Below are 55,452 nucleotides of genomic sequence, written 5' to 3'. Positions count from 1 at the left end.
TATCAACGCCTTCAACTTCCCCTGCTGGGGCATGCTGGAGAAGCTGGCGCCGACGCTCCTGGCAGGCGTTCCGGCCATCGTCAAGCCGGCGAGCCAGACGGCCTATCTCACCGAGCTCATGGTCCGCCGCATCGTCGAGGCCGGCATCCTGCCGGAAGGTGCGCTGCAGCTCGTCTGCGGCTCGGTCGGCGACCTGCTCGACCATGTCGAGGGCCAGGACGCCGTGACCTTCACCGGGTCGGCGGCGACCGGCCGGCGCCTCAAGACCCACAGGGCGATCGTCGAGAACGCCGTGCGCTTCACCATGGAGGCCGACAGCCTCAATGCCGCCGTGCTCGGCCTCGACGCCGCGCCTGGCACGGAGGAGTTCGACCTCTTCGTCCGGGAAGTCGCCCGCGAGATGACCGTGAAGGCCGGCCAGAAGTGCACCGCGATCCGGCGGGTCATCGCGCCGCGCGCCTATGGGGAGGCCCTCGTCCAGAGCCTCGGCGACCGTCTCGGCAAGACGGCGATCGGCAACCCCGCCGACGAGGCCGTCCGCATGGGCCCGCTCGCCAGCCTCGACCAGCGCGAGGAGGTTCGCGCGCGCATCCGCGACCTTTCCGCCGATGCGCGGATCGTCGCCGGCGATCCGGACAATCCGAGCGTCACATCCGGGGATGCCGTGGCCGGCGCCTTCCTCAACCCGGTGCTGCTCTATTGCGACAAGCCGGCCTCGGCCCGCGCGGTCCACGACGTCGAGGCTTTCGGCCCGGTCAGCACCGTCATGCCCTACGACACGGCGGAGGAGGCGGTGGAGCTTGCCCGCCGCGGCAAGGGCAGCCTTGTCGCCTCGGTCTTCACCAACGATCCGGGTTTTGCCGAAGAGGTCGTGTTCGGCCTTGCGCCGTTCCACGGCCGCGTGATGATCGGCAACCGCGCCAGCGCAAAGTCCTCCACCGGCCACGGCTCGCCGCTGCCGGGTCTCGTGCACGGCGGCCCCGGCCGTGCGGGCGGCGGCGAGGAACTGGGCGGCATGCGTGGCGTGAAGCACTACATGCAGCGCACCGCCGTGCAGGGCGCGCCGACCATGCTTTCCGCCGTCACCGGCCGCTGGATCCCCGGCGCCGAGGTGCGTGCGGGCGGCGAGCATCCCTTCCGCAAGTCGCTGGAGGAGCTGAAGATCGGCGACCAGCTCGTCACCGCGACGCGCACGGTGACGCTCGATGACATCGAGCATTTCGCCAACTTCACCGGCGACACCTTCTACGCCCACATGGACGAGGACGCGGCGAGGGCCAACCCGTTCTTCGACGGGCGCGTGGCGCACGGCTACCTCATCGTCTCGTTTGCCGCCGGCCTCTTCGTCGATCCCGCGCCGGGTCCCGTGCTCGCCAACTACGGCGTCGACAACCTGCGCTTCCTGACACCGGTCAATCCGGGTGATACGCTCAAGGTGCAGCTCACCTGCAAGGAGATCAACCCGCGCGCCAATGCCGAGCACGGCGAGGTGCGCTGGGATTGCAGGGTGACCAACCAGCTTGGGGCCACCGTGGCGCAGTACGACGTCCTGACGATGGTGGCCAAAACGAGAGAGTGACCGCATGACGCCGATGGAGCAGGATCCACGCCGCCTGGAAATGACCGTGCTGATGACGCCCGACATGGCGAATTTTTCCGGAAAGGTCCACGGCGGGGCGCTGCTCAACCTGCTCGACCGCGTGGCCTTCTCCTGCGCGTCGCGCTACTCGCAGCAATATGCGGTGACGCTTTCGGTCGACCAGGTGGTGTTCAAGGAGCCGATCCATGTCGGCGAACTCGTCACCTTCCGCGCCTCGATCAACCATACGGGGCGCACCTCCATGGAGGTCGGCATCCGCGTGGAGGCGGAGAACATCCGCTCCGGCCACCGCCGCCACACCAATTCCTGCTACTTCACCATGGTCGCGGTCGACGATGCCGGAAAACCGGTGCGCGTGCCGGCCCTGCGGCCGGCGGACGCCGTGGACGTGCGCCGCTACAAGGCGGCCGAGCTGCGCCGCACGCTCCGGCGCGAGTTTGCCGAACGGCTGGAGTCTGTCGCCGCGACGGGCAAGGATGTGGATCCTCGGCCTTGAGCCGGGGATCCACCGCCGCGCCCGGAGCATGGATGCCCGGGTCAGGCCCGCGCACGACGGAGGAGAGGTGGTGCGTGCTTTCAGCGCCGAAGCGAAATGCGTAACCCTCAGGTTACCGCCTTCACGCCCTCGAGGATCAGGGTCGTCGCGATATCCGCATATTCGTCCCGCGTGATCGGCCCGTTGGGGCGAAACCACATGTAGACCCAGTTCATCATGCCGAACAGCGACATGGTGACGGGCATCAGCAGCGGACGGTCCCTGTTGAGGTCCGGATTGATGTCGCGGATGACGCCGGAGAAGCGCTTGACGATCTGCCGCTCGATCGCCTGCAGTTCGGAAAGCTGCTCCTGCGAGAGCGCGCTGGTGCCGTTGAGCTGCACCTTGTGCTCGTTGTCGGCGCCCTCGTAGTTCTTCAGCACGGCTTTCACCAGCAGGCGCAGCCGCTCCTGCGGGGGCAGGTCCGGACGGTCGGCCGCCTCGATCGCGCCTTCCAGCTCCGTCAGGTGCGTGCGCACGATGTCGAAGATCAGGGCGTCCTTGCTCGGATAGTAATGGTAGAGAAGCGCCTTGGAGACATTGCTGTGCGAGGCGATCATCGACATGGAAGCCTTCTCCATGCCCATCTCGGCGAAGACCGCCGCCGCACTTGTCAAAATGCCACGCTGTTTTTCCTCGAAATCGACTGCGCGCGTGCGTGCCATGGTTCCTGCTCTGCTCGTTCCGGGCGTCTGGCCGCGTCGGGAGAACGGCCGTTCTCCCTATACACAGTCAACCCGGTGCCGGGATAGGGCATCTTCGTTGTCCTTCGAATGACGAGGATACCCTATCTCATTGTTTCCATACAATTCCGGGCACAAACCTCCGCATTGCTGCTGAACTTGCCTTGCCCGGCGTTTCATTCTTTGGGGCGGTTGTCGACCACCCGTTTGGCCTTGCCTTCGGAGCGCGCGACGCCGCCCGGCTCGTGCACGTGGATCTTCGTGGAAACGCCGACCACGCTCTTGATGTGGTGGGCGAGCTCCTTCGCCGATCCAGCGCGCGCCCCCTCGTCGGCCGCCTCCGGCGTACATTCGACATGGACCGTCATGTTGTCCATACGGCCGGCGCGTGTCAGCTCGATCTGGAAATGCGGCGCAAGGCCGCGACATTTGAGGATCTGCTCCTCGATCTGCGTCGGGAAGACGTTGACGCCGCGCAGGATCATCATGTCGTCCGAACGGCCGGTGACCTTCTCCATGCGGCGCATGGAGCGCGCCGTGCCGGGCAGAAGCCGCGTCAGGTCGCGCGTGCGGTAGCGGATGATCGGAAGGCCTTCTTTGGTGAGCGTGGTGAAGACCAGCTCGCCGATCTCGCCGTCAGGCAGCACCGCTCCGGTCTCCGGGTCGATGATCTCCGGATAGAAATGGTCTTCCCAGATGTGCAGTCCGTCCTTCGTCTCGACGCATTCGTTGGCGACGCCGGGTCCCATCACCTCCGAGAGGCCGTAGATGTCGACGGCGTGCATGTCGAAGGACTGCTCGATCTCCTCGCGCATGGCGTTCGTCCAGGGCTCGGCGCCGAAGATGCCGACGGCGAGCGAGCTTTCGCGCGGATCGACGCCCTGGCGGCGGAACTCGTCGAGGATGGAGAGCATGTAGGAGGGGGTCACCATGATGATGCGCGGCTTGAAATCCTGCATCAGCGTGACCTGGCGCTCCGTCATGCCGCCGGAGATCGGCACGACGGTGCAGCCGAGCCTTTCGGCGCCGTAATGCGCGCCGAGACCGCCGGTGAAGAGGCCGTAGCCATAGGCGACGTGCACGATGTCCCCGGCCCTACCGCCCGAGGCGCGGATCGAGCGGGCGACGACGGTCGCCCAGGTGTCGATGTCCTTCTGGGTATAGCCGACGACGGTCGGCTTGCCGGTGGTGCCGGAAGAGGCGTGGATGCGCGCGAGCTTCTCACGCGGCACGGCGAACATGCCGAAGGGATAGGTGTCGCGCAGGTCCTTCTTGGTGGTGAAGGGGAATTTCGCGAGGTCGGCAAGAGTCCTGAGGTCGGAGGGATGGACGCCCGCCTCGTCGAAGCGCTGGCGGTAGAAGGGGGAGTTCCCGTAGGCATGGGCCAGCGACCACTTCATGCGCTCGAGCTGCAGCGCGGAAATCTCGTCGCGCGAGGCCGTCTCGATCGCTTCCAGGTCGCCGGGGCGGGGGGAAAGGTCTTCCATGATGTCTCCTCCGAGAATGCGGGTGCCGGCCTCTGCCTCACTCCGGCAGATGGGTGCCCTTGACTGTTCGCGAGTGCCCGCGGAATTCCGCGATGTGCTCGCCCTCCTGATTGGTGATGCGGATGTCGTAGATGCCGCCCCTCCCGCGGCGCGACACCTCCCGTGCCGTTGCCGTCAGCCTGTCGCCCCTGAAGGCCGGAGCGATGAACGTCACCGAACAGTGCTGGGCGACGGTGCGCTGGTTGTAGGTGTTGCAGGCAAAAGCGAAGGCCGAATCCGCCAGCGTGAAGATGTAGCCGCCATGGCAGGTGCCGTGGCCGTTGGTCATGATCTCGGTGACGGTCATGGCGATGACCGCCTCGCCGGGAGCGACGGAGACAAGCTCCATGCCGAGATGGCGGGTGGCGTTGTCGTCGTCCCACATGGCCTCGGCGCAGGCTTCCGCCAGCTTCCGAGGGGAAAGGCCGGCGGCGCTCATTTACCCGAAAACTCCGGCTTGCGCTTTTCGAGGAAGGCGGAGACGCCTTCGGCGTAGTCGGCGCTGCGGCCGGCCTCGCGCTGCAGGTCGCGTTCGAGGTCGAGCTGCTGGTCCAGCGAATTGGTGGCGGCGGCCTGTATGGCGTGCTTCGTCATGCCGAGACCCCTGGTCGGGCCGGCGGCGAGGCGGGTGGCTAGCGCCTTCGCCTCCTCCATCAGCCTGTCGTCGTCGACGGCACGCCAGATGAGGCCCCAGTCGGCGGCGGTTTCGGCGCCGAGCGGTTCGGCGGTCAGCGCAAGCGCCTTGGCGCGCGCCTCGCCGATGAGGCGCGGCAGGCTCCAGGTGCCGCCGGAGTCCGGCACGAGGCCGATCTTGGCGAAGGCCTGGATGAAGCGGGCGGAGCGGGCGGCGAGCGTGATGTCGCAGGCGAAGGCGATATTGGCGCCGGCTCCGGCGGCAACGCCGTTGACGGCGCAGATTACGGGCTTTTCGAGGCTGCGGATGAGGCGCAGCAGCGGGTTGTAGAAGGTCTCGATCGTGTGGCCGAGGTCCGGCGCGCCCTTCTTCGGGTCGCGGTCGCCGAGATCCTGGCCGGCGCAGAAGCCGCGGCCGGCGCCGGTCAGAAGCACCGCGCGGACGTTTTCATCCGCATGCGCGCGCTCGAAGCCGGCGCGAAGGGCAAGGTGCATTTCCTCGTTGAAGGCGTTGAGCTTGTCGGGGCGGTTCAGTGTGAGGCTGAGAACGCCGTCGGCAAGCGCCGACAGAATGGTGCCGGAGTCGGACATGGTTCCTCCCTGTCGCCCTTCCCAATGGCGACCGTAAAAAAACTCTTGCATAAACCGACCGGTCAGTCAATTATAAAAGCACTGACTGGGAGGAGCAGCCATGACCGGACTTTTCGAGCGCCATCGCGCGACGCTGGAAGCAGCTCTTGAAGCGGCCACCAGGCGCGGCTTCTGGTCCGCCTATCCCGAAGTGCCGAGCGGCAAGATCTATGGCGAGACCGCCAGGGACGATGGCCTTGCCGCCTACACGGCGCGTCTCGGCAAGGCGTTCGACCTTGCCGATCATCCGTCGGAGGGCTCCGTCGGTGCGGAGGTGTCGCCTTACGGACCGTCGCTCGGCATCACCTATCCCGCCGCTTCCGTCGACATGCTCGTCTCCGCTTCGCGCGCCGCCGCCCCGCAATGGGCCGCCGCGGAGCCGCAGGTGCGCGTCGGCATCTGTCTGGAGATCCTTTCCCGCCTCAATGCCCGCAGCTTCGAGATGGCGAATGCCGTCATGCACACGACCGGCCAGGCCTTTGCCATGGCCTTCCAGGCCGGCGGCCCGCATGCGCAGGACCGCGGCCTCGAGGCCGTTGCCTATGCCTATGCCGAGATGACTCGCACGCCCGCCGCGGCGACCTGGACGAAGCCGCAGGGCAAGGGCGAGCCCATCGTCCTGGAAAAGCACTGGCGCATCGTTCCGCGCGGCGTCTCGCTCGTCATCGGCTGCAACACCTTCCCGACCTGGAACAGCTATCCCGGCCTCTTCGCCAGCCTTGCCACCGGCAATGCCGTCATCGTCAAGCCGCATCCTGCCGCGATCCTGCCGCTCGCCATCACCGTCGAAATCGCCCGGCAGGTGCTGGTGGAGGAAGGCTTTGCGGCCGATATCGTGCTGCTTGCGGCGGACGCGCCCGGTTCCGAGATCACCAAGGACCTCGTGCAGCATCCGGCCATCGCCATCGTCGACTATACCGGCTCCGGCAGCTTCGGTCGCTGGGTGCGCGAAAACGCCGGCGATGCGCAAGTCTATACGGAAGAGGCCGGCGTCAATTCCATCGTCATCGGCGCGACCGGCGATTTCGCCGGCATGTGCAGCAACATCGCCTTCTCGCTGTCGCTCTATTCCGGCCAGATGTGCACGGCCCCGCAGGACATTTTCGTGCCGCGCGGCGGCATCGAGACCGATGAAGGCCGCAAGAGCTTCGATGAGGTCGCGGCCGCCATCGCCGCCGCCGTCGATGGCTTGCTCGCCGATCCCGCCCGCGCGGCGGGGATCTGCGGCGCCATCGCCAATCCCGCGACGCTCGCGCGCATCGCGACGGTCCGGCCGCTCGGACGCGTGGTGCGCGATTCCGCGCCGGTGGAGGGTCTCGACGATGCGCGGACCGCAACGCCGCTGATCCTCGCCGTCGATGCGGCGGACGGCGAAGCCTATGCGGAGGAGCGCTTCGGCCCCATCGCGTTCGTCGTCGCCGTCGATGACGCCGCCGACGGCGTGGAGCGCGCCGCCGGGCTTGCCGAGCGCAAGGGCGCGATCACCGCGGCGCTCTACGCCACCGACGAGGCGCAGATCCTTGCCGCCGCCGACCGTTTCGCCGCGGCGGGCGTCAACCTTTCGGTCAACCTGACCGGCGGCATCTACGTGAACCAGAGCGCCGCGTTCAGCGATTTCCACGTCACCGGCGCCAACCCGGCCGGCAATGCCAGCCTGACGGATGCGGCCTTCGTCGCGAACCGGTTCCGCGTGGCGATGTGGCGCCGCCCCGTGGCGGCGTGAGAGGAGCTTCGACTTTATCTTTGACTTTGTTGGGAGGAGAAACCGACATGAAACTTTCGCTCACCACCACGGTGCTTGCCGGCACCCTGGCGCTCGCCCTCGGCCTTGCCGCGCCCGCGCTTGCCGACATCAGGATCGGCGCCACCATCTCCGAGACCGGTCCCGCCTCCTTCCTCGGCGATCCGGAGGCGAAAACGCTGAAGATGTTGGTCGAGGAGATCAATGCGGCCGGCGGCGTCAACGGCGAGAAGCTGGACCTCGTCATCTACGACGACGGGGGCGATCCGAACAAGGCGCGCACCTTCGCCACCCGCCTCGTCGAGGACGACGAAGTCGTCGCCGTGATCGGCGGAACGACGACCGGAACCTCCATGGCCATCATCCCGGTCTTCGAGGATGCCGAGGTGCCCTTCATCTCGCTTGCAGGCGCCATCGAGATCATCGATCCGGTGCAGCCCTATACCTTCAAGACGCCGCACACGGACCGCATGGCCTGCGCGAAGATTTTTGAAGACATGAAGAAGAACGGCATCGCCAGGATCGGCATGATCTCGGGCTCCGACGGCTTCGGCGCCTCCATGCGCAAACAGTGCCTGGAGATCATCGGCGACTACGGCATCGAGGTGCTGGCCGACGAGACCTACGGCCCGACCGACGCCGATATGACGCCGCAGCTCACCAACATCAAGGGCAAGGACGGCATCCAGGCCGTGCTGAACCCCGGCTTCGGCCAGGGACCGGCGATCGTCACGCGCAACTACGCCCAGCTCGCCGTCGGCCTTCCGCTCTACCAGTCGCACGGCGTCGCCTCGGACGGCTTCATCGAGCTTGCCGGTGCGCAGGCCGCCGAAGGCGTTCGCCTGCCGGGCACGGCGCTGCTCGTCGCCGGCCTCCTGCCGGAGGACGACCCGCAGCGCGCCGTCGTCACCGCCTACAAGGAAGCCTACGAGAAGGCGACCGGCAAGCCGGTCTCGACCTTCGGCGGCTACGCCCATGATGCGCTGCGCATCCTCGTCGATGCGATCACGCGGGCGGGCAATGCCGAGCCTTCGGATATCCGCGATGCGATCGAGGCGACGAAGGGCCTCGTCGGGACCACCGGCACCGTAACCATGACGGCCGAAGACCATCTCGGCCTCGACCTCTCGGCCTTCCGCATGCTTGAGATCGAGAACGGCGGCTGGAAGATCGTCGAGTAATCGAGCCCGCCGGCCGGCGCCCTCGAGTGCGCAGGCCGGCGGAAACCGTCGCGCGGAAAGCGGAGGCGTCCATGCCCGAACTGCTGCAATTCCTTCTGTCCGGGATAACGGTCGGCGCGGTCTATGCGCTGGTCGCCCTCGGCTTCACGATCATCTACAACGCCTCCGACGTCGTGAACTTCGCCCAGGGCGAGTTCGTCATGCTCGGCGGCATGATCACCGTCTTCGCCTATGCCGCCGGCCTGCCGCTGCCGCTCGCCGCGCTCATCGCCATCATCGCGACATCGGCGGTGGGCGTCGCGCTCAACAAGCTGGCGATCGAACCCGCCCGCGGCGCGCCGGTCGTCTCGCTGATCATCATCACCATCGGCGCCTCCATCTTCATCCGCGGCGCGACGCAGCTCGTCTTCGACAAGCAGATCCACCGCTTCCCGGCCTTTTCCGGCGACCAGCCCATCCGGATCGGCGGCGCGACCATCCTGCCGCAGAGTCTCTGGGTCATCGCGGGCGCGCTTGCCGTTTTCCTCTGTCTCTGGCTGTTCTTCACGCGCACGCTGATCGGCCGTGCGGTGCTGGCGACGGCGAACAACCGCATCGCCGCCCAGCTCGTCGGCATCAACACCAACTACGTGATGACGCTCTCCTTCGCCATGTCCGCCGCCATCGGCGCGCTCGCCGGCGTGCTGGTGACGCCGATCACGCTGACGAGCTACGACGTCGGCCTCGCGCTCGCCCTCAAGGGCTTCGCCGCCGCCATGCTCGGCGGCATGGGCAACCCCAAGGGCGCGCTCGTCGGCGGCCTGCTGCTCGGCCTCCTGGAGGCGATGACCGCCGGCTACATCAGCTCGCAATACAAGGACGCGGCCGCGTTCGTCGTCATCCTCGCGGTGCTTTTCGCCATGCCGCAAGGCCTCTTCGGCCGCAAGTCGGCGGATCGGGTGTGACCATGCGGCTCTCCGGCAAGGCTACCACGCTCCTCGTCCTCGCCGCGGTCATCGCGGTCGCACCGGTCTTCTTCCCGTCGTCGTACTATTTCCGCGTCGGCTCGCTGATCTTCGTCAACGGCCTCGCGGTGACGGGCCTCGTCATCCTCATCGGCTATGCCGGCCAGATCAGCCTCGGCCATGCGGGGTTCGCCGGCATCGGCGCCTATGCCTGCGCGCTGGCGCCCGTCCATCTCGGCCTGCACCCGGCGCTCGCCGCGCTGCTCGGGGCGCTCCTGTCCGCCGCCATCGCCTTCCTGGTCGGCCGGCCGATCCTGCGGCTCAAGGGCTATTATCTTGCGGTCGCCAGCCTCGGCTTTGGCATCCTCGTCTCCATGGTGCTGTCCAACGAGGCGCAACTGACGGGCGGGCCGGACGGCATGGCCGTGCCGGAGCTCGGCCTGCGCGCCCTGCTGAAGGCGGTCGGCATCGACCTTTCCAACACCGAGTTCTGGTACGCCTTCTCCGGCCTCGTGCTGGTGATCGGCGCCTGGCTCGCGCTCAACCTCCATCACAGCCCGACCGGCCGGGCGCTGCGTGCCCTGCACGGCTCGGAGGTCGCCGCCCGCACGGTCGGCGTCGACGTCGCGCATTACAAGCTCGTCGCCTTCGTCATCTCGGCGGTCTACGCCTCCGTCTCGGGCTCGCTCCTGGCCCTGCAGAACAAGTTCATCACGCCGGATGTCGCGGGCTTCATGCATTCCATCGAGATGGTCACCATGACGGTGCTCGGCGGGGCCGGTTCCGTGCTCGGCGCCATCCTCGGCGCGGCGATCCTGACGACGCTGCCGCAGGTGCTGACGATTTTCCAGGAATACGAGCAGCTCATGCTCGGCCTCGTCATGATGCTCGTCATGATCTTCATGCGCGAGGGCCTGTTGCCGTCCATCGCGCGCCGCATCCGGGGGAGGGGAGAATGAGCCTGCTTCAGATCGAAGGCCTCGGCATCGATTTCGGCGGACTGCGCGCCGTCAACGACGTCGGCTTCTCCTTGAAACCCGGCGAGATCATCTCCGTCATCGGCCCGAACGGCGCCGGCAAGACGACGCTCTTCAACATGATCTCCGGCGTCTATGCCCCGGCGCGGGGCCGCGTGGTGCTCGACGGCGAGGATGTCACGCGCATGCCGCCTCACCTGCTCGCCCGCCGCGGCCTGTCGCGCACCTTCCAGAACCTGCAGATCTTCCAGTCGATGAGCGTATTGGAGAACGCCGTCGCCGGCCATCACCTGCATGAGCGCGGCTCGGTCTTCGCCGATCTCTTCTCGCTGCCCGCTTCGCGCCGCCGCAGCAAGGCGTCGGAAGAGGGCGCCCGGGCGCTGCTCGACCGCGTCGGCCTCGGCCGCGCCGCCGAGCAGGAGGCGGGCTCGCTCTCCTACGGCGCGCTGAAGCGGCTGGAGATCGCCCGGGCGCTGGCGCTGAAGCCGCGTGTCCTGCTGCTCGACGAGCCGGCCGCCGGCTGCAATGCCGTCGAGACGGAGGAGATCGACCATCTCATCGCGAAGGTCGCGGCCGAGGGCGTGTCGATCCTCCTGGTGGAGCACGACATGAAGATGGTCATGCGCATTTCCAACCATATCGTGGTGCTGGATCACGGCGAGAAGATCGCCGAAGGCGAACCGGCGGTGATCGCGCGCGATCCGCGCGTCATCGAAGCCTATCTCGGCGCCCAGGCGACGGAGGCCAAGAATGCTGACGGTTGAGGGACTGCGCTCACGCTACGGCCGCATCGAGGTGCTGCACGGCATCGATCTCGACGTCGCCTCCGGCGAGATCGTCACGGTGGTCGGCGCGAACGGCGCCGGCAAGACGACGCTGCTCAAATGCCTTTCCGGCATCCAGCCGGTCTCGGCGGGCTCCATCCTCTTTCGCGGCGAGACGCTGACGTCGGTGCCGGCGCATCGGCGTGTGCAGCGCGGCCTTGCCCAGTCGCCCGAGGGCCGGCAGATCTTCACCAACCTGACGGTGGAGGAGAACCTGCGTCTCGGAGCCTATCTCTTCGCCGACGACAAGGTGGACCGCGACAGAGAGGACGCCTTCGCCATGTTCCCGATCCTCAAGGAGAAGCGGAACCTTGCGGCGGGCGGGCTTTCCGGCGGCCAGCAGCAGATGCTGGCCATCGCCCGCGCGCTGATGGGCCGCCCGTCCTGCCTGCTTCTCGACGAGCCCAGCATGGGGCTTGCCCCCATCCTCGTCGCGCAGATCTTCGACGTGGTCAAAAGCATGAAGGCGCTCGGCGTCACCGTGCTTCTCGTCGAGCAGAACGCCTTCGGCGCTCTCTCCGTGGCGGACCGGGGCTATGTCATGGAGACGGGACGCATCACCATGTCCGGCCCCGCCGCCGAACTGATCGCGGACGAACGCATCCGCGCCGCTTACCTGGGAATATGAGACCATGACCGTCACCATCGCCCGCGAAGGCTCCGTCGCCGTCGTCACCGTCGACAACCCGCCCGTCAACGCGCTGTCGCAGGCGCTTCGCCAGGCGCTCGTGGAGGCGGCGGCGGAACTCGACGCGGATGCGGCTGTGAAGGCCGTGGTGCTGATCTGCGCCGGCCGCACCTTCATCGCCGGGGCGGATGTCGGCGAATTCGGCAGGCCGCCGCAGCCGCCGCACCTGCCGGACGTGGTGGCGCGCATCGAGGGCGCGAAGAAGCTGTGGGTGGCGGCCATCCACGGCAGCGCACTCGGCGGCGGGCTCGAAGTGGCGCTCGGCTGCGCGTATCGCGTCGCCGTCCCCTCCGCCAGCCTCGGCCTGCCGGAAGTCAGGCTCGGCATTATCCCCGGCGCCGGCGGCACGGTGCGCCTGCCGCGCCTGATCGGCCCGTCCGCCGCCGTCGATCTGGTGACGGGCGGCAGCCCGGTCGGCGCGAGGAAGGCGGAAGGGCTGGGGCTGATCGATGCCGTGATCGACGGCGACCTGCGCGCGGGTGCGATCGCCTTCGCGGGCGAGGCCGCTGGAAAGCCCCGGCCGCAGCCGGTCTGCGCCCGTGCCGTGCCGGCGGTCGAGGCAGGATTCTGGGGAGACGCCGAAAAGGCGGTGGCCGCGAAGGCGAAGCGCGAGGTCGCGCCGCTGCGGGCGCTCGCTTCCATCCGCAATGCCTGCAAGACGGATTTCGCCGCCGCCATGGCCTTCGAGCGCGAGACGTTCCTGGAATTGCGCGGCTCGGCGCAGGCGGCGGCGCTGCGCCATGTCTTCTTCGCCGAGCGCGCCGCGCCACGCCCGCCGGAGCTTGCCGGCGTCACGCCGCGCGACATCCGTTCGGCCGCCGTCGTCGGCGGCGGCACGATGGGGGCGGGCATTGCCGCGGCGCTGCGCGATGCCGGCCTGCCGGTCGTGCTGATCGAGCGGGACACGGCGGCGGTCGAGCGCGGGCTTGCCAATATCCGCGCCATCTTCGAGGGCTCCGTGAAGCGCGGCCGCATCACGCAGGACGTCGCGGACGCGCGCATGGCGGGCGTCACCGGCGGTGACGACTACGGCCTGCTTGCCGACACGGGCCTCGTCGTCGAAGCCGTCTTCGAGGACCTTGGCGTCAAGCGCGCCGTCTTCGAAAAGCTGTCCGAGGCCTGCCGGCCGGATGCGGTGCTCGCCACCAACACCTCCTATCTCGACCCCAATGCGATCAGCATGGGCATCGCCCGTCCGGACCGCTTCCTCGGACTGCACTTCTTCAGCCCCGCCCATGTGATGAAGCTGCTGGAGATCGTGCCGGCCGGGGCGACCGCACCGCAGGTCCTGGCGACGGGCTTTTCGCTCGCCCGCCGGCTCGGGAAAATCCCCGTCTGGGCCGGCATCTGCGACGGCTTCATCGGCAACCGCATCCTCAAGGTGACGCGTGCGCAGGCCGAACGGCTGCTGCTTTCCGGCGCGACGCCGTCCGCGGTCGATGCCGCCATGCGCGCCTTCGGCCTGCCGATGGGGCCTTTCGAGGCGCAGGATCTCGGCGGCCTCGACATCGCCGCCTTCCAGCGCAAGGCCGCACGCGAACGGGGCGAGACGCCCTTCGCGCCCGTCGCCGACAGGCTTTGCGCCATCGAGCGCTTCGGCCAGAAGTCGGGCGGCGGCTGGTACGATTACCAGCCGGGCGATCGGACGCCGAAGCCGTCGAAAACCGTGGCGGCGATCATCGCCGAGGAGGCCGCCGGCCGGCCGCAGCGGGCCTGGGACGAGGCGTCGATCGCCGACGCCGTGGTGCTGCCGATGGTCAACGAGGCGACGCGCATTCTGGAGGAAGGGGTGGCGTTGCGCGCGGCCGATGTCGATCTGGTGAAAATCCACGGCTACGGCTTCCCGCGCTGGCGTGGCGGGCCGATGCATTATGCGCAGGCGCGCGGCCTTGCCGAGGTCGTGGCGGTGCTCGACCGGCTTTCGGCCGAAGGCCTTGCCGAGCCGCCATGCGATGGCCTGCGCCGGGCGGCGCAAGCCGGCGGTTTTTCGGCTCCTGCCGATTAAGGGCGATAGGCAAGGACGGCAGACTGTGGTGAGATGAAGCCTGGGAGAGCAAGGCAGGAGATTCAAAGGCTGTAGAGCCGGGGAGGGCACGATGCAGTCGCTGATGACGCCGGGACACAAGCCTGTGCCGGTAGAAATTCTCGAAGCGGAGATCAGGAGGGTCTGCGGTTCGTTCGATCTGGAGCCGATGCGGCGCACGGGCGTCGTCAACGGCGATGTCACCACGCGCCGCGTCGGTCCGTTCGATACGGCGATCGTGGCGCTCGATGCCTCCGAGGTCGCGCGCAACACCCGCGCCATCCGGCAGGACCCCGGCGAATATTTCTTCCTGCTGGTGCAGGATGCCGGCCAGTGTCGCGTCGAGCAGGGGGACCAGGTGGCGGAACTGTCGCCCGGCGACATGTTCCTCGTCGATTCCGTGAAGCCCTCGACCTTCCTCTACCGCGGCGAACGCTCGAACCAGGTCTCGCTGCACATTCCGCGCGAGGAGATGGTGCACCGCTTCGGCACGGTCTGCACCGGGGGGCTTGCGATCCTGCGCGATGATCCGCTCTGGCTCGCCATGCGCGCGGTCATCGCCAAGATGCTGCTGGCGGAAGGGGCGCAGGCCCAGCTCGGCGAGGCCTTTCTGTGCCTGATGGGCGCCTACCTGCATTCGGCCCGCGTGACGGGCACCGTGGCCCCTTCCGAAACGCTGCTTTCCCGGGCCCTTGCGATGATCGACCGCTACCGGGCGGATCCGGCCTTCGGGCCGCGCGAGCTCGCTGCGCGCCTCAACGTCTCGGAGCGCATGCTGCAGCGGCACTTCCGTCCGCTCGGCGAAACGCCCGGCCACCGGCTGCTCAACCGCCGGCTGGAACTGGCCCATGCGCGGCTTTCCGCCCGCAAGGGGGACCAGCCAGCCGAAGGCGTCACCGCCGTCGCCTTCGACTGCGGCTTCAACGACCTTTCCTATTTCTACCGCGAGTTCCGCAAGAAGTACGGCACGACGCCGGGTGCGGTCGCGCGATGCCATTGACGCTTTTGTCCAAAAGACAGGACGGCGCCGTCCAAGTCTGACGCTCCGCCAGCCTCTATCCTCTGCCATTAACATTCCGCCGGAGGCGGCGGAGCGTTCACGGAGGAGGCGGAAATGATGGAATTCAAGGCAACCATCGGCGGCAGGCCGGCGAGCGTCGGCGCGGACTTTGCCGTCCTCGATCCGGCGACGGGCAGGGAAGTCGGCCGGGCGCCGAACATGGGCGGGGCCGAGCTGGATGCGGCCGTCGCCGTCGCCAAGGCGGCATTCGCAAGCTGGTCGGCACAGGGCGACGAAGCGTTGCAGGCCGCCTGCGCGGCCGTGACGGCCAAGATCGAGGAACACGCGGGCGAGCTTGCCGAGATCATCACTCTGGAACAGGGCAAGCCCCTCAACGGCCTCGGCTCGCGCTGGGAGGTCGGCGGCGCCGTCGCCTGGGCGGGGTATACGGCCGGCCTTTCCCTGCCGGTCAAGGTGTTGCAGGACAACGAGCAGGGGCGCGTGGAGCTCCACCGCAAGCCGCTCGGCGTCGTCGGCTCTATCACGCCGTGGAATTTCCCGGTGATGATCGCCGTATGGCATATCCTGCCGGCGCTGCGCACGGGCAATACCGTTGTCGTCAAGCCCTCGCCCCATACGCCGCTCTCGACGCTGCGTCTCGTCGAGATCATGAACGAGGTGCTGCCGCCGGGCGTCGTCAATGTCGTAACCGGCGATGACAGGGCGTTCAATCTCGGCGCGGCCATGTCTGCGCATCCGGATATCCGCAAGATCGTCTTCACCGGCTCCTGCGCCACCGGGCAGAAGGTCATGCAGTCCGCCGCCGCGACGATGAAGCGCCTCACGCTGGAATTGGGCGGCAACGACGCCGGCATCGTGCTGCCCGATGCCGACCCGGCGAAGATCGCCGAGGGCCTCTTCTGGGGCGCCTTCATCAACAACGGCCAGACCTGCGCGGCCATGAAGCGGCTCTACGTGCACGAGCAGATCCACGACGCCGTCTGCGATGCGCTCGTCGCCTATGCAAAGGCGATCCCCGTCGGCAACGGCATGGACGAGGCGAGCATCCTCGGGCCGATCCAGAACCGCATGCAGTTCGACAAGGTTTGCCGCCTCGTCGCGGCCGCCAGGGAGCGCGGCAGGGTGCTAATCGGCGGCGAGCCGGGCGAGGGCCTGTTCTTCCCGCCGACCATCATTTCCGGCCTGCGCAACGGCGATGCGCTGGTGGACGAGGAGCAGTTCGGCCCCGCCCTGCCGGTCATCCGCTATTCCGATGTGGAGGAGGCGATCCGCCTCGCCAATGACAGCCCGAACGGACTCGGCGGGTCCGTCTGGTCGTCCGACATCGAGGCGGCCAGGAAGGTGGCGGGCCGCATGGCCTGCGGCTCGGTCTGGATCAACAAGCACGGCGCCATCCAGCCCAACGCCCCCTTCGGCGGCATGAAGGCCTCCGGCCTCGGCGTCGAGTTCGCGGAGGAAGGGCTCGCCGAATACACCGATATCCAGGTGGTCTTCGCCTGACACCAATCAAGCAAAGAGGGAACGATCATGAGACTGACGAAACATCTGGCCTCCACGGCGGTGGCGCTCGGCCTTGCCGCGAGCGCCGCCGCCGCTCACCCGCTCGACGGGCTGACCGCCGAGGAATACCAGAAGATCAACCAGATCCTGCGCGGCGAGAAGATCGTGGACGACGAGACGCTCTACCCGCTGATCGAGTTGAAGGAGCCGGCCAAGGCCGACGTGCTCGCCTGGAAGGAAGGCGATGCGCTCGACCGCAAGGCGACGGTCTATTTCACCGGCGCGGAGGGCTTCAGCGAGGCGGTGGTGAACATCACCCAGGGCACGGTCGAGAGCAACGAGAAGACCAAGGGCCAGCCCATGGTGCTCTTCACCGAGTTCATGAATGCGCTGGAGGGCGCGCTCGGCCATCCGGACATGGTGGCGGGGCTTGAAAAGCGCGGCCTGAAGCCGGAACAGGCCTTCTGCCTGCCGCTCACGGGCGGCAACTTCTTCACGGAGGAGTACCGGAATTCCCGCCTGATGAAGGTGCCGTGCTACCAGGTTCCGGACGGCTCCAACTTCTACGCCAGGCCGATCGAAGGTCTCTTTGCGGTCTACGACATCGGCAAGAAGCAGGTGCAGCGCGTCATCGACACCGGCGTCGTCGAGCCGCCGAAGGACGGCTGGGGCTATACGGAGGAGGAGGTCGCCGCGCGCGTGCCGCTGCGGCCGGAATCCAAGCCCGTCACGCTCGTGCAGGAGGGCGGCCCGAACTACAGGATCGACGGCAGCCACCTCGAATGGGACATCTGGCGCTTCAATTTCCGCGTCGACAAGCGGCCGGGCCTGGTCATCTCAAACCTCGACGTCAACGACGACGGCACCTGGCGCTCCGTCATCTACCAGGCGCACCTCTCGGAAGTCTTCGTGCCGTACATGGACCCGACGGAAGGCTGGTACTGGCGCACCTACATGGACAGCGGGGAATACGGCTTCGGCCTCTTCCTGAGCCCGCTGCGCGCCGGCATCGACTGCCCGTCGCATGCCACGTTCCTGCCGGCGACGATCGCCGACGACAAGGGTGCGCCGCTGGTCATCCCGGATGCGATCTGCGTCTTCGAGCGCAATATCGGCGATCCCGCCTGGCGTCACTTCGAGGTCTTCGCGCAGACGCCGGAAAACCCGGTGCCGGCGGAAGGTCGCCCGGCGACGGAGCTCGTCGTGCGCACGGCCTCCGAGGTCGGGAATTATGACTACCTCATTGACTACCGCCTGCAGCAGAACGGCCAGATCAACATCCATGTCGGCGCGACCGGCCTCGATGCGGTGAAGGGCGTCGCCTCGACCTCGATGAAGGACCCGACGGCGAAGGCTGACACGGCCTACGGCACGCTGATCGCGCCGAACCTCGTCGCCGCCAACCACGACCACTACTTCAACTTCCGGATCGACTTCGACGTCGACCAGCCGGTGAACCATTTCTCGACGATGGACATCGTTCCGGCGAAGCTCGATCCGTCCAGTCCGCGCAAGTCGATGTGGACGGTCGAGCACAAGATGCCGCATACGGAAATGGAGGCGCGCTACAAGCTTTCGGCCATGCAGCCTCGCTACTTCCATATCTCCAACCCGTCACGCGAGGGCTATCTCGGCCACGAGCCCGGCTGGATGATCCATCACGGCAACGTCGCCTACGGTCCCTACGACTATGCCAACGACCCGCCGATGAAGCGCAACGCCTATATCGAGTATTCGGTCTGGAACACGGTCTACGATCCGGAGCAGCGTTATGCCGGCGGCAAGTTCGCCATGCAGAGCGACGGGTCCGACACGCTCGCCGAATGGGTGAAGAAGGACCGGAGCCTGATGGGCAAGGACATCGTCACCTGGTTCTCCGCCGGCTTCCACCATATCCCGCGCATGGAGGACTGGCCGGTCATGTCGACGGAGTGGAAGACCGTGCACATCATGCCCCACAACTTCTTCGCCCGTAACCCAGCGTTGACGCTGCGCAAGAAATGAAGGTGACGGGGCCGGAGCGATCCCAGCCTCGCCGCCGCCCGACACCACGCCGTGATCGGCGCTGCGGCGGGCGGCGGCCGTCTTGCCCCGGCCGTATCCGTGTTGCCAAAAGCCGTGTCTTCGCTCAATCTTGCAAGCGCCTCGATAGCGGCAACAAACGTCGTGCGCGGCAGCGCCCGTGCGGTCTGTTTTTTGCGATAGCCTGCCATATATGGAATGCTTTGCCCGGACGGGCTTTCCCAAACGTGGTGAAAATGCCGCCTTGGGTTCCCGCACAAACGAAAGGTTTTCTCATGCGCCCAGTCGTCAAATTCCTCGGAGCAGCTGTGGCCCTCGGCTTGGCCGCCGGCGCCGCCCAGGCCCAGGTCGTCGTCTCGTCGAAGATCGACACGGAGGGCGGAGTCCTCGGCAACATCATCCTTTCCGTGCTGAATGCCAACGGTATCCAGACGACGGACCGCGTGCAGCTCGGCGCGACGCCGGTCGTGCGCCAGGCGATCATCGCCGGCGAGATCGACATCTATCCGGAATATACCGGCAATGCCGCCTTCATCTTCGAGAAGGCCGACGATCCGGCCTGGAAGGATGCGACCAAGGCCTACGAGCTTGCCAAGACGCTCGATTTCGACGCCAACAAGATCGTCTGGCTGACGCCGTCGCCGGCCAACAACACCTGGGCGATCGCGCTGCGCAAGGACGTCGCCGAGCCGAACAAGCTGGTGACCCTGACCGACTTCGGCAAATACGTCTCCGAGGGCGGCCAGGTGGTGCTCGCCGCCTCCTCCGAATTCGTGAACTCGGCCGCCGCCCTTCCGGCCTTCCAGACGACCTACAATTTCACCCTGAAGCCGGAACAGCTCATCACGCTTTCGGGCGGCGACACGGCCGCGACGATCGCCGCCGCCGCCAACCAGACGAACGGCGCCAACGCCGCCATGGTCTACGGCACGGACGGCGGCATCGCGCCCTCCGGCCTCGTCGTTCTGGAGGACGACAAGGGCGTGCAGCCGGTCTACCAGCCCTCGCCGATCATCCGCGAGGCCGTGCTGAAGGCCAATCCGCAGATCGAGGAAATCCTCAAGCCCGTCTTCGAGAAGCTCGACCTCGTGACGCTGCAGGACCTCAACGGCCGCGTCCAGGTCGGCGGCGAGCCGGCCAAGGCCGTCGCCGAGGACTTCCTCAAGAAGAACGGCTTCATCAAGTAGGACCGCTTGCCTCCTCCGCCCGTCCGGGGCGGAGGATTCTTCTCCGAAAGGCCTTCATGACGGTGCGGATCGACAAGCTCGGCGTGGTGATCGCCGCATTGCTGGCCTACGGCGCCTTCGTGGCGCCGTTCGCCAATTTCCGGGCCAACCGCATCGTGCCCGGCGAGGCGCGGTCGATCCTCGAGGCGCTTCCCGCCGGATGGGGCGGGGTGCTCCTCGCCTTCGTCGCCGTCGCCGTCGTCGTCATCGTCCTGAAGACGCCGACGGTCTTCCGGCTGGCGCTGGGGCTTGTCGCCCTCCTGGCGCTCGCCGTCCTCATCGGCCTTTCCGCCGGCCATCTGACGCCGCCGGAAAACACCTATGCCCGCGTTTCGCCCGCCTCCGGCTTCTGGCTCACGAGCTTCGCCTTCGCGCTGGTGACGGCCGACGCGCTGGCACGGCTGAGACCGTCCCCGCTCGTGCGGGTCGCGCTGCTCGCCGCCGTCGCGGCCGCCGTCGCCGCGCTCCTCATGTCCGGCGCCTGGGACGGGCTGTCGATCCTGAAGGAATACGGCAGCCGCGCCGAGACCTTCTGGCTGGAGGCGGGGCGCCATGTGGTGCTGGCGCTCGGCTCGCTTGCCGCCGCCGCGCTCGTCGGCCTGCCGCTCGGCATCCTCTGCCATCGGGTGGAAGCCTTGCGCGCCGGCGTGCTCAACGTCCTCAACATCATCCAGACGATCCCCTCGATCGCGCTCTTCGGCCTGCTGATCGCCCCGCTCGGCTGGATCGCGGTCCATGTGCCGGGGGCTGCGGCGATCGGCATCCGCGGCATCGGCACGGCGCCCGCCTTCGTCGCGCTCTTCCTCTATTCGCTGCTGCCCGTCGTCGCCAATACGGTGGTCGGCCTTGCCGGCGTGCCGCGCGATGCGAACGACGCCGCCCGCGGCCTCGGCATGACGGACCGCCAGCGGCTCTTCGGCGTCGAGCTGCCGCTCGCCTTCCCGGTCATCCTCACCGGCATCCGCATCGTGCTCGTGCAGAACATCGGCCTTGCGACGATTGCGGCGCTGATCGGCGGCGGCGGCTTCGGCGTCTTCGTCTTCCAGGGCATCGGCCAGACCGCAATGGACCTCGTGCTGCTCGGCGCGGTGCCCACCGTGGCGCTCGCCTTCGCCGCGGCGATCGTGCTCGATGCGGCGACCGAACTCTCCAATCGCAAACCCGGCAGGGCCGCATGATCGAGATCGACACCATCACCAAGCGCTACGGCGATACGACCGTCGTCGACAACGTCTCGATGAAGATCGCGCCGCACACGATCACCGTCATCGTCGGCACGTCCGGCTCCGGCAAGACGACGCTGATGCGCATGATCAACCGCCTCGTCGAGCCGACTTCGGGTACGATCCGGATCGACGGCGGGGACAACAGCGCCATTGCCGGCCACGAGCTGCGCCGCCGCATCGGCTATGCCATCCAGGGCCACGGCCTCTTCCCGCACCGCACGGTCGCGGAGAACATCGCCACGGTGCCGGTGCTGCTCGGCTGGGAGAAGAGCCGCATCGACGCCAAGGTGAGGGAGCTCCTGTCGCTCTTCCAGCTCGATCCCGCCGCCTTCGGCCCGCGCTATCCGCACGAATTGTCCGGCGGCCAGCAGCAACGCGTCGGCGTTGCCCGCGCGCTTGCCGCCGAGCCGAACATCCTGCTCATGGACGAGCCCTTCGGCGCGCTCGACCCCGTCATCCGCGCCAAGGCGCAGGACGACCTCCTGGCGATCCAGAAGCACTTCGGCACGACTATCGTCCTCGTTACGCACGACATGGAGGAGGCCTTCCATCTCGCCGACAGGATCGCCGTCATGGACAAGGGCAGGATCGTGCAATATGCCGCGCCAGAGGAGATGCTGGTGAGCCCGGCGACGGATTTCGTCGAGACGCTGATCGGCGCCGGCGAACGGCCCTTCCGGCTGCTCTCGATCGGCACGGTGGCCGAGGCCACGGAAGCCGGCGATGCGGCGGGCGAGCCGATCGCCGCGGACGTGAGCCAGCGCGACGCGCTCTCCGCGCTGCTCTGGTCGGGCCGCGACGCGCTGCCGGTCGTCGGCGCGGACGGCGCGCCCATCGGCCGCGTCACGCTGGCCGCCCTGACGCGACGCGCCGCGAGGCCGCAATGAGGCGGTTCCTGCCCAATCTCCTCCGGCTCGCGGCGCTCGTCCTCCTGATCGCCTTCCTCGTCCAGCCCATGCTGTTCGAGCCGCTGCTGAAGCCGCTCGTGCAGGCCAATGCGCCGGCCGTCTACAACCAGGGCAGCCTGCTTTCCCTGACGCTCTCGCACCTTGCGACCGTCTTTGCGGCGACATTCGCCGCGACCGTCGTCGCCGTGGGCCTTGCCATCCTCGTCACCCGCCCGATCGGCGCGGAGTTCCTGCCGCTGTCGCGCAGCCTCGTTAATATCGGCCAGACCTTCCCGCCCGTCGCCGTGCTGGCGCTCGCCGTGCCCGCCGTCGGCTTCGGCGAGAAGCCGACGCTGATCGCGCTCTTCCTCTATGGCCTGCTGCCGATCTTCGAGAATGCCATGACCGGCCTTTCCACCCTGCCGCCGGCCATCGTCGAGGCGGCGCGCGGCACCGGCATGACCGCCTGGCAGCGGCTGACCAAGGTGGAGTTCCCGCTCGCCCTGCCGGTCGTCCTCGCCGGCATCCGCCTCTCGGTCGTCATCAGCCTTGCGACGGCGACCATCGGCTCGACGGTGGCGGCGAAGACGCTCGGCGAGGTCATCATCGCCGGCCTGCAATCGAACAACCTTGCCTTCGTGCTGCAGGGCGGCCTCGTCGTCGCCGTGCTGGCGGTGCTGATCTATGACGCCTTCTCCGCGGTCGAGCGCGTGCTTTCCCGCCGGGCCGGCCGCGCCTGAGGCGATTTTTTCCGCGTAGCGACCTTAACGGACCAGGATCGCGCGGAAATCGTTGACATTGGTGCCGGTCGGGCCGGTCTCGAAAATGTCGCCGATGGCCTCGAAGGCGCTGAAGGCGTCATGGTCCATAAGGTTCACCCGCGGATCGATCCCCGCGGCCCGCATGCGCATGATGCTCTCGCCGTCGGCGAAAGCGCCGGCATTGTGTTCGGAGCCGTCGCGGCCGTCGGTATCGGCGGCAAGCGCCTGGACATCCGGCAGGCCGCGGATGGAATGGGCGAAGGAGAGCAGGAATTCCGTGTTGCGCCCGCCCTTGCCATGGCCCTCGCCGCCGATCGTCACCGTCGTCTCGCCGCCGGAGAGCATGACGACGGGCACCGCGAAGGGCCGGCCGTGATAGCGCACCTCGCGGGCGATCGCCGCATGCATCAGCCCGATGTCGCGCGCCTCGCCTTCGATCGAATCCGACAGGATGACCGGCACGATGCCGGCCGCTTTCGCCTTTCCGGCGGCCGCTTCCAGCGAGACCCGGGCGGAGGCGATGACTTGGTGCTCGTGACGGGTGAAGGCCGGATCGTCCGGCCGGGCCGCCGCCGAATCCGGCGAGGCGAGGTGTTCCATCACCGTCCTCGGCAGCGCCAGATGGTATTGCCGCACGATCGCCAGCGCATCCTCCGGCGTCGAATTGTCGGGAATGGTCGGGCCGGAGGCGACATGGGCGGGGTTGTCGCCGGGAATGTCCGAGAGGATGAGGCTCACCACGCGCGCCGGATGGGCGGCATGGGCGAGCCGCCCGCCCTTGATGCGCGAGACGTGCTTGCGCACTGTGTTCATGGCGGAGATCGGCGCGCCCGAGGCGAGCAGCGCCCTGTTGACGGCGATCTCGTCGGCCAGCGTCAGCATGCCGGCCGGCGCCGGCAGCAGCGCCGAGCCGCCGCCGGAGACGAGGGCGATGACGAGATCGTCCTGCGTCAAGTCGCGCAGCAGCGCGAAGAGCCGGGCGGAAGCGGCGATGCCGGCCTCGTCCGGCACGGGATGGGCGGCCTGCAGGACCTCGACCCGCCGGCAGGCGGCGACCGGTCCGTGCTGTGTCACCACCGCGCCTTCCAGCGGTCCGTCCCACAGGCTTTCCAGCGCCGCCGCCATCTGGCTCGCCGCCTTGCCCGCGCCGATCACCACGGTGCGGCCCTTCGGCCTTTCCGGCAGGTGCGCGCGGATCGCGGCCACCGGTTCGGCGGCCTTGACGGCGGCCTGGAACAGCGAGGCGAGGAAGGCGTGGGGATCGGGGATCATCGGCTCTCAATCGTCCGTTTCGAGGTCGTAGACGAGGATGCCCGCCGCGCCGCCTTCCGCGGCGGCGACGAGCCGGCCGCCGGTCAGCTTGTGCTCTGCATCCTCCAGATAGGCGTCGCGTGAGAAACTGTCGGCGAAGTCGACGATGAAGCCGTCGCTGAAACCCTTGTCCATGCCCTCCTCCGGGCTGACGTTGACGCCGATATGCACGGCGAGCATGCCCGGCAGGCGGTCCTTGAGCCTGTCGATCTCGTTGAAGAGCTCGGCCTTGTAGGCCGTGGAAATGGTCGGCTTGAAGCGGATGAAGACGCAGTGGCGGATCATGGCTGCATCTATCGGATCTCGGCGCGGGCGCGTGGGCGCGCGTCGTTGCGTTCATGCAGGAAGACCTGGGCCGGCAGCGCCGGCAGGCCGCGGATGATGTCGGCGCCCTTCTCGCCCACCATGATCGTCGGCGCGTTGGTGTTGCAGGATGGGACACGCGGCATGATGGAACTGTCGCAGACGCGCAGACCTTCAAGCCCCCGCACCTTCAAATCGAGCCCGACGACGGCATCCGCGCCCGTGCCCATCTTGCAGGTGCCGACCGGGTGGTGGTCGGTCTTGGCATTGGCGCAGCCGTAGTCGAAGAGGTCCTCGTCGGTGACGGCCTTCGGTCCCGGCAGGCGCTCGGCCAGCACATAGGGTTTCAGCGCGGCCTGGCTCATGATCTCGCGGGCGATCTTCAGCCCCTCGATCGACATCTTCCGGTCATGCGGGTCTTCCCAGTAGTTGGGGTCGATCAGCGGCGCGGCGGCAGGATCGGCGGAGGCGAGCCGCACCGTGCCGCGCGAGCGCGGATGCAGGTAGGCGGAGTTCAGCGTCACGCCGGCATTCTTCAGCCTTTCGACGCCCGCCTCGATGCCGGAGCCGAGGCCGAGATGGAACTGGATGTCCGGCGAGCGGGCATCCGGATCGGCATACCAGAAGCCGCCGGTCTCGAAGAGCGAGGAGGCGACGGGCCCGGAGCGGAACAGCACGTATTGCAGGCCGGCCCAGAGCGTGCGGTGCAGCTTCGCGACGCCGTCATAGGTGTGGTCGCCGGTGCATTCGCAGATGACGAAGAGGTCGAGATGGTCCTGCATGTTCGAGCCGACGCCCGGCAGGTCGTGCCTGACCGGAACGCCGGCCGATTTCAGGTGATCGGCCGGGCCGATGCCCGATTGCAGGAGCAGCTTCGGCGAGCCGATGGCGCCGGAAGAGACGAGCACCTCGCGCTCTGCCCGGATCGTCTCGGTGCGGCCCGCCGTCGCCACCTCGACGCCGATGGCGCGGGTGCCTTCCAGCACGATGCGGGCGACGCGGGCGCCGGTGCGGACGGTGAGGTTCTTCCGCTCCCTGATCGGCGCGAGATAGGCGAGTGAGGCTGAAGAGCGGCGGCGGTTCCTCTGGGTGAGCTGGTAGAAGCCGATGCCCGCCTGCCGGCGGCCGTTGAAATCGGGATTGTAGGGGATGCCGAGCTCCTGGCCGGCGCGGATATAGGCGTCGCAGATCGGCAGCGCCGAGACCGGCATGGAGACGCCGAGCGGCCCGCCGTAGGAATGGTAGTCGTCGGCAAAGCGCTGGTTGTCCTCCGCGCGCTTGAAATAGGGCAGCACCTCGCGGTAGCTCCAGCCCTCGCAGCCGTCCTCGCGCGCCCAGAGGTCGTAGTCCGCCGCATTGCCGCGGGTATAGAGCTGCGCGTTGATCGAGGAGCCGCCGCCGATGACCTTGGCCTGGGTGTAGCGCAGCACGCGCCCCTTCATGTGCTTCTGCGGCACGGTCTCCCAGCCCCAGCTCGCGACGCCCTTCGTCATCTTGGCGAAGCCCGCGGGCATGTGGAACAGCGGGTTCCAGTCCCCGCCGCCGGCCTCCAGCAGCAGCACGCTGACGGCCGGGTCTTCCGAAAGCCGGTTCGCCAGCACGCAGCCGGCAGGACCGGCGCCGGTGATGATATAGTCGTAGGTCATGCTGTTATCCTCAAATTCCGCAGCGTCGTCTCGCGTTGGCCGGTGCTTGCCCTGATCCCTTCTCCCCTCGGGGAGAAGGGACTTGTCTCGACCGTCTTTCCCGCACCTTAAAGCCGCCCGATGGCAAGGCCGCCGTCGAGATTGATCACCGAGCCGGTGGCGAAGGCGAACCTGCCGGTCGCCAGAGCCGCCGCAGCGCCGCCGATGTCCTCCGGTTCGCCCCAGCGCCGCATCGGCACGAGGCCGCCCTCGATCAGCGCGTCGTATTTCGCAGAGACGCCGGCGGTCATGTCGGAGCGGATGATGCCGGGGCGGATCTCGAAGACGGAGATGCCGGTCTCCGCCAGCCGCAAGGCCAACCCCTGGCTGAAGGCGGCCAGCCCCGCCTTGGTCATGCAGTAGTCGAGCCGTTCGGGCGAGGTGAGCGCCGCCGAGACGGAGGTGATGTTGATGATCGAGCGCGGGCCGCTTGCCTTCTGGGAATGCAGCATGGCCTTCAGCACCGCCTGCGTGAAGAAGACGGTGCCGCGCAGGTTGGTCGCGACGATCGTGTCGAAATTCTCCGGCGAAAGATCGAGGAAATCGCCGCGCACGACGGAGGCGATGCCGGCATTGTTGACGAGGCAGGCGATGGCGCCGAGCCGGTCCTCGACGGCCGCGACCGTGGCCGCATGGCCGGAGATGTCGGCAAGGTCGCCCTTGAGGTAGATCGCGCGCGCGCCGAGCGCGGTGAGGTCGGCCAGCATGGCGTCCATCGCCGCATCGCCGTCGCCGATCCCGGTGATGGCGATGTCGAAGCCGTCCGCCGCAAGGGCCCTGGCGACGCCGAGGCCGATGCCGCGGCGGCCGCCGGTGACGATGGCGACGGGGCGTGCGGAGGTCGTCATGCGGCAAGGTCCCTGGACTTGATGCGGTCGGCGACGCGCAGGGCCTGCGCCGCGACGGTGAGCGCCGGGTTCACCGCGGCCGAGGTCGGAAGGTACGAGGCATCGACCACGAAGAGGTTCGGATGGTCGTAGGCGCGGCACCAGGTGTCGAGCGGCGCCGTCGCCGGATCATTGCCGATGCGCACCGTGCCGCATTGGTGCGAGGGCGTGCGCTTGTCGAAAGCGCGGGCGAGCACGATCGGGAAGCCGGCCTTCTTCAGCGCGGCCTTGAGCCTGGCCACGAGGTCGAGATGGGCCTGCCAGTTGGTGCGCGTCCATTTCAGGACGATGCGGTCGCGGTCGACCAGGATGCGACTTTCCGGATGCGGCAGGTCCTCGCTCATGGCGTAGAAGTCGATGGCGTGCGAGGCCACCTGCTCCAGCAGCCATTCCGGCATGGAGGGCATGTTCGCCTTGAGGATCTTTCCCGAGACGCGGCCGAGAAGCTGGACATTGCCGAGCGGCGGCCCGCCGTTGCCGTCGGAGAGGTAATAGTCGTTGAAGCCGAAGCTCTTCTGGTAGACCGACGTGTTGCGGTAGAAGGGCGAGACGCCGATCACGGCGCTCGAATTGTGGTTCATGAAGTTGCGGCCGACCTGGTCGGAGCTGTTGGCAAGCCCGTTCGGGAAGGCTTCCGATGCCGAGCGCAGCAGCAGCGCGGCCGATTGCACCGCGCCGGCCGAGAGGATGACCAGCCGCGGCGAAACGCTTTCGGCCTCGCCGCCGCGGACATAGTGCACGGTCGAGACGGTGCGGCCATGCGGGGCGGTGGCAAGCCGCGTCACCCGGCAGCTGGTGCGCAGCTCGACATTCGGATGCTTCAGCGCCTCGGCGAGGCCGACGCTTTCCGCATCCATCTTGCCGTCGTTGCAGTTCGGGTGCGCGTCCCAAGGCGTCTTCGCCTTGGCGAGCCATCGGTCGAGGTCGACGCCGAGCGGCAGGGAATAGGGGTGGAGGCCGTTCGCCTTCAGCTTCGCGCGGACTTTCGCGACGGCCGGCTCGTCCGGCACCGGCGGGAAGGGGTAGGGCGCGGAATGGGACGGCTCCGTCGGGTCCTCGCCCAGCGTGCCGCGCACGTTGTAGAGCTTTTCCGCGGCGGTGTACCACGGCTCCAGCTCCTCATAGGAAAAGGGCCAGGCGGGCGAGATGCCGTCGCGGTGGCGCATCTCCTCGAAATCCTCGCGGCGGTAACGCACCAGCACCGCGCCGTAGAATTTCGAGTTGCCGCCGACATTGTAGTAGTTGCCGGGGTTGAAGGCGGTGCCGTCCGCCTCGTACCACATCTCCTTCGGGCGGAAGTGGCCGCGCTGGAAGATGGCGCGCTGGTCGCGGTTTTCCGGGCAGTCGGGCAGGTGGTCGCCCGCTTCGAGGATGACGATCTTCGCCCCCGTCGGGGCGAGCGCGGCGGCCATGGTGGCCCCGCCGATGCCCGATCCGATGATGACGATGTCCGGCTGGGTGGTCATGGCGTGCTCAGGCGATGCGAAGCTGGCTTGCGGGATCGAAGAACACCGCCTTGTCGAGGTTGAAGGCAAGGCGCGCCTTCTGGCCGGGGGCGATGCGCACGTCGGCGCGCAGCCGCGCGACGATCTCCTTGCCGCCGAGATGGGTGACGGCGAAGGTATCGGCGCCGGCGGGCTCCACCACCTCGATCAGGCAGTCGCCCTCGGCGATCGTACGCGCATTGCGGTCCGCGCCGTCCGGGTCGGTCAGCGCCTCCGGGCGGATGCCGAAGATCACGTCCTTGCCGGCGTAGGCGGAAAGGCCGCCGGGCGCGTTCGGCACGGCAAGCACCAGCGGCTCGGCCTGGTGGCGGGCCAGCGAGACGGCAAGGCCCGAGCCGTTGCTCTCCACCTTGCCCTTGAGCAGGTTCATCGCCGGCGAGCCCATGAAGTCGGCGACGAAGGTGTTGGCCGGGTTGTTGTAGATCTCGGCGGGCGAGCCGAACTGCTGCAGCACGCCGTCCTTCAGCACGGCGATCCGGGTGGCGAGCGTCATCGCCTCGATCTGGTCGTGCGTCACGTAGACGATGGTCGTCTTCATGCGCTGGTGCAGGCGCTTGATCTCCGTGCGCATGTCGACGCGCAGCTTCGCGTCGAGGTTCGACAGCGGCTCGTCGAAGAGGAAGAGCTTCGGGTCGCGCACGAGCGCGCGGCCCATGGCGACGCGCTGGCGCTGGCCGCCGGAGAGCTGGCCGGGCTTGCGGTCGAGCAGGTGGCCGATCTGTAGCATGTCCGCCACCTGCTTGATCGCCTTGTCGCGCTCCTCCTTCGGCACGCCGCGGATCTCCATGCCGAAGGCGATGTTCCCGGCGACCGTCATGTTCGGGTAGAGCGCGTAGGACTGGAAGACCATGGCGATGTCGCGCTTGGAGGGGTGCAGGCCTGCGACGGAGCGGCCGTCGATGGCGATGTCGCCGGAGGTGATCGGCTCCAGCCCGGCGATGGTGTTGAGCAGCGTGGACTTGCCGCAGCCCGACGGGCCGACCAGCACGAGGAAGCCGCCTTCCTCGATCGTGAGGTTGATATCCTTCAGGATTTCGAGCGCGCCGTAGGATTTGCGCAGGTTGCTGATCTTCAGGAAAGACGTATTCGGGGAAGACATGGGGCCTATCCTTTCACGGCGCCGGACATCAGGCCGCGCACGAAATAGCGTCCGGAGACGATGTAGACGACGAGGGTGGGGAGCGCCGCGAGGATGGCGCCCGCGAAATGCACGTTGTATTCCTTCACGCCGGTCGAGGAGGAGACGAGGTTGTTGAGCGCCACGGTCATCGGCGTCGAGGATGCGCCCGAGAACGAGGCGCCGAACAGGAAGTCGTTCCAGATATTGGTGAACTGCCAGATGACCGAGACGACGATGATCGGCCCGGAGGACGGCAGCAGGATGCGGTAGAAGATCTGGAAGAAGCTCGCGCCGTCGATCTGCGCCGCGCGCACCAGCTCGGTCGGGAAGTTCTCGTAGTAGTTGCGGAAATAGAGCGTCGTGAAGCCGATGCCGTAGACGACATGCACCAGGATCAGCCCCCAGAGCGAGCCGGCAAGGCCCAGCCAGCCGAGGATGCGCGCCATCGGGATGAGCACGATCTGGAACGGGATGAAGCAGGAGAGGAGAAGCAGGCCGAAGAAGACGTTCGAGCCGCGGAACTGCCATTTGGTCAGCACGTAGCCGTTGAGCGCGCCAATGACGGTGGAGATCGCGACGGCGGGAACCACCATCAGGATCGAGTTGATGAAGAAGGGACGAAGGCCCGTCGGCTGCACGCCGATCTGCGCCGTCGACCAGGCGGAAAGCCACGGCTCGATGGTCCATTGCTGCGGCAGGTTCAGCATGCCGCCCTGGCGGATCTCGTCGAGCGGCTTCAGCGAGTTCACCACCATCACGTAGAGCGGCAGCAGATAGTAGAACGCGAAGAGGATAAGCGCGGTGTAGATGAGGGCGCGCGTCAGCTTGTTGTGCGAGATGACGTTGTCGGGGCTTTGTGCGCTCATCGGCCTTTGCCTCCGCGGATTTCGGAATAGAGGTAGGGAATGATGATCGAGAAGATCATGACGAGCATGATGATCGCCGAGGAGGCGCCGATGCCCATCTGGTTGCGGGTAAAGGTGTAGGAGTACATGAAGGTCGCCGGCAGCTCGGTCGCCTGGCCGGGGCCGCCGCCGGTCAAGGCGACGACGAGGTCGTAGGCCTTGATGGCGAGGTGCGCGAGCACGACGAAGGCGGACAGGAACACCGGGCGCATCAGCGGGATGATGATGCGTCGGTAGATGGTGGCGGTCGTCGCGCCATCGATCTGCGCGGCCTTGATGATCTCGTTGTCGACACCGCGAAGGCCCGCGAGAAACATCGCCATGACGAAGCCGGAGGACTGCCAGACGGCGGCGATCACCACGCAGTAGATGGCGTAGTTGCGGTCCTTGATCCAGTTGAAGGAAAAGCTCTCCCAGCCCCAGAGGTGCATGGTGTTCTCAAGGCCGATGCCGGGGTCGAGGAACCACTTCCAGGCGGTACCCGTCACGATGAAGGAGAGCGCCATCGGATAGAGGTAGATCGGCCGCAGGATGCCTTCGGCGCGGATCTTCTGGTCGAGCAGGATGGCCAGCGCCAGGCCCAGCACGGTGCAGATGGCAATGTAGAGCGAGGCGAAGATGGCGAGGTTCGAGATCGCCCGCCACCAGTGCGGCAGCGCCCAGAGCCGCGAATAGTTCTGAAGCCCCACGAAGTCGTAGGACGGCAGCATCCGGCTGTTCGTCAGGGACAGGAAGCCCGTATAAGCGATGAAGCCGTAGACGAAGACGAGCACGATGAGGAAACTGGGTGCCAGCACGAGCTTCGGCAGAAGCTCCTGCAGCCGGCTTCGGCTATCCATGGTCGTTACCACCGTTTTTGTGTTTATCGGCGGCGGGGTGATGCCCCTCATCCGCCTGCCGGCACCTTCTCCCCGCCTGCGGGGAGAAGGAAACCTGCCGTGACCTCTCCTTCTCCCTCTCCCAGTTTACGGGGAGAGGGTCGGGGTGAGAGGCAACCTTGCGCCTACTTTGCCGCCTCGACGGCGGCCTTCAGTTCCTCGACGGCTTCCTCGGAGGAGAGCTCGCCGTTGAACTGGCGGGTCACGACGTCGTAGATCGCGTTCTTGACGGAGGCCGGGTTGGCATGGCCGTGCGCCATGGAGCCGAAGAGCGTGCCGTTGGTGTTGGCTTCGGCGAGGTCCTTGATGGCCTTCTTGCCGCAATCGTCGAAGTCGGTGTCCGGCACGTCCGTGCGGGCCGGCGCAGAGCCCTTGACCACGTTGAAGGCCGACTGGAAGGTCGGGCTTTCGATGGCGGATGCCATGGTCAGCTGGGCCGGGACCTTGTCGTCGGAGACCTTGAACATCGCGAACTGGTCGGAGTTGAAGGTCACGGACCCTTGCGTGCCCGGGAAGCGCATGCAGACGAAGTCCGTGCCCGGCTTCTTGCCGGCCTTGATGAACTCGCCCTTCGCCCAGTCGCCCATGAACTGGAGGCCCGCCTTGCCTTCGATGACCATGGCGGATGCGAGGTTCCAGTCACGGCCGGAGAAGTTGTCGTCCACGTAGGAGCGCAGCTTCGTCATGCGGTCGAAGGCTTCCTTCATCTGGCTGCTGCCCAGCGTATCCGGATCGAGGTCGATGAAGGCCTTCTTGTAGAAGTCGTTGCCGAAGGAGAGCACGACCGCGTCGAAGATCGTGGCGTCCTGCCATGGCTGCCCGCCATGCGCGACCGGCGTGATGCCCTGCTCCTTGAACTTGTCGAGGAGGGCGACGAGTTCGTCCCAGTTCGTGGGCTCCTTGCCGCCGGCAGCGTCGAGCGCCGCCTTGTTGACCCACACCCAGTTGGTGGAGTGCACGTTGACCGGGGCGGCGATCCAGTGGCCGTCATACTTGGAGAACTGCTGCAGGGCGGTCGGGATCACCTTGTCCCAGCCTTCCTTGGCGGCAATCTCGTCGAGGTTGCCGAGCGCGCCCTCCTTGGCCCAGTCGAGGATGTCGAAGCCGAGCATCTGCACCGCGGTCGGCGCGTTGCCGGCGGTGACGCGGGCGCGCAGCACCGTCATGGCTTCCGTGCCGCCGCCGCCGGCGACCGGCATGTCGGTCCAGGAAATGCCCTTGGATTCGAGGTCCTTCTTCAGGACGTCGAGCGCGGCCGCTTCGCCGCCGGAGGTCCACCAGTGCAGGACCTCGACGCCTTCGGCTGCCCTGGCGGACAGGCCGCCCGTCGTCATCATCACCGCGGCGATCGCGGTGGTCGTCAGAAACTTGCGCATCGTATTCCTCCCGTTTGCAAGTTCGCGGGCGGGAGCTTCCTCCCGCCGATTTCCCCGAGGCCCGAAGGGGCGCCGGAATTCCGTCTGCGGCTCAAAATGCCGCGCCAATTTAAAACGTTGTAAATTTGCGGAGTCAAGCTGCGATGGCGGATGGCGTAAGCTCTCTTCGGGAACGCGGTAAATTCGAGAAGATGGGGCTCATTCCTTCTTCCGGCACGATTTGTGCGCCGCACTGAAATCGTTTTAAATTCTGTGCGGCGCAAGATTGCCGGATGCCCGGCCCGCCGGTATGGTGCCGCCGATCGACCGCTATCCGAAGAACCGTATCCGTGCCCCGCATCGAAAAGTCCGCCGACAGTGAACCCGCCCGCAACACGCTTCGAGCCTGCAAGCCGACGCTGAAGACCATTGCGGAGATGACGGGCCTTGCGATCACCACGGTTTCCCGTGCGCTCGGCAACGCGCCGCAGATCTCGGAGGCGACGCGCCGGCGCGTGCACGAGGTCGCGGCCGAGATCGGCTACCTGCCGGACCGCGCCGCACAGCGCCTCAAGACCGGCCGCACCAACGTCATTTCCGTGCTGCTCGATCCGCACGAGGAGATCCTCGGCTTCGGCACGTCGATCATGCACGGCCTTGCGCGCGCGCTCCAGACGACGCCCTACCATCTCATCGTCACGCCGAACTTCCTCGACGGCAGCAATGTCGATGCGGTCAACTACATCATCCGCAACGGCATGGCCGACGGCCTCATCTTCTCGCGCACCGAGCCCTTCGATCCGCGCGTGCGGCTGCTCCTCGAAAACGGCTTTCCCTTCGTCACGCACGGCCGCACGGAGTTCTCCACCCCACACGCCTTCGTCGATTACGACAACGTCGCCTTCGCCTACGAGGCGACGAAGCGCCTGATCGCCAAGGGGCGGCGCAAGGTCACGATCATCCTGCCGCCCAGGCGCCTCACCTTCCACCAGCACATGCTGCACGGCTTCATGACCGCCGTGCGCGAGGCCGGCGTCGCCTACGAGATCCCCGAGGCCCTCGACCTCGACAGCCCGGCCGACATGATCCGCGACCACATGCGCCGCCGCAGCGCCGAGCCGGACCCGCCGGACGGCTTCACCTGTCCCGGCGAAGTCTCCGCCCTCGCGACGATCACCGGCATGAGCGACAACGGTCTTTCGCTCGGCGTCGAATACGACATCGTCGCCAAGCAGACCTCGCGGCTCCTCAGCCAGATCCAGCCGAAGGTCGAGACGATCTACGAGGACCTGACCGCCGCGGGCGAGGCGATGGGCCGGCTGCTCCTTAGGCGCATCGCCGGCGAGCCGGCCGGTGACCTCACCCTGCTGCAAAGCCCGCAATTCAGCTTCCCGACGCCCTGAGGGGGCGGAGGAGCCGATTCCTGCCGTGGTCGTCGGGACGGCGTTGCTCATCGCGGCATCCACCAGCCGGTGCGCGCGCCGATATGCATGTTGAGCGTCTTGGTCTCCGTGTAGTCCTCCACGGCATGCCGGCCGAGCTCGCGGCCGAGGCCGGACTGGCGGTAGCCGCCGAAGGGCAGTTCCGACGCGCCGTCCATGAAGGTGTTCATCCAGACCGTGCCGGCGCGCACCTTGCGGCCGATCGTCAGGCAGGTGTCGAAGTCGCGGCTCCAGACGCCGGCCGAGAGGCCGTAGTCGATGGCGTTGGCGATGCTCACCGCCTCCTCCGTCGTCTCGAAGGTCAGCACGGACAGCACCGGGCCGAAGACCTCCTCGCGGGCGACGGCCATGTCCGGCTTCACGCCGGAAAGGATGGTCGGGGCCATGAACTGGCCGAGCCCGAGATCGAGCGTGCCGCCGCCGAGCGCGACGGAGGCGCCGGCCCTGGCCGCGCCGTCCACGTAAGCGCCGATCTTTTCAAGATGCTGCGGCGTGATGATCGCGCCCACCTGCGTGGCCGGATCGAGCGGATCGCCGACCTTCACCTTTTTCGCCAGCTCCGCCACACGGGCCGTCACCTCGTCGGCGATGGATTCGTGCAGGATCAGCCGCGAGCCGGCATTGCAGCATTCGCCGGCGTTGAAATAGGCGCCGAAGACGGCGGCGTCGATGAACTCGTCGAGATTGGCGTCGGGGAAGACGATCTGCGGGTTCTTGCCGCCGAGCTCCAGCGAGACCTTCTTCAGGGTCTGCGCGGCATTGGCCATGGTCAGCCGGCCGACGCCGGTCGAGCCGGTGAAGGACACCATGTCCACATCCGGATGTGTCGTCATCGCGCTGCCCACCTCCGGCCCGGTTCCGGTGACGATGTTGACGACGCCCGCCGGCACGCCGGCCTCGATGAGGATTTCGCCGAGCAGGAGCGTCGAGCCGGAGGTCAGCTCCGAGGGCTTGACGACCGTCGTGCAGCCGGCGGCAAGCGCGAAGGGCAGCTTCTGGCTGACGATCAGGAACGGGAAGTTCCAGGGCGTGATGATCGAGACGACGCCGATCGCCTCGCGCAGCACGACGCCGAGCGTGCCTTGCCCAAGCGTGTTGTAGCTCTCGCCGTGGAGGTCGCGGGCGAGCGCGGCGGCGTAGCGCCAGATGTCGGCGGCACCGGCCAGCTCGCCCTTCGCCTGGCTGATCGGTTTGCCGCTCTCGATCGTGTCGAGGAAGGCGAGCTCGTCGGCCTTTGCGGTAATGAGATCGGCGGCCCTCAGCAGGATGTTGGAGCGCTCGGCGCCCGTCATGCGCGGCCACGGGCCATCGTCGAAGGCCTTGCTGGCGGCCGCGATGGCGCGCCCGGCATCGGCCTTCGTGCCGGCCGGATAGCGGCTGACGACGACGCCATGGCCGGGCGCGACGCGCTCGATTACGCTGCCGGCGCCCTCCATCCACGCACCGTCGATCAGCATGCGGAAGTCGCGTGCCTTGAAATCGTCGAGCGCCTTCGGCTTCACATGCGCGGTCATCACCATTCTCCCTTGAACTGCGCAGGGCGCTTCTGCGTGAAGGCGGCGACGCCTTCCTTCAGGTCCCCGGTCTTGGCGACGAGGATGGAGCCGAGGGCCTCCACCGCCGCACCGTTGTCCTCGCCGTTCGCCACGGCGATCATCAGCTTGGAAATCTCCGTTGCCGCAGGCCCCCGCGCCGCGATGCGCGTCGCATAGGCCGTTGCGGCCTCGACGGCCGTGCCCGTCTCGACGACCTGGTCGACGATGCCGAGCGCCGCGGCCTCTGTCGCCGTCAGCACCTCGCCGCCGATGAGCATGCGCCGCACGGCCTGCGCGCCGAAGCGCTTGACGAGCCGCTGCGTGCCGGACCAGCCGGGCACCATGCCGAGGCCCGCTTCCGGCAGGCCGACCTTCACCCGCGTTTCCGCTATGCGGATGTCGGCCGCCGCCGCCAGCTCCAGCCCGCCGCCCAGCGCATGGCCGTTGACGGCGGCGATCAGCGGCATGCGCAGCGTCGCCAGCCGCTCGAAGACGCGGTGGCCGAAGCGCACCCAAGCATGGCCGAATTCGTTCGGCTCCATGCCCGCCCAGGCGCGGATGTCGCCGCCGGCGGAAAAGGCCTTTCCCTCGCCGGTGAGGATGGCGACGCGCACGGCGGCATCCGCCTCGACCGTGTCGCAGGCGGCCGAAAGCTCCTTCAGCATCTCGATGTCGAAGGCGTTCAGCTTCTCCGGCCGCGCGACGGTGATCGTCGCGAGCGCACCCTCGGTGGAAACGCGGATGCGCGGCTCAGCCATGGTCCGCTCCCGCCAGCTTGCGCGGCGCCTTTTCCGGCAGCGTCAGGCCGATCGGCGCTTCGCCGAACAGCGAGGCGTCCATGACCTTCAAATCCGGCGAAACGATGAGGTCGAATTCCGACTGGTCGAGGATATGCGCCTGGAGATCGACGCCCGGCGCGATCTCGGTGAGCACGATGCCCTCCGGCGTCAGCTTCATCACGCAGCGCTCGGTGACATAGGTGACGTCCTGCCCCTGCGCGACGCCGCGCGGGCCGGAGAAGGTGACGTGCTCGACCTCGTTCACCAGCTTCTTGAGCTTGCCCTCCTTCTCGATGACGAGCTTCCCGTCCTCGACCGCGAGCCTGGCGCCGGCATTGAACATGCCGGAGAAGACGATCTTCTTCGCCCGGGCGGTGATGTCGACGAAGCCGCCGGCGCCGGCCGTGACATGCGGGCGGAAGGAGAGCTTGGAGACGTTCACCGACCCGTCCCTGCCGATCTCCAGGAAGGAGAGCAGCGAGGCGTCGAAGCCCGCGCCCTGGAAATAGGTGAACTGGTAAGGCGAGGGCATGAAGGCATCGGCGTTCGAGGCGCAGCCGAAGGCGAAATCGAGCAGCGGCACGCCGCCGACCGCGCCCTGCTCGATCACCCAGGTGACGGCCCCGTGCAGGCCTTCCTCGAGGAGGATGCGCGGCACGTTGGCGGAAATGCCGAAGCCGAGGTTGACGGCGCTGCCGGCTTCAAGCTCCTCGGCCACGCGGCGGGCGATGACCTTCTGGATGTTGAATTCCGGCAGGCGGAACGTGTCGAGCGGGCGGAATATCTCGCCGGAGATCGCGGGGTCGTAGAGCGTCTGCGTCGTCTGCTTCTGCTCCGGATCGACCACGATGTAATCGACCAGCACGCCGGGCACCCGCACGTCGTGCGGCTTCAGCGAGCCTTCCTTGGTGATGCGCTTGACCTGCGCGATGACGATGCCGCCGTTGTTGCGGGCGGCGAGCGCCTGGTCGAGCCCGCCGAGATAGGCGCCCTCGTGCTCGTAGGTGAGGTTGCCGCGTTCGTCCGCCGTGGTGGCGCGGATGATGGCGACCTTAGGGGCGATCGCCTTGAAATAGAGCCATTCCTCGCCGGCGAAGGTGATCTTTTCGACCACCGACTCCTTGGCGGCGGAGGCGTTCATCGCGCAGCCCTCGCGGCGCGGATCGGCGAAGGTGTCGAGCCCGACCTTGGTGATGACGCCGGGGCGTTTGGCGGCGGCTTCGCGGTGCATGTCGAAGAGGACGCCAGAGGGGATGTTGTAGGCAGCGACCTCGTCGCGGCCGATCATCTGCCAGATCAGCGGCGGCTCGGCGGAGGAAGGGCCGGAGGGATAGGAGCCGGCGATGACCGTCTTCAGGAGCCCCTTCTTCGCGATGTGGTCGATGCCCTTGATGCCGCTCATGTCGCCGGCGGCGATGGGGTGCAGCGTGGTCAGGTTCCGCGGATGGCCGGCCTCGTCGAAGCGCTCGCCGATCGCCTTCAGCGTCAGGTCCGGGCAGCCGAGGCCGGAGGAGGAGGAGACCGAAACGACGGCGCCGTCCGGGATGAGGTCTGCGGCCTGCCGCGGGGTGATATGCTTGCTCATGGATCTTTCCGAATTCTCTTTCAAAGTCCCGGCGCGACCTTGACCGCGCTGCCGGTGCGCGCCGCTTCCACGACGGCAAGGCCGGTCGCCAGCGACCAGACGCCGTCCTCGCCCGTGCAGAGCGGCGTGCCGGTGCCGGCTATCGCCGCGTCGAAAGCGAGAAGGGTCGTCTCATAGAGATTGCGGTGCTCGATCGTCAGCTCTTCCTCGCCGGCGGCGGTGCGCAGCGTCACGCTGCCGCCCGGCTTCTGGATCATGCAGTTGCGGCCGATCAGCGAGCCTTCGCTGCCGTGCACCTCGAAGCCCGTCACGGCATAGGGCGTGGTGAAGCCGTCGTGGAACTGGGCGATAAGTCCTGACCTGAAGCGCATCGCGCCCATCGCCGCATCCTCCAGCCCGCCCTTCGCCATGCCGCTCGCCTGGCCGAAGGCGACGACTTCCACCGGGTCGTCGCCGAGCACGAAGCGCAGGGCGTCCGTATCGTGCACGGTGATGTCGAGGATGACGCCGCCGCCGGCTTCCGGCTTGTCGAGCCGCCAGCCCTGGAGATGGGCCGGCAGTAGGCCGGCATGGCAGATGCGGGCGGCGAGCGGCCGGCCGATCCTGCCCGCCGCGATCGCATCGCGCATCGCCCGGTGCGTGGCCGCGCCGCGCAGGTGGTGGTTGGTCGCCATGACGACGCCGGCGTCCCTTGCGGCCCTCACCATGGCGCGCGCATCGTCGAGGGAGGTCGCCAGCGGCTTTTCACACAGGATGTGCTTACCGGCCTTCGCGGCGGCGAGGGCCTGGTCGCGGTGCAGCTCGTTCGTGGTGGAAATGTAGACGGCGTCGACCGACGGGTCGTCCACGAGCTCGCCGAGCGTGGTGACGGCCCTGGCTATCTTGTGATCGCCGGCATAGGCCCTGCCGCGCTCTGCGCTCGTGCTCATCACGGAAACGATCTCGCCGCCCACGGCGCGGATCGCGTCAATCACCCATTCGTGGGCGATCGTGCTCGCCCCGATCAAACCCCATCGCGTCATGCCGACATCCTCTTCGTCTTCTGGCCGGCGCCGCAGCTCTGGCGCACAACGAGGCGCACGGAGCTGACGATCGCCTCGGGCTCCACCCGGCCTGCATTGATCTGTTTCAGGAGCAGTTGCGCCGCCCGCCGGCCCATGCCCTGCGGATCGACGGAAACCGTCGTCAGCGCCGGCACGGCGGTCTCGGCCTCGATCACGTCGTCGAAGCCGACCACGGCGAAGTCGCGGCCGGGCTCCCTGCCGGCGGCGCGCAGCCCGTCGCAGACGCCGAAGGCGGCCGCGTCGTTGAAGCAGAGCGCGGCGGTCGGCTGGTCGGGAAGCAGCAGCGCACGCTCGATGGCGGCGAGGCCGCCGGCGCGCGAGGCGGCCGTGCCGATGACGAGCCCGTCCGGCGCTTCCAGTCCCGCTTCCGCGAGCGCATCGCGCCAGCCCTGCACGCGCTCGGCGAAGACGGTGGTGTTGGGTATCCCGCCCAGGAAGGCGATGCGGCGATGGCCGAGCGAGACGAGGTGGCGAACCGCATCCTTCGCGCCGGCATAGTTGTCGGAGAACAGCGAGGAGACCTTCGCGCCGACCACGTTGCGCACCACGGCGACGACGGGGATGCCGCTCGCGGCAAGGGGCTTCAGGTCCGCCGCTTCCGTGCCGCGGGCGGGCGAGAGGATGAGGCCGGAAATGCCGTGTTCGCGCATGGAGGCGATGACCTCGCGCTGGCGGTCGACGCTTTCGCCGGAGTTCGACAGGAACTGCACATAGCCGGCCGACTGCATGACCATGTCCATGCCGACGGCGAGCTCGGCGAAGAAGGAGTTGGTGAGGTCGTTGACGATGATGCCGATGATCCGCGAGGAGGCCGACTGGCGCAGGTTCGCCGCGCCGCGGTTGTAGACGTAGCCGAGCTCGCGGATGGCCGCGTTCACCCTGGCGCGGGTCGCCTCGTTGACGAGGGGGCTTGCCTGCAGGACGAGCGAGACGGTCGACTTCGACACGCCGGCGGCGCGCGCAATATCGACGACGGTCACCCGGCCCTTGTTCACGATCATCCTCCCTGTGCCGGGCGTTCGAGCCCGCTTGTTGAAGGCAATTAATTGGATCGTTCCAAATTTGTCAAGAGGGTTTGGATTGCGTTTGATGAAGTGGAATGGCAAAGGCCAGATGCCTCGTATTGTTGGCAGTTCCTCTCCACTCGTCATGGTCGGACTTGACCCGACCATCCATGCCGCGTCCGCAATGTCCCGGATTCTTGGGCCCTCGGCTCAAGGCCGAGGATGACGACAGAGGGCCGGGCAGGCGCTTTCCTGTCTCTCGACATAGATGGCGACGCGTCGTTGCCGAACGCAATCCGGCAAAAATCTCCCTTGAAATTTGGAACGATCTAAATTATTGCCCTGAAAAACCCTCGGGAGGACGTCATGCCGATCAGCCTTTCCCTGCCGCGCGCCGATGGCGGCGTCGAAGCCTATGGGCTCGTGGGCACACCCACGGAGCGCCCGCTCGCCGTGCCCGCCTTCAGCCGCATCGCCTATGCCGCGGCCCATGTCGTTTCCAATCCTCGCCGCGACACGCGGCCGTGGGAGACGCCGGCGGTCGATTGGGACGCCACCCTGGCCTTCCGGCATCACCTCTGGTCGCTCGGCTTCCGCATCGCGGAGGCGATGGACACCGCGCAGCGCGGCATGGGCCTCGACTGGGCCGGCGCGCAGGAACTGATCCGCCGTTCGCTCGCGGAGGCGAGGACGGTGCCGGGCGCCGACCTTGCCTGCGGCGCGGGCACGGACCACCTGAACCCCGCCGACGCCCGCTCGCTGGACGATGTGATCCGGGCCTACGAGGAGCAGGTCGGCTTCGTGGAAAAGCACGGCGGGCGGGCGATCATGATGGCGAGCCGGGCGCTTGCCCGCATCGCAACGTCGCCGGACGACTACCGCAGGGTCTACGGACGCATCCTCGGCCAGGCCAGGGACAAGGTCGTGCTGCACTGGCTCGGCGACATGTTCGATCCGCAATTGAGGGGCTACTGGGGCTCCGACGATTTCGAGCCGGCGCTGGAGGCGGTGCTGTCGATCATCGCGGAGAACCGCGGCAAGGTGGAAGGCATCAAGATCTCGCTGCTCGACAACGCGAAGGAAGTGGCGCTGCGCGACCGGCTGCCGCAGGGCGTGCTCTGCTTCACCGGCGACGATTTCAACTATGCCGAACTCATCGAGGGCGACGGGCAGAGGTACAGCCACGCGCTGCTCGGCATCTTCGATGCGGTCGCGCCGCAGGCCTCCAGGGCATTGGCCTCGCTTGCCGCCGGCGACGCCGCCGCCTTCCGCGCCGTCATCGCGCCGACCGTGCCGCTCTCGCGCAAGATCTTCGAGGCGCCGACGCAGTATTACAAGGCCGGCGTCGTCTTCCTCGCCTGGCTGAACGGCCACCAGGACCATTTCACCATGCCGGCCGGCATGCAGTCCGCCCGCGGCCTTCTGCACTATGCCGATGTGTTCCGGCTTGCCGACCGGGCGAACGTGCTCGACAGGCCGGAGCTTGCGGCCGCACGCATGAGGAACCTCATGGGCGTGCTCGGCGTCGGCTGAGATTAGCTGTGGATGACCGGCTCTTCGGCCGGTTCTTGCCCGTCATCCGGCGCTAGACTTCGCTTCCTTTCCAAAGGCAGGACGAGGAGTGAGCGATGGCCGTGGCAGATGTGAAGATCGGCGAGAGCTGGAAGGCGCCGCTCGCGGCGGAGTTTTCCAGCCCCTACATGGCTGACCTGAAAGCCTTTCTCCTGGAGCAGAAGCAGGAGGGACGGCGCATCTTCCCGAAGGGATCGGAATATTTCCGCGCGCTCGACCTGACGCCGCTCGAGGAGGTGCGCGTCGTCATCCTGGGGCAGGACCCCTACCATGGCGAAGGCCAGGCGCACGGGCTCTGCTTTTCCGTGCAGCCCGGCGTGCGCCTGCCGCCCTCGCTCGTCAACATCTACAAGGAGCTTCAGGACGACCTCGGCATTCCGCCGGCGCGCCACGGGTTCCTGGAACATTGGGCCAGGCAGGGCGTGCTCCTGCTCAACAGCGTGCTGACGGTGGAGATGGGCCGCGCCGCCTCGCACCAGGGGCGCGGCTGGGAGCGCTTCACCGACGCGGTCATCCGCGCCGTCAACGAGCAGGAAAAGCCCGTCGTCTTCATCCTCTGGGGCTCCTATGCGCAGAAGAAGGCGGCCTTCGTCGATCGCAGCCGCCATCTCGTGCTGCGGTCGGCCCACCCCTCGCCGCTTTCGGCCCATAACGGCTTCTTCGGTTCGCGGCCGTTCTCCAAGGCCAACGAGTTCCTCGAAAAGCACGGCCGCAAGCCGATCGACTGGCAGCTGCCGGCAACGCCGGGCTGACGGCGAAGGAATTGCCCCTCATCCTCCTGGCGGGACCTTCTCCCCGCAGGCGGGGAGAAGGGGATGTTGCGCCGGTTCCGCAGGTCGCGATTTGAGGAAACCCGTACCCCCAGCGCTCCTCGCCCCGCTTGCGGGAAGAGGATGCCGGCGGGCAGGCGAGGGGCATTATTCCTGCCGGGCGACTTCCCGCTACCGCACCAGCGTCTCGCAGAGCAGCGCCATCACCTTTTCCGCGTCGATCCCGATGCAGGCGTGCTGGCTCGGCAGGTCGTCCCAGTTGCCGGGCGGGAAGTGGCGCGCATCCGGCTTCTGGATCGTCTGGCCGTCGGCGATGCCGCCCGCCACGACACGGATCGCGCCGCTGCGCGTTTGGAAGAGCTCCGGCGCGACGAGGTAGATGCAGGCGCAGCTGTCGTGCACCACCATGCCTTCGTCCTTCACGTGCCGGCCGTAGAAGTCGATATAGAACTGCGAGATGCCGGAGAGCAGCTTCAGGTGCCTGCCGTTCTCGGCGGTGAGCTCGGCAAGCCGCTTGCGCGTCATAACGGTCTTCATCGTCACGTCGAGGCCGACGACCGTGACCTTCCACGGCGCGGTCATCACCACGTCGGCGGCTTCCGGGTCGCCATGGATGTTGGCCTCGGCGGCGGGCGTGATGTTGCCGGGCACGTCGAAGGCGCCGCCCATGATGATGACCTCCTTCACGAGGCCGGCGATCTCCGGGGCCTCCTTCAGTGCATAGGCGAGGTTCGACATGCGGCCGACGGCGATCAGCGTCACCTCGCCGGGATTGGCCCGCACCGTCTCGATGATGAAGCGGTGCGCCGGGCGCGGATCGAGCGGCAGGTCGATGACCTCCGGCACGTCGATGTTGCCGAGCCCGTCGTGGCCGTGGATCATCACCGGCCAGTCGACCGGGTTGCGCATCGGGTTGTAGGTCTTGCCTTCGCCGCGGGCGACCGGTGCCGCGATACCCCATTCGCGCTTCAGGAACAGCGCGTTGCGCGTCGTCGTCTCGATCGAGGCGTTGCCGAAGACGGTGGTGATGCCGATAAGGTCGATGTCCGGGTGGTTGTGCAGGAACAGAAGCGCCATGGCGTCGTCCACGCCGGGATCCGTGTCGAAGATAACCTTATGCATGCGCGGTCTCTTTCTTGTTGTTGTTATGGGAGGGGCGCGCGCTTACTGGAAGCGGGCGATGGAGAAGGGGGCGAGCGCGCTTTCGCCCTCGCCGGCAAGCAGCCGGGCGACGTGGCGGCCGGTCGTCGCCGAGAGCGTGAGGCCGAGATGGCCGTGGCCGAAGGCGAAGGCGATGCGCGGGTCGCGCGGGTGCAGGCTGATGACAGGCAGCGAATCCGGCGTCGAGGGACGGCGCCCCATCCATTCCGTGCCGCCCTCTTCCGGAAGGTCCGGCACATAGCGGCGCATCTTCCTGCGCATCGCCGCGGCACGCCTGTAGTTGGCCGGCGCGTCCGGCGAGGCGAGCTCGACCGCGCCGCCGATGCGCAGCGCGTTCTCGAACGGGGTGGCGACGAAGCCGTGCTCGGAGAAGAAGACCGGCATCTCCAGCACCGTCGAAGGGTTCATGAAGGTTGTGTTGTAGCCGCGCTCGGTCTCCAGCAGCACCTTCAGGCCGAGGTCGGCGACGAAGCGGCGCGACCAGACGCCGGCGGTGATCGCCAGCCTGTCGAAGGTGAATTCGCGCCCGCCCTCCGTCCGCACGACGATGCCGCTTTCCGCCTGCGCCACCGAGGCTATGGTGGCGTCGAGAAGCGTCGCCCGCTCGCGCAGCACCGCCTGCAGGCGGCGCAGGAAGGTCAGCGGATATTCGAAGGTCTTGTAGCCGTCGCTGAAGATCGCGCCGGCGAAGGGGCCTTGCAGGGCCGGCACGCGGCGGCGCGCCTCCTGCGCATCCAGCTTCTCGACGTTGCAGCCGATCAGCTTCGCATTCTCCGCCTCGTGCGCGAAAACCTTGTCGCGGGCCGTGACGCTGTCGAAGACCGTCAGCGCGCCGGTATCGCGCATATGGCCGGAAATGCCGGCGAAGTTGCCGAGCCGCACATGGTCGGCCTCCGCGGACTTCATGAGGCAGAGCATGGCGGCGCGGCTTGCCGCCGCCTTGGCAGGGCGCGCGGAAAGCAGGAATTGCACGAGCCAGGGCGTCAGCGCCGGCAGGTCCTGCCAGCGCACGGCAAGTGGGCCGAGCGGGTCGAGCAGCCATTTCGGCACGGACAGCAGCATGTCCGGCCGCGCGAGCGGGTCGATTTCCGGCACGGCGAGGATGCCCGCGTTGCCGACCGAGGCCGGCAGGCCGCCGGCGTCCCGCTCGAGGACCGTCACGCTGTGGCCCTGTTCCAGGAGATTGAGCGCTGTGGCGCAGCCCATGAGGCCGCCGCCGACGATACCGATATGCGCCATGCCGTCCCGTTGCTGTTCTGTCTCTCGTTGCGGCCGAAGCAGGGCCGGCCGTTTGCGGCGGACGATAGACGGAAACCGGACGGCTGTCGACAGAGCGCCGGCCGCGCCGGTTCAGGCCTCCTCGGCCGGCTTTCGGCTTTGCAGCACTTGCCGGAGGAAGGCGAGCACGAAGAGGACGGTCATCAGGAGCACGATGGTCGGCGCCGGGGCGCTGTCGATGAGGAAGCTCAGCCAGATGCCGAAGAACGAGGTGCCGACGGCGACGGCGACCGCCACCATGAGCATGCTGCCAAAGCGCCGCGTGAGGAGGGCGGCGATGGCGCCGGGCGCCACCAGCATGGCGATCGCCAGGATGATGCCGACGGCCTTCAGCGCGCCGACCACGACGAGCGACAACACCGCGAGCAGGCCGTAGTGCAGGAGCTTCACCGGCAGGCCGATGGCCGAGGCGTGCTGCCGGTCGAAGGCCTGCACCAGCAGGTCCTTGCGGAAGAGGAGGATGAAGGCCGTCGAGGCGCTGGCGATCGCCGCCGTCTCGACCAGGTCGATCGCGGCGATGCCGAGCATGTCGCCGAAGAGGATGTGGTCGAGATGGATGTCCGGCTGGATCTTCACGTAGAGCACGAGGCCGAGCGCGAACATGCCGGAGAAGACGATGCCGAGGATCGTGTCCTCCTTCACGCGGCTGTTGTCCTTGAGGTAGCCGGCGGCGAGCGCGCAGAAGAGGCCGGCGACGAAGGCGCCGGCGGCGAAGGGCAGGCCCACGACATAGGCGACGACCACGCCCGGCAGCACCGCATGGGAGACCGCGTCGCCCATCAGCGACCAGCCCTTCAGCACGAGGTAGCAGGACAGCAGCGCCATCGGAACCGAGATCGCCAGCGTCACCAGGAAGGCGTTCTGCATGAAGGCGAGCTGGAAGGGCATGATCGCCAATTCGAGCGTCTCGTTCATGGCTGGCTCTCCTCCACGGCCCGCAGGGCAAGGCGCCCCCTGCGGCGGGCGGCGAGGAGGCCGTGCTTCGGCGCGAAGAGGAAGGCGGCAAGGAAGATCGCCGTCTGCAGCACGACGATGATGCCGCCCGTCGCCCCGTCGAGGAAATAGGAGAGATAGGCGCCGATAAGGCTGGTGCCGGCGCCGAGGGCGGCGGCGATCACGATCAGCCGCTGGAAGCGGTCGGTCAGGAGGTAGGCGGTCGCGCCGGGCGTCACCACCATGGCGACGACGAGGAAGGCGCCCACCGTCTGCATGGCCGCGACCGTGGAGGCGCTGAGCAGCGTGAAGAACAGGATTTTCAGGGCGGTCGTGTTGAGGCCGATCGACCGGGCATGGCTCTCGTCGAAGAAGGTGACCATCAGGTCCTTCCATTTCAGAAGCAGGATGAGAAGCGTGACGGCGCCGATGACGGCGAGCTGGATCGTGTCCTCCGGCGTGACGGCGAGGATGTTGCCGAGCACGATGGTCTGGATGTTCACCGGCGTCGGCGAGAGCGACACCATGAACAGGCCGAGGCCGAAGAAGGAGGAGAAGATCATGCCGATGATCGCATCCTCCTTGAGCCGCGTCTTTCGGTTGAGGAAGAGCATGGCGGCGGCGGCGAGCCCGCCGGAGAGGAAGGCGCCCACCGAAAAGGGCAGGCCGAGCATGTAGGCGCCGGCGACGCCAGGCACGATCGAGTGCGAGAGCGCGTCGCCGATCAGCGACCAGCCCTTGAGCATGAGATAGGCGGAAAGGAAGCCGCAGATGCAGCCGACCAGCGCGCTCACCCACATGGCGTTGACCATGTAGCCGTAGCCGAAGGGTTCGAGCAGCGTGTCGATCACGGCGCCTTCTCCTGCTCGCGCTCGCCATAGATGACGAAGGGGCGCTCGTCGTCGGTGATGACCTTGACCGAGCGCCTGTCCTCGTCGTCGTGCAGGTCCTGGCCGCCGAGGATGAAGTGGCGCAGCACGCCGCCGAAGGCGCGCTCCAGGTTGGCCTCGGTGAAGGTCTCGGCCGTCGGGCCGGAGGCGATGACCGTGCCCTTCACGAAGACCGTGCGGTCGCAGAAGTCCGGCACGCTGCCGAGGTTGTGGGTGGAGACCAGCATGACGCGGCCTTCCTCGCGCAGCTTGCCGAGCAGCTCGACGATCTGCTCCTCGGTGTTGACGTCGACCCCGGTGAAGGGTTCGTCGAGCAGGATCACCTGGCCCTCCTGCGCGAGCGCGCGGGCGAGGAAGACGCGCTTCCTCTGCCCGCCGGAAAGCTCGCCGATCTGGCGCTTGCGGAAATCGGCCATGTTGACGCGCGTCAGCGCCTCGTCGACCATCTCGTGGTCGCGTCTGGTCGGGATGCGCAGCCAGTTCATGTGGCCGTAGCGGCCCATCATCACCACGTCCTCGACGAGCACGGGGAAGGTCCAGTCGACTTCCTCGGCCTGCGGCACGTAGGCGACGAGGTTCTTCTTCAGCGCCTCGCGCACGGAAAGGCCGAGGATCGTCACCTTGCCGGCGGCGATGGGCACGAAGCCCATGATCGCCTTGAAGAGCGTGGACTTGCCCGCGCCGTTGACGCCGACGAGCGCGGTGATCGTGCCCTTCGGCACGGAGAAGCTGGCGTGGCGCAGCGCCGTGTGGCCGTTGCGGTAGGTGACGGTCACATCCTCGGCGATGATGCCCGCCACCTTCTTCGGCTTGCCGCCCATCATCATTGCGAAAGGCCCTTCACGATGGTTTCGGACGTCACGCGCAGCAGGTCGAGGTAGGTCGGCACGGGGCCGCCCGCCTCGCTCAGCGAGTCGACGTAGAGGATGCCGCCATAGGCCGCGCCCGTCTCGGCGGCGACCTGCTTTGCCGGGTCGGCGGAAACGGTGCTTTCGCTGAAGACGACGTGGATATCGTGCTCGCGCACCGCGTCGATCACCGCCTTCACCTGCTTGGGCGTGCCCTGCTGGTCGGCGTTGATCGGCCAGAGGAAGAGCTCCTTGAGGCCGAAGTCGCGGGCGAGATAGCTGAAGGCGCCCTCGCTGGTGACGAGCCAGCGCTTTTCCTCGGGCAGCGCGCCGATCTTCGCCTTCATCTCCTCGCCGAGCGCCTTGATCTTCTCGCTGTAGGCCTTGGCGTTGGCGTCGTAGGTCGCGGCATTGGCGGGATCCAGCGCGACGAGCGCCTTGCGGATGTTCTCGACATAGATCAGTGCATTGTCCGGCGACATCCAGGCATGCGGGTTCGGCTTGCCCTCGTAGGGGCCTTCCACGATGCTCATCGGCGTGACGCCCTCGCTGACGGTGACGTTCGGCACGTCGCCGAGATTGGCGAGGAATTTCTCAAACCAGAGTTCGAGGTTGAGGCCGTTCCACAATACGAGCTTGGCGTCCTGCGCCTTCAGGATGTCGCGCGGGGTCGGCTGGTAGTTGTGGATCTCCGCGCCCGGCTTGGTGATCGATTCGACGGTGGCCGCATCGCCCGCCACGTTCGCCGCGATGTCGGCGATGATGGTGAAGGTCGTCACCACCTTCGGCTTTTCCTGGGAGAGGGCGGTGGCGGGGGCGGCGGCAAGAAGGGGCAGGCTTGCGAGGAGGGCGGTGAACGTACGGCGGAGCATGGGTCTTCCTGATCTGCTTTTGCGAATGAGTTGCATTAAACTATAGGGCGCTTTCCGCGGCTGTCAATGCTATTGCAAATCATTCGCAAAAATATCCGGAATCGGGGCGGCACCGTTTAAAACTTCCGAAACGCCCGGCCTGTAAGGTGCACGCAGTTCGCGCGCTCTCGGCGCGTTCCTGTTCTGCGTTCAAAGAGAAGTCCGCCGCCCGTGAAGTTCCTTCCGACCTCGTCCCGCCTGTCCCGGAAGCTTCTGATCATCCTTGCCGGCGTCACCGTCCTGACGGGCGCCTCCGGTGCGGCGGCGATCCTCGTCGGGCGCGATGTCCTGCTCGGACCTGTGGTGGACCGGCTCTCCGGCGTCGCCTGCACCACGGTCACGACGGTCCGCCTCGAGCGCGACGGCCAGCAATGGCTGCGCAAATATGTGCGCTCGGACGCCAGGGACGGCGAGGCGCGCATCAAGACGGCTTTGCGGGTCGCCGGCGCGGTCTCAAACAACGAGGAGGCCGATCTCTACCAGGTCATCCTGCTCGACGCCGCAGGCCCGGTGAACCGGGCGGACATGCGCGGCCGCGCCATCGGTGCCGAGGTGCTCTTCGCGCGCGATCCCTCCATCATTCCCGGCATGACCGCGCCCTTCGTCGCCCGCTATACGGATGGCAAGCCTGCCGAGAACGGCGAATTCTACGGCGAGCGCAAGGAGCTCTCGCTCGACGAGATCAAGGCCATCGTCACGGCGATGCAGGAACGCGAGGACTGCATCGATCCGAACGCCGCCGAAGGAACGGTGACGGCGAAGTCCGGCCACGGTGAGGAGGAGGGGGGCCACGAGGCGCCGGCCGAAGGCCACGCCGCCGGGGAAGGCTCCCGCGAGGTCGCCGCCAGCGGGCACTGATGCCTCTTCCACGGGCCCGGCGGCATATTTGCCGTTGTACAGCGCCGCCTAACTTTGCTAGCAGAGGCGCACGATTTTCACCCCATACCGGCACGGCGTGCCGACCCTCCCCGGCCGGGGAGGGTGAGGAAAAGTTGACATGCCCGATCTCCTGCTTGAACTCCGCTCCGAGGAAATTCCCGCCCGCATGCAGCGCAAGGCGGCGGGCGACCTGAAGAAGCTCGTCACCGATGCGCTGGTGGATGCGGGCCTGACCTATGAGGGCGCGCGGGAATACTGGACGCCGCGCCGGCTGACCCTCGACATCCGCGGCCTCAACGCCCGCTCGAACGACGTGCGCGAGGAGATCAAGGGACCGGCGACCTCCGCCCCCGAACAGGCGATCCAGGGCTTCCTGCGCAAGGCTGGCCTCGGCTCTATTTCCGAGGCGCATGTGCACAGCGATCCGAAGAAGGGCGATTTCTATGTCGCCCATATCGTCAGGCCCGGACGTCCCGCCGATGAGATCATCGCCGAGGTGATGCCGGGCATCATCCGCAATTTTCCCTGGCCGAAGTCGATGCGCTGGGGCCCCGCCTCGGCAAGGCCGGGCGCACTGCGCTGGGTGCGCCCGCTGCAGTCCATCCTCTGCACCTTCGGCTCGGAGACGGAGGAAACGCGCGTCGTGCCCTTCGAGGTCGACGGCATCGTCGCCGGCAACGTCACCTACGGCCACCGCTTCCATGCGCCGGAGGCGATCACCGTGCGCCGCTTCGAGGACTATGTCGCCAACCTCGAAAAGGCGAAGGTCGTGCTCGATGCCGAGCGCCGCAAGCAGATCATCGCGACGGATGCCCGCAACACCGCCTTCGCCAGCGGCCTGGAACTGGTCGAGGACGAGGCCCTCCTGGAGGAGGTCGCCGGCCTCGTCGAATGGCCCGAGGTGCTGATGGGCACGTTCGAAGAGGACTTCCTGGCGATCCCGTCGGAAATCATCCGCCTCACCATCAAGACGAACCAGAAATGCTTCGTCACCCGCAGGCCCGGCGCCGACACGCTCTCCAACCACTTCGTCCTCGTCTCCAACATCGAGGCGAAGGACGGCGGCAAGGAGATCGTGCACGGCAACGGTAAGGTGGTGCGCGCGCGCCTTTCCGACGCCAAGCACTTCTGGCTGCGCGACCAGGGCGACCTGCCGGACCTCGACACGCTGAAAGCGTCGGCCGGGAAATTCGGCCTCGACCTTACAAAGCCGCTCGACCAGCGCATGGCCAAGCTCGATGCCCTCAACGTCACCTTCCACGCCAAGCTCGGCACGCAGGGCGAGCGCGTCGCGCGCATCCGCACGCTTGCCGCGGAGCTCGCGCCTGTCGTCGGTGCGGACCCTGCCCTTGTCGACCGCGCCGTGGTGCTCGCGAAAGCCGACCTGCGCACGGAAGCCGTCGGCGAGTTTCCGGAGTTGCAGGGCATCATGGGCCGCAAGTATGCTGCCCTCCAGGGCGAGGACGCCGCCGTGGCCGAAGCCATCGAGGACCACTACAAGCCGCAGGGCCCTTCTGACCGCGTGCCCGCCGGCAAGGTCGGCCTTGCCGTGGCGCTCGCCGACAAGCTCGACACGCTGATCGGCTTCTGGGCCATCGACGAGAAGCCGACCGGCTCGAAGGACCCCTATGCGTTGCGCCGGGCCGCGCTCGGCGTCATCCGCATGCTGCTCGAAAAGAACATCCGCCTGCCGCTTCTCTCCGTCGCGAAGGACCCGGACCTTCTCGCCTTCTTCCACGACCGCCTGAAGGTGTACCTGCGCGACATGGGCGCGCGCCACGACCTCATCGACGCCGTGCTGACGCCGGAGGCCGACGACCTCCTGATGGTCGCCCGCCGCGTCGAGGCGCTGACGGCCTTCATCACCTCGGAGGACGGCCGGAACCTCCTCGCCGGCACCAAGCGGGCGACGCAGCTTCTGGCGGCGGAGGAGAAGAAGGGCACCGTCGTCGCGGGGGCGGTCTCGGCCGGCCTCCTCAGGCTCGACGCCGAAAAGACCCTCCACGCCGCCGTGGAAACCGCCGCGAAGGAGGCCGCCGCCGCCGTCGCGGAGGAGGATTTCCGCTCCGCCATGGCAGCGCTTTCGGCGCTTCGCGCGCCGGTCGACCGGTTCTTCGACGACGTCCTCGTCAACGACGAGGACCCCGCCGTCCGGGCCAACCGCCTCGCCCTTCTTTCCGCCATCCGCGCGGCCACCGGCACGGTCGCGGACTTCTCGAAGATCACGGGGTGAGGAACGGGCGCTGATGGCCGGCAAGATCCTCATCAGCGCCTGCCTTGCCGGTCTGCCGGTCCGCTACAACGGATCGGCGAAGCCTCTGCTGCACGAAGCGGTCGGGCGCTGGAAGGCCGAGGGGCGGCTGGTGACGCTCTGTCCGGAGCTTGCGGGCGGCTTCCAGGTGCCGCGGCCGCCGGCCGAGATCGAAGGCGGGCTGAACGGCGACGACGTGCTCGACGCACGGGCGCGCGTGCTGGAGGTCTCCGGCAGGGACGTCTCCGCCGCCTATGTCGACGGCGCGCGCATCGCCCTGAAGATCGCGCACGAGAACGGCTGCCGGCACGCGCTGCTCATCGACGGCAGCCCGTCCTGCGGCTCCGGTTTCGTCTATGACGGCACGTTTTCAGGCGTCCGGCATGCGGGGCAGGGGGTGACGGCGGCGCTGCTGCGCCGCAGCGGCATCGCCGTCTATTCCGACCGCGAGGTCGACAGGCTCGTCAGCGATATGGGCGAGGCCGGCTGATACGCGTGCGCCCCTGCTTGATGTCAGGGGCGCAAACGTCCGCTTTCGCGAATTCCTGTCAGCCTGGAGGGACTGAGAGGCAGGGCTCTCGTAATATGGGGTCAGTTGAGCCGGAGTTCAAACTTTGCCGGATCAAACTCCCGTGAGGTGGCCATCATGGCCGTTGCCGCTTCCTGCGCGGCACCGGCATCGAGCGCGCTGGTTTTCGCGCTCGCGTCGACCGTCGCGGCGCTGTCTTCGGCCGGCTTGTCCGCGTCGGCGGCTTCGAGCGTTTCGACCGGCGCCTTGCTGACGAAGAGCACGGGCGAACCGCCCATCCACGCTTCCGTGCGGAAGATCTTGCGCTCGCCGTTCGTTTCGCGGATCTCCACCTTCTGCGTGCCGGGTTCGATGGCGTCGACATGGTAGGTCGCGGCCTTCAGCCTCGGCTTGAGCGCCGGGCAGCCGGTGCAGCTGATCGTCTCGATGCTGCCTGCGGAGGTCGCGCCGGCGACAGGTTCGATCGAGCCCGCGAAGGCGGGGGCGGCAAGAAGCATCAGGGCAAGGGTCGGCAGCAGGGTACGCATCAACGGTTCTCCCTCATCGTTGGAAGGAGAATAGCGCGCGCCGGTTACGGTCCCGTCAGGGGAATTGGTAAAATTTGATCTACCGGGCGATTTCGCTTCGGCCGGGTGAGGCCGTTTCCCGGGCGACGGCCCGCCAGCCGATGTCGCGGCGGCAGAAGCCGTTCTCCCATTCTACCTGGTCGAGCGCCCGGTAGACCGCCTTCTGCGCGTCCGCGACGGTCGGCGCGACGGCGGTGACGTTGAGCACTCGCCCGCCGGTCGCCACCAGCTTGCCGTCCTTCAGGGCTGTGCCGGCATGGAACACCTTCGTGCCCGCGTCGTCCGCCGGCAGCGAGAGGATCGGCGTGTCCTTCGCGTAGGAGCCCGGATAGCCTTTGGACGCCATGACGACGGTGAGCGCCGGCGCATCGCTCCACTCGGCGGAAACGGCATCGAGCCGGCCGGTCGCCGCTGCGTGGAGGATCGGCAGGAGGTCGCTCTCGAGCCGCATCATCAGCACCTGGCATTCCGGATCGCCGAAACGCACGTTGTATTCGATGAGCTCTGGGCCCTTTGCGGTGATCATCAGGCCGGCGAAGAGCACGCCCTGGAAGGGATGGCCGTCCGCCGCCATGCCGCGGATCGTCGGCTCGATGATCTCCTTCATCGTGCGCTCGACCATTTCCGGCGTCATCACGGGAGCCGGGGAATAGGCGCCCATGCCGCCGGTGTTCGGGCCGGTGTCGCCGTCGCCGACGCGCTTGTGGTCCTGGGCGGAGGCGAGCGGCAGCGCATTCGCGCCGTCGCACAGGCAGAAGAAGCTCGCCTCCTCGCCGTCGAGGAAGGCTTCCACGACGACTTCCGCGCCGGCCGCGCCGAAGGCGCCCTCGAAGCAATCCTCCACGGCGGCAAGCGCTTCGTCGAGCGTCATGGCGACGGTCACGCCCTTGCCGGCGGCAAGTCCGTCCGCCTTGATGACGATCGGCGCGCCCTGCTCGCGCACATAGGCCTTGGCGGCATCGGCTTCGGTGAAGCGCCGGTAGGCGCCGGTCGGGATATCGTATCTGGCGCAGAGGTCCTTGGTGAAGCCCTTGGAGCCTTCGAGCCGGGCGGCGGCGGCGGAGGGGCCGAAGACGGCGATGCCCTCGCCGCGCAGCACGTCGGCGATGCCGGCGACGAGCGGGGCCTCGGGGCCGACGACGACGAAGGTCACGCCGTTCTCCTTGCAGAAGGCGCAGACGGCGGCGTGGTCTTCGACATCAAGGGAAACCAGCGTCGCGCATTCGGCGATGCCGGGATTGCCGGGGGCGGCATAGAGCGTGGTGAGGAGGGGAGACTGCGCCAGCTTCCAGGCAAGGGCATGCTCTCGCCCGCCCGATCCGATCAACAGAACCTTCATGCCGCACCCTCGATCCGTCCTTGCTTGCTGGCGGGTTAAGGGGACGGGGCCGAAAGGTCAAGGGCCGGCCTGCGGAACGTGCTCCCGCAGCGGCGCCGTAGCCCGTGGAAGCCTGGAAGCCGCGCCCGGCCTACAGCGTCGCGGCGCCCTTTTCCTCGACGGTGCGCCCGAGGCTTTCCAGTTCCGTGTCGATCAGGTGGACGTCCTCGTACCAGCCGTCATCCTCGACCATGGCGCTTTCCGTGGCGGCGCGCTGGAGCGCGCGGGCCTCGCTGCGCAGCTTTTCGAGCCTTGCGATCTTTTCCTCGCGGGTGAGGCCGGCATCGTTGCGGATCGCCTGAAGCTTCAGTTCCATCGTGCTGACGGTCATCGGGAAACTCCTTGTTTCTTCTTGCGAAAAACGCACGCCGGCCCGAATCGTTCCTGCCGGCGGCATCGCGGAATGGTTAGCGAATCGGTAATGAAACGGGGCTAATGTTCGCGCAATCAAAGGTTTCGGCGGCCCGCGGCGGGCCTGCCGGTAAAGCGAGGATTGTGTTTTGAGTATCCGTGCATCGGCCGCAATGACTGCGGCCGCCCTTCTGCTTGCGCCCGTTTCCGCCGTTGCCGGCGAAGGCGGCCATTTCTGGTCCGGGGATTGGTACCTGAAGGTCGGCGCCGCCGGCTTTGCGGCGCCGCGCTACGAGGGCGCGAAGAAATATCTCTTCCAGGTCACGCCGATGATCTCGCTCGGCAAGGCCGGTAGCACGGTGCGCTTCTCCTCGCGCAACGACAACCCTTCCTTCGCGCTCATCGACAGCGGCGCGTTCCGCGCCGGCGCGACCGGCAAGCTGGTCATGCCGCGCGACGAGGGCGATTCCGACGATCTCAGGGGCCTGACGCCGGTGAGGCTCGGCGGCGAACTCGGCGCCTTTGCGGAAGCCTACCCGACCGACTGGCTGCGCGTGCGCGGCGAATTGCGCCACGGCATCCGCAGCCACCACGGCGTGGTGGCGGACATTGCCGCCGATGCCTTCGTCGATGTCCGGCCGGACGTGCGCATTTCCGCCGGGCCGCGCCTGACGGCCGCCTCGAAGGACTACATGGACGCCTATTATCGGGTGAAGCCGGGCGAGGCCGCCGCGTCGGGCCTTTCCGCCTTCGATCCGGGCGGCGGCATCCATTCGGTCGGCGCGGGGGCGGCGATCACCTGGCAGGTCAACGAGAAGATCGAAACCAGCGCCTTCGCCGAATACAAGCGTCTCGTCGGCTCGGCGGCGGATTCGAGCCTGGTGAGAGAGCGCGGCGAGCGCGACCAGTTCCTGATCGGCGTCTCGGCCACCTACCGATTCGACTTCACGCTGCCCTGAGCCACGGAGATCCGGCCCGCGGCGTCGTGCCGGCTTGACCGGGATCGAGCGGCTTGCGATCTAGGCGCATGATCAGCTCTCCGTCCGATTCCGGCCGCGTCGCCGATGCGCCTTCCGACAACTGGGTCTACCGCGTGCTGCCGCGCGGCGCCTGGCCCTACGCGCAGCTTGCCCGCTGGGACCGGCCGAT

51 protein-coding genes (2 of these 51 only partly in view) are annotated in these 55,452 nt (G+C 67.5%); 24 read left to right on the top strand and 27 right to left on the bottom strand.

Features of this window, described 5'->3' with window-relative positions; all coding sequences use genetic code 11:
- Nucleotides 1-1,579: the 3' portion of a phenylacetic acid degradation bifunctional protein PaaZ gene (paaZ, locus tag ACIIOY_RS05385; protein ID WP_411033596.1), read on the top strand. Its footprint begins 479 nt before the window's first position; 1,579 of the gene's 2,058 nt are visible here — the last part of the coding sequence; its start codon lies off the left edge, out of view; it ends in the stop codon at nucleotides 1,577-1,579.
- Nucleotides 1,580-1,583: 4 nt separating this feature from the next.
- Nucleotides 1,584-2,096, top strand: coding sequence for an acyl-CoA thioesterase (locus tag ACIIOY_RS05380; protein WP_411033595.1), 513 nt, complete (start codon nucleotides 1,584-1,586; stop codon nucleotides 2,094-2,096).
- Nucleotides 2,097-2,203: 107 nt separating this feature from the next.
- Here ACIIOY_RS05380 and ACIIOY_RS05375 read toward each other — a convergent pair whose 3' ends face one another.
- From ACIIOY_RS05375 to paaG, 4 genes are all read right to left on the bottom strand, one after another.
- Nucleotides 2,204-2,800: a TetR-type transcription factor C-terminal domain-containing protein gene (locus tag ACIIOY_RS05375; RefSeq protein WP_411033594.1), complete on the bottom strand. Its 597-nt coding sequence runs from the start codon at nucleotides 2,798-2,800 to the stop codon at nucleotides 2,204-2,206.
- A 194-nt stretch (nucleotides 2,801-2,994) separates the two neighbouring features.
- Nucleotides 2,995-4,305, bottom strand: a complete 1,311-nt coding sequence (paaK, locus tag ACIIOY_RS05370) for a phenylacetate--CoA ligase PaaK (protein ID WP_411033593.1) — start codon at nucleotides 4,303-4,305, stop codon at nucleotides 2,995-2,997.
- Between the two features lie 37 nt (nucleotides 4,306-4,342).
- The gene (gene paaI / locus ACIIOY_RS05365) at nucleotides 4,343-4,783 is read right to left on the bottom strand and encodes a hydroxyphenylacetyl-CoA thioesterase PaaI (protein WP_411033592.1); all 441 of its coding nucleotides are present in this window, start codon (nucleotides 4,781-4,783) and stop codon (nucleotides 4,343-4,345) included.
- Nucleotides 4,780-5,568, bottom strand: a complete 789-nt coding sequence (gene paaG / locus ACIIOY_RS05360) for a 2-(1,2-epoxy-1,2-dihydrophenyl)acetyl-CoA isomerase PaaG (RefSeq protein ID WP_411033591.1) — start codon at nucleotides 5,566-5,568, stop codon at nucleotides 4,780-4,782. The genes paaI and paaG overlap by 4 nt, the downstream gene beginning before the upstream one ends.
- A 100-nt stretch (nucleotides 5,569-5,668) precedes the next feature.
- Here paaG and paaN point away from each other — a divergent pair, with 100 nt between their 5' ends.
- The 14 genes from paaN (at nucleotide 5,669) to ACIIOY_RS05290 (ending at nucleotide 22,607) form a co-directional block, all read left to right on the top strand.
- Nucleotides 5,669-7,330 carry a phenylacetic acid degradation protein PaaN gene (gene paaN / locus ACIIOY_RS05355; protein ID WP_411033590.1) on the top strand — a complete coding sequence of 554 codons (1,662 nt, stop codon included), beginning with the start codon at nucleotides 5,669-5,671 and terminating at the stop codon, nucleotides 7,328-7,330.
- Nucleotides 7,331-7,377: 47 nt separating this feature from the next.
- Entirely contained in the window at nucleotides 7,378-8,529 is a 1,152-nt protein-coding gene (locus tag ACIIOY_RS05350) for an ABC transporter substrate-binding protein (RefSeq protein ID WP_411033589.1), read from the top strand.
- A gap of 71 nt (nucleotides 8,530-8,600) precedes the next feature.
- Complete coding sequence (locus ACIIOY_RS05345; protein ID WP_411033588.1) at nucleotides 8,601-9,473, top strand: branched-chain amino acid ABC transporter permease; 873 nt, start codon at nucleotides 8,601-8,603, stop codon at nucleotides 9,471-9,473.
- A gap of 2 nt (nucleotides 9,474-9,475) precedes the next feature.
- A complete protein-coding gene (locus tag ACIIOY_RS05340; RefSeq protein ID WP_411033661.1) occupies nucleotides 9,476-10,432 on the top strand; it encodes a branched-chain amino acid ABC transporter permease in 957 nt (318 codons plus the stop codon).
- Nucleotides 10,429-11,214, top strand: a complete 786-nt coding sequence (locus ACIIOY_RS05335) for an ABC transporter ATP-binding protein (RefSeq protein ID WP_411033587.1) — start codon at nucleotides 10,429-10,431, stop codon at nucleotides 11,212-11,214. Before ACIIOY_RS05340 ends, ACIIOY_RS05335 begins: the two co-directional genes overlap by 4 nt.
- The gene (locus ACIIOY_RS05330; RefSeq protein ID WP_411033586.1) at nucleotides 11,201-11,902 is read left to right on the top strand and encodes an ABC transporter ATP-binding protein; all 702 of its coding nucleotides are present in this window, start codon (nucleotides 11,201-11,203) and stop codon (nucleotides 11,900-11,902) included. The genes ACIIOY_RS05335 and ACIIOY_RS05330 overlap by 14 nt, the downstream gene beginning before the upstream one ends.
- A gap of 4 nt (nucleotides 11,903-11,906) precedes the next feature.
- Nucleotides 11,907-13,967 (top strand): 3-hydroxyacyl-CoA dehydrogenase NAD-binding domain-containing protein, encoded by a 2,061-nt coding sequence (locus ACIIOY_RS05325; RefSeq protein ID WP_411033585.1) that lies wholly within the window; start codon nucleotides 11,907-11,909, stop codon nucleotides 13,965-13,967.
- 91 nt (nucleotides 13,968-14,058) lie between these two features.
- A complete protein-coding gene (locus ACIIOY_RS05320) occupies nucleotides 14,059-14,985 on the top strand; it encodes a helix-turn-helix domain-containing protein (protein ID WP_411033584.1) in 927 nt (308 codons plus the stop codon).
- 114 nt (nucleotides 14,986-15,099) lie between these two features.
- Nucleotides 15,100-16,506: an aldehyde dehydrogenase family protein gene (locus ACIIOY_RS05315; RefSeq protein WP_411033583.1), complete on the top strand. Its 1,407-nt coding sequence runs from the start codon at nucleotides 15,100-15,102 to the stop codon at nucleotides 16,504-16,506.
- Between the two features lie 27 nt (nucleotides 16,507-16,533).
- On the top strand, nucleotides 16,534-18,510 hold the full coding sequence (locus ACIIOY_RS05310; protein WP_411033582.1) for a copper amine oxidase: 1,977 nt from the start codon (nucleotides 16,534-16,536) through the stop codon (nucleotides 18,508-18,510).
- Nucleotides 18,511-18,803: 293 nt separating this feature from the next.
- A complete protein-coding gene (gene osmF / locus ACIIOY_RS05305) occupies nucleotides 18,804-19,715 on the top strand; it encodes a glycine betaine ABC transporter substrate-binding protein OsmF (protein WP_411033581.1) in 912 nt (303 codons plus the stop codon).
- Between the two features lie 56 nt (nucleotides 19,716-19,771).
- Entirely contained in the window at nucleotides 19,772-20,932 is a 1,161-nt protein-coding gene (locus ACIIOY_RS05300; protein WP_411033580.1) for an ABC transporter permease, read from the top strand.
- Nucleotides 20,929-21,867: an ABC transporter ATP-binding protein gene (locus ACIIOY_RS05295; RefSeq protein WP_411033579.1), complete on the top strand. Its 939-nt coding sequence runs from the start codon at nucleotides 20,929-20,931 to the stop codon at nucleotides 21,865-21,867. The genes ACIIOY_RS05300 and ACIIOY_RS05295 overlap by 4 nt, the downstream gene beginning before the upstream one ends.
- A complete protein-coding gene (locus ACIIOY_RS05290; protein WP_411033578.1) occupies nucleotides 21,864-22,607 on the top strand; it encodes an ABC transporter permease in 744 nt (247 codons plus the stop codon). Before ACIIOY_RS05295 ends, ACIIOY_RS05290 begins: the two co-directional genes overlap by 4 nt.
- 24 nt (nucleotides 22,608-22,631) lie before the next feature.
- Here ACIIOY_RS05290 and ACIIOY_RS05285 read toward each other — a convergent pair whose 3' ends face one another.
- The 9 genes from ACIIOY_RS05285 to ACIIOY_RS05245 all read right to left on the bottom strand — a co-directional run bounded on the left by ACIIOY_RS05285 (nucleotide 22,632) and on the right by ACIIOY_RS05245 (nucleotide 32,559).
- On the bottom strand, nucleotides 22,632-23,900 hold the full coding sequence (locus ACIIOY_RS05285) for a glycerate kinase type-2 family protein (protein WP_411033577.1): 1,269 nt from the start codon (nucleotides 23,898-23,900) through the stop codon (nucleotides 22,632-22,634).
- 6 nt (nucleotides 23,901-23,906) lie between these two features.
- Nucleotides 23,907-24,224: a Dabb family protein gene (locus ACIIOY_RS05280; RefSeq protein ID WP_411033576.1), complete on the bottom strand. Its 318-nt coding sequence runs from the start codon at nucleotides 24,222-24,224 to the stop codon at nucleotides 23,907-23,909.
- Between the two features lie 8 nt (nucleotides 24,225-24,232).
- The gene (locus ACIIOY_RS05275) at nucleotides 24,233-25,888 is read right to left on the bottom strand and encodes a GMC family oxidoreductase (RefSeq protein WP_411033575.1); all 1,656 of its coding nucleotides are present in this window, start codon (nucleotides 25,886-25,888) and stop codon (nucleotides 24,233-24,235) included.
- A gap of 107 nt (nucleotides 25,889-25,995) precedes the next feature.
- A complete protein-coding gene (locus tag ACIIOY_RS05270) occupies nucleotides 25,996-26,775 on the bottom strand; it encodes a 3-ketoacyl-ACP reductase (RefSeq protein WP_411033574.1) in 780 nt (259 codons plus the stop codon).
- Nucleotides 26,772-28,280 carry a GMC oxidoreductase gene (locus tag ACIIOY_RS05265; protein WP_411033573.1) on the bottom strand — a complete coding sequence of 503 codons (1,509 nt, stop codon included), beginning with the start codon at nucleotides 28,278-28,280 and terminating at the stop codon, nucleotides 26,772-26,774. The genes ACIIOY_RS05270 and ACIIOY_RS05265 overlap by 4 nt, the downstream gene beginning before the upstream one ends.
- Nucleotides 28,281-28,287: 7 nt before the next feature.
- The gene (locus tag ACIIOY_RS05260) at nucleotides 28,288-29,418 is read right to left on the bottom strand and encodes an ABC transporter ATP-binding protein (RefSeq protein ID WP_411033572.1); all 1,131 of its coding nucleotides are present in this window, start codon (nucleotides 29,416-29,418) and stop codon (nucleotides 28,288-28,290) included.
- Between the two features lie 5 nt (nucleotides 29,419-29,423).
- Entirely contained in the window at nucleotides 29,424-30,305 is an 882-nt protein-coding gene (locus ACIIOY_RS05255) for a carbohydrate ABC transporter permease (protein WP_411033571.1), read from the bottom strand.
- Entirely contained in the window at nucleotides 30,302-31,183 is an 882-nt protein-coding gene (locus ACIIOY_RS05250) for a carbohydrate ABC transporter permease (protein ID WP_411033570.1), read from the bottom strand. Before ACIIOY_RS05250 ends, ACIIOY_RS05255 begins: the two co-directional genes overlap by 4 nt.
- 164 nt (nucleotides 31,184-31,347) lie before the next feature.
- Nucleotides 31,348-32,559 carry an ABC transporter substrate-binding protein gene (locus ACIIOY_RS05245; RefSeq protein ID WP_411033660.1) on the bottom strand — a complete coding sequence of 404 codons (1,212 nt, stop codon included), beginning with the start codon at nucleotides 32,557-32,559 and terminating at the stop codon, nucleotides 31,348-31,350.
- Between the two features lie 368 nt (nucleotides 32,560-32,927).
- Here ACIIOY_RS05245 and ACIIOY_RS05240 point away from each other — a divergent pair, with 368 nt between their 5' ends.
- On the top strand, nucleotides 32,928-33,980 hold the full coding sequence (locus tag ACIIOY_RS05240; RefSeq protein ID WP_411033569.1) for a LacI family transcriptional regulator: 1,053 nt from the start codon (nucleotides 32,928-32,930) through the stop codon (nucleotides 33,978-33,980).
- 47 nt (nucleotides 33,981-34,027) lie between these two features.
- Here the strand turns inward: ACIIOY_RS05240 and ACIIOY_RS05235 are convergent, their stop codons facing one another.
- Genes ACIIOY_RS05235 through ACIIOY_RS05215 form a run of 5 tightly spaced genes read right to left on the bottom strand, consistent with a single transcriptional unit; the run spans nucleotide 34,028 to nucleotide 39,977 of the window.
- Nucleotides 34,028-35,533, bottom strand: coding sequence for an aldehyde dehydrogenase family protein (locus tag ACIIOY_RS05235; protein ID WP_411033568.1), 1,506 nt, complete (start codon nucleotides 35,531-35,533; stop codon nucleotides 34,028-34,030).
- Nucleotides 35,533-36,312, bottom strand: coding sequence for an enoyl-CoA hydratase/isomerase family protein (locus ACIIOY_RS05230; protein WP_411033567.1), 780 nt, complete (start codon nucleotides 36,310-36,312; stop codon nucleotides 35,533-35,535). The genes ACIIOY_RS05235 and ACIIOY_RS05230 overlap by 1 nt, the downstream gene beginning before the upstream one ends.
- Complete coding sequence (locus ACIIOY_RS05225; RefSeq protein ID WP_411033566.1) at nucleotides 36,305-37,918, bottom strand: acyl CoA:acetate/3-ketoacid CoA transferase; 1,614 nt, start codon at nucleotides 37,916-37,918, stop codon at nucleotides 36,305-36,307. Before ACIIOY_RS05225 ends, ACIIOY_RS05230 begins: the two co-directional genes overlap by 8 nt.
- A gap of 20 nt (nucleotides 37,919-37,938) precedes the next feature.
- Nucleotides 37,939-38,940, bottom strand: a complete 1,002-nt coding sequence (locus tag ACIIOY_RS05220) for a Gfo/Idh/MocA family protein (RefSeq protein WP_411033565.1) — start codon at nucleotides 38,938-38,940, stop codon at nucleotides 37,939-37,941.
- Nucleotides 38,937-39,977, bottom strand: coding sequence for a LacI family DNA-binding transcriptional regulator (locus ACIIOY_RS05215; protein ID WP_411033564.1), 1,041 nt, complete (start codon nucleotides 39,975-39,977; stop codon nucleotides 38,937-38,939). The genes ACIIOY_RS05220 and ACIIOY_RS05215 overlap by 4 nt, the downstream gene beginning before the upstream one ends.
- A gap of 375 nt (nucleotides 39,978-40,352) precedes the next feature.
- Here ACIIOY_RS05215 and ACIIOY_RS05210 point away from each other — a divergent pair, with 375 nt between their 5' ends.
- Nucleotides 40,353-41,519: a dihydrodipicolinate synthase family protein gene (locus tag ACIIOY_RS05210; RefSeq protein WP_411033563.1), complete on the top strand. Its 1,167-nt coding sequence runs from the start codon at nucleotides 40,353-40,355 to the stop codon at nucleotides 41,517-41,519.
- Between the two features lie 95 nt (nucleotides 41,520-41,614).
- A complete protein-coding gene (ung, locus tag ACIIOY_RS05205; protein ID WP_411033562.1) occupies nucleotides 41,615-42,310 on the top strand; it encodes a uracil-DNA glycosylase in 696 nt (231 codons plus the stop codon).
- A 189-nt stretch (nucleotides 42,311-42,499) separates the two neighbouring features.
- On the opposite strand, the gene ACIIOY_RS05200 is transcribed toward ung, so the two are convergent.
- The 6 genes from ACIIOY_RS05200 to ACIIOY_RS05175 all read right to left on the bottom strand — a co-directional run bounded on the left by ACIIOY_RS05200 (nucleotide 42,500) and on the right by ACIIOY_RS05175 (nucleotide 48,310).
- Nucleotides 42,500-43,450, bottom strand: a complete 951-nt coding sequence (locus ACIIOY_RS05200) for a nucleoside hydrolase (protein ID WP_411033561.1) — start codon at nucleotides 43,448-43,450, stop codon at nucleotides 42,500-42,502.
- 42 nt (nucleotides 43,451-43,492) lie between these two features.
- A complete protein-coding gene (locus tag ACIIOY_RS05195) occupies nucleotides 43,493-44,728 on the bottom strand; it encodes an NAD(P)/FAD-dependent oxidoreductase (protein ID WP_411033560.1) in 1,236 nt (411 codons plus the stop codon).
- Nucleotides 44,729-44,839: 111 nt separating this feature from the next.
- Nucleotides 44,840-45,682, bottom strand: a complete 843-nt coding sequence (locus ACIIOY_RS05190) for a metal ABC transporter permease (protein ID WP_411033559.1) — start codon at nucleotides 45,680-45,682, stop codon at nucleotides 44,840-44,842.
- Complete coding sequence (locus tag ACIIOY_RS05185) at nucleotides 45,679-46,551, bottom strand: metal ABC transporter permease (protein ID WP_411033558.1); 873 nt, start codon at nucleotides 46,549-46,551, stop codon at nucleotides 45,679-45,681. The genes ACIIOY_RS05190 and ACIIOY_RS05185 overlap by 4 nt, the downstream gene beginning before the upstream one ends.
- Complete coding sequence (locus ACIIOY_RS05180) at nucleotides 46,548-47,417, bottom strand: manganese/iron ABC transporter ATP-binding protein (protein WP_411033557.1); 870 nt, start codon at nucleotides 47,415-47,417, stop codon at nucleotides 46,548-46,550. Before ACIIOY_RS05180 ends, ACIIOY_RS05185 begins: the two co-directional genes overlap by 4 nt.
- Nucleotides 47,414-48,310 (bottom strand): metal ABC transporter substrate-binding protein, encoded by an 897-nt coding sequence (locus ACIIOY_RS05175; protein WP_411033556.1) that lies wholly within the window; start codon nucleotides 48,308-48,310, stop codon nucleotides 47,414-47,416. Before ACIIOY_RS05175 ends, ACIIOY_RS05180 begins: the two co-directional genes overlap by 4 nt.
- A gap of 210 nt (nucleotides 48,311-48,520) precedes the next feature.
- On the opposite strand from ACIIOY_RS05175, the gene ACIIOY_RS05170 reads away from it, so the two are divergent.
- From ACIIOY_RS05170 to ACIIOY_RS05160, 3 genes are all read left to right on the top strand, one after another.
- The gene (locus ACIIOY_RS05170) at nucleotides 48,521-49,207 is read left to right on the top strand and encodes a hypothetical protein (RefSeq protein WP_411033555.1); all 687 of its coding nucleotides are present in this window, start codon (nucleotides 48,521-48,523) and stop codon (nucleotides 49,205-49,207) included.
- A 139-nt stretch (nucleotides 49,208-49,346) separates the two neighbouring features.
- Nucleotides 49,347-51,461 (top strand): glycine--tRNA ligase subunit beta, encoded by a 2,115-nt coding sequence (glyS, locus tag ACIIOY_RS05165; RefSeq protein WP_411033554.1) that lies wholly within the window; start codon nucleotides 49,347-49,349, stop codon nucleotides 51,459-51,461.
- A gap of 13 nt (nucleotides 51,462-51,474) precedes the next feature.
- Nucleotides 51,475-51,969, top strand: a complete 495-nt coding sequence (locus ACIIOY_RS05160; RefSeq protein ID WP_411033553.1) for a 2-thiouracil desulfurase family protein — start codon at nucleotides 51,475-51,477, stop codon at nucleotides 51,967-51,969.
- Nucleotides 51,970-52,070: 101 nt separating this feature from the next.
- Here ACIIOY_RS05160 and ACIIOY_RS05155 read toward each other — a convergent pair whose 3' ends face one another.
- From ACIIOY_RS05155 to ACIIOY_RS05145, 3 genes are all read right to left on the bottom strand, one after another.
- On the bottom strand, nucleotides 52,071-52,535 hold the full coding sequence (locus ACIIOY_RS05155; protein WP_411033552.1) for a plant virulence effector HPE1-like domain-containing protein: 465 nt from the start codon (nucleotides 52,533-52,535) through the stop codon (nucleotides 52,071-52,073).
- A 79-nt stretch (nucleotides 52,536-52,614) separates the two neighbouring features.
- Nucleotides 52,615-53,913 (bottom strand): phosphoribosylamine--glycine ligase, encoded by a 1,299-nt coding sequence (gene purD / locus ACIIOY_RS05150; RefSeq protein WP_411033551.1) that lies wholly within the window; start codon nucleotides 53,911-53,913, stop codon nucleotides 52,615-52,617.
- A 130-nt stretch (nucleotides 53,914-54,043) separates the two neighbouring features.
- Nucleotides 54,044-54,283: a hypothetical protein gene (locus ACIIOY_RS05145; RefSeq protein WP_411033550.1), complete on the bottom strand. Its 240-nt coding sequence runs from the start codon at nucleotides 54,281-54,283 to the stop codon at nucleotides 54,044-54,046.
- Nucleotides 54,284-54,476: 193 nt separating this feature from the next.
- On the opposite strand from ACIIOY_RS05145, the gene ACIIOY_RS05140 reads away from it, so the two are divergent.
- Nucleotides 54,477-55,262 (top strand): MipA/OmpV family protein, encoded by a 786-nt coding sequence (locus ACIIOY_RS05140; RefSeq protein WP_411033659.1) that lies wholly within the window; start codon nucleotides 54,477-54,479, stop codon nucleotides 55,260-55,262.
- Nucleotides 55,263-55,330: 68 nt separating this feature from the next.
- Nucleotides 55,331-55,452: the beginning of a 4-hydroxybenzoate octaprenyltransferase gene (gene ubiA / locus ACIIOY_RS05135; RefSeq protein WP_411033549.1), read on the top strand. The gene runs 832 nt beyond the window's last position; the window shows 122 of its 954 coding nt (coding positions 1-122); it begins with the start codon at nucleotides 55,331-55,333; its stop codon lies beyond the right edge, outside the window.

The sequence above is a fragment of the Shinella agrisoli genome, assembly GCF_046557955.1.
Taxonomy (GTDB): Bacteria; Pseudomonadota; Alphaproteobacteria; order Rhizobiales; family Rhizobiaceae; genus Shinella.
Note: the sequence above shows the minus strand (reverse complement) of the source record. Positions and strands in the feature narration are given on the sequence as shown.

Excerpts from the sequence above, each read along its gene's own strand:
- ACIIOY_RS05290 (WP_411033578.1), top strand. The coding sequence starts at position 21,864 with ATGAGGCGGTTCCTGCCCAATCTCCTCCGGCTCGCGGCGCTCGTCCTC.
- ACIIOY_RS05260 (WP_411033572.1), bottom strand. The coding sequence starts at position 29,418 with ATGTCTTCCCCGAATACGTCTTTCCTGAAGATCAGCAACCTGCGCAAA.
- ACIIOY_RS05270 (WP_411033574.1), bottom strand. The coding sequence starts at position 26,775 with ATGACGACCTCCGCACGCCCCGTCGCCATCGTCACCGGCGGCCGCCGC.
- ACIIOY_RS05245 (WP_411033660.1), bottom strand. The coding sequence starts at position 32,559 with ATGATGACGACGGGCGGCCTGTCCGCCAGGGCAGCCGAAGGCGTCGAG.
- ACIIOY_RS05250 (WP_411033570.1), bottom strand. The coding sequence starts at position 31,183 with ATGGATAGCCGAAGCCGGCTGCAGGAGCTTCTGCCGAAGCTCGTGCTG.
- ACIIOY_RS05220 (WP_411033565.1), bottom strand. The coding sequence starts at position 38,940 with ATGACGCGATGGGGTTTGATCGGGGCGAGCACGATCGCCCACGAATGG.
- ACIIOY_RS05200 (WP_411033561.1), bottom strand. The coding sequence starts at position 43,450 with ATGCATAAGGTTATCTTCGACACGGATCCCGGCGTGGACGACGCCATG.
- paaK (WP_411033593.1), bottom strand. The coding sequence starts at position 4,305 with ATGGAAGACCTTTCCCCCCGCCCCGGCGACCTGGAAGCGATCGAGACG.
- ACIIOY_RS05175 (WP_411033556.1), bottom strand. The coding sequence starts at position 48,310 with ATGCTCCGCCGTACGTTCACCGCCCTCCTCGCAAGCCTGCCCCTTCTT.
- ACIIOY_RS05300 (WP_411033580.1), top strand. The coding sequence starts at position 19,772 with ATGACGGTGCGGATCGACAAGCTCGGCGTGGTGATCGCCGCATTGCTG.
- ACIIOY_RS05310 (WP_411033582.1), top strand. The coding sequence starts at position 16,534 with ATGAGACTGACGAAACATCTGGCCTCCACGGCGGTGGCGCTCGGCCTT.
- ACIIOY_RS05375 (WP_411033594.1), bottom strand. The coding sequence starts at position 2,800 with ATGGCACGCACGCGCGCAGTCGATTTCGAGGAAAAACAGCGTGGCATT.
- ACIIOY_RS05325 (WP_411033585.1), top strand. The coding sequence starts at position 11,907 with ATGACCGTCACCATCGCCCGCGAAGGCTCCGTCGCCGTCGTCACCGTC.
- ACIIOY_RS05340 (WP_411033661.1), top strand. The coding sequence starts at position 9,476 with ATGCGGCTCTCCGGCAAGGCTACCACGCTCCTCGTCCTCGCCGCGGTC.
- ACIIOY_RS05235 (WP_411033568.1), bottom strand. The coding sequence starts at position 35,533 with ATGACCGCGCATGTGAAGCCGAAGGCGCTCGACGATTTCAAGGCACGC.
- glyS (WP_411033554.1), top strand. The coding sequence starts at position 49,347 with ATGCCCGATCTCCTGCTTGAACTCCGCTCCGAGGAAATTCCCGCCCGC.
- ACIIOY_RS05350 (WP_411033589.1), top strand. The coding sequence starts at position 7,378 with ATGAAACTTTCGCTCACCACCACGGTGCTTGCCGGCACCCTGGCGCTC.
- ung (WP_411033562.1), top strand. The coding sequence starts at position 41,615 with ATGGCCGTGGCAGATGTGAAGATCGGCGAGAGCTGGAAGGCGCCGCTC.
- ACIIOY_RS05295 (WP_411033579.1), top strand. The coding sequence starts at position 20,929 with ATGATCGAGATCGACACCATCACCAAGCGCTACGGCGATACGACCGTC.
- ACIIOY_RS05275 (WP_411033575.1), bottom strand. The coding sequence starts at position 25,888 with ATGACCTACGACTATATCATCACCGGCGCCGGTCCTGCCGGCTGCGTG.
- ACIIOY_RS05160 (WP_411033553.1), top strand. The coding sequence starts at position 51,475 with ATGGCCGGCAAGATCCTCATCAGCGCCTGCCTTGCCGGTCTGCCGGTC.
- ACIIOY_RS05280 (WP_411033576.1), bottom strand. The coding sequence starts at position 24,224 with ATGATCCGCCACTGCGTCTTCATCCGCTTCAAGCCGACCATTTCCACG.
- ACIIOY_RS05190 (WP_411033559.1), bottom strand. The coding sequence starts at position 45,682 with ATGAACGAGACGCTCGAATTGGCGATCATGCCCTTCCAGCTCGCCTTC.
- ACIIOY_RS05230 (WP_411033567.1), bottom strand. The coding sequence starts at position 36,312 with ATGGCTGAGCCGCGCATCCGCGTTTCCACCGAGGGTGCGCTCGCGACG.
- ACIIOY_RS05320 (WP_411033584.1), top strand. The coding sequence starts at position 14,059 with ATGCAGTCGCTGATGACGCCGGGACACAAGCCTGTGCCGGTAGAAATT.
- osmF (WP_411033581.1), top strand. The coding sequence starts at position 18,804 with ATGCGCCCAGTCGTCAAATTCCTCGGAGCAGCTGTGGCCCTCGGCTTG.
- ACIIOY_RS05145 (WP_411033550.1), bottom strand. The coding sequence starts at position 54,283 with ATGACCGTCAGCACGATGGAACTGAAGCTTCAGGCGATCCGCAACGAT.
- ACIIOY_RS05380 (WP_411033595.1), top strand. The coding sequence starts at position 1,584 with ATGACGCCGATGGAGCAGGATCCACGCCGCCTGGAAATGACCGTGCTG.
- ACIIOY_RS05210 (WP_411033563.1), top strand. The coding sequence starts at position 40,353 with ATGCCGATCAGCCTTTCCCTGCCGCGCGCCGATGGCGGCGTCGAAGCC.
- ACIIOY_RS05265 (WP_411033573.1), bottom strand. The coding sequence starts at position 28,280 with ATGACCACCCAGCCGGACATCGTCATCATCGGATCGGGCATCGGCGGG.
- ACIIOY_RS05255 (WP_411033571.1), bottom strand. The coding sequence starts at position 30,305 with ATGAGCGCACAAAGCCCCGACAACGTCATCTCGCACAACAAGCTGACG.
- paaG (WP_411033591.1), bottom strand. The coding sequence starts at position 5,568 with ATGTCCGACTCCGGCACCATTCTGTCGGCGCTTGCCGACGGCGTTCTC.
- ACIIOY_RS05330 (WP_411033586.1), top strand. The coding sequence starts at position 11,201 with ATGCTGACGGTTGAGGGACTGCGCTCACGCTACGGCCGCATCGAGGTG.
- paaN (WP_411033590.1), top strand. The coding sequence starts at position 5,669 with ATGACCGGACTTTTCGAGCGCCATCGCGCGACGCTGGAAGCAGCTCTT.
- purD (WP_411033551.1), bottom strand. The coding sequence starts at position 53,913 with ATGAAGGTTCTGTTGATCGGATCGGGCGGGCGAGAGCATGCCCTTGCC.
- ACIIOY_RS05335 (WP_411033587.1), top strand. The coding sequence starts at position 10,429 with ATGAGCCTGCTTCAGATCGAAGGCCTCGGCATCGATTTCGGCGGACTG.
- ACIIOY_RS05345 (WP_411033588.1), top strand. The coding sequence starts at position 8,601 with ATGCCCGAACTGCTGCAATTCCTTCTGTCCGGGATAACGGTCGGCGCG.
- paaI (WP_411033592.1), bottom strand. The coding sequence starts at position 4,783 with ATGAGCGCCGCCGGCCTTTCCCCTCGGAAGCTGGCGGAAGCCTGCGCC.
- ACIIOY_RS05140 (WP_411033659.1), top strand. The coding sequence starts at position 54,477 with ATGACTGCGGCCGCCCTTCTGCTTGCGCCCGTTTCCGCCGTTGCCGGC.
- ACIIOY_RS05195 (WP_411033560.1), bottom strand. The coding sequence starts at position 44,728 with ATGGCGCATATCGGTATCGTCGGCGGCGGCCTCATGGGCTGCGCCACA.
- ACIIOY_RS05180 (WP_411033557.1), bottom strand. The coding sequence starts at position 47,417 with ATGATGATGGGCGGCAAGCCGAAGAAGGTGGCGGGCATCATCGCCGAG.
- ACIIOY_RS05155 (WP_411033552.1), bottom strand. The coding sequence starts at position 52,535 with ATGCGTACCCTGCTGCCGACCCTTGCCCTGATGCTTCTTGCCGCCCCC.
- ACIIOY_RS05285 (WP_411033577.1), bottom strand. The coding sequence starts at position 23,900 with ATGATCCCCGATCCCCACGCCTTCCTCGCCTCGCTGTTCCAGGCCGCC.
- ACIIOY_RS05315 (WP_411033583.1), top strand. The coding sequence starts at position 15,100 with ATGATGGAATTCAAGGCAACCATCGGCGGCAGGCCGGCGAGCGTCGGC.
- ACIIOY_RS05225 (WP_411033566.1), bottom strand. The coding sequence starts at position 37,918 with ATGAGCAAGCATATCACCCCGCGGCAGGCCGCAGACCTCATCCCGGAC.